Consider the following 56938-nt stretch of genomic DNA (forward strand, 5'->3'; position numbering starts at 1 on the left):
CCCGAGGGCGTCGGCGATCTGCTCCCAGGACCACCCCTGGTCCCGGGCGTTGGACACGTGCGTGGCCTCGAGCTCCTCCAGCAGAGCTCTCAGGGCGGCCACGGCCGCCAGACCCACGCCGGGATCGCGATCGGTGGCCGCCTCGGCCAGCTCGTTGACCTTCATGGTGTCAGCATGCGCTGACAAGCATCCGCTTGTCAACACATGCTGACACGCCTGTCGGCCGAGTCGGTGCTTTGGTAATTTCGCCCCATCATGTGCTACGACGACGATGCGCAACCACCCGTCCCCACCGCCCCCATCACCGGCACGAGCGCCTCCGGCATAAGGCTGACCTCGGCCGACGGCACCGTGTTCGCCGCCTACGAGGCTCGTCCCGACGACGTCCGCGGGCCGGGCGTGGTCATCCTGCCCGACCTGCGCGGGCTGCACGACTTCTACAAGCAGCTGGCCGTACGGCTGGCGGAGCAGGGTCACCCGGCCATCGCCATCGACTACTACGGCAGGACCGCCACCGACGACGATCGGGGCGAGGACTTCCCCTTCATGGAGCACGTCTCCAAGCTCGGCAGGGAGAGCATCCAGGACGACATCATGGCCGCGGCCGACCGGCTGGGCAGGCCGGCGGTGGCGCTCGGGTTCTGCGCGGGCGGGCGCAACGCGTTCCTGGCATCGGCGCCGCGCTTCGGGCTGGCGGGCGTGATCGGCTTCTACGGCGCGCCGGGCATCGTGGGCCCGTACGGTCCCGGGCCGACGCAGCACGCGGCCGAGCTGGGCGCGCCGATCCTGGGCCTGTTCGGGGGCGCCGACGAAAAGATCACCGGTGAGCAGGTGAGCGAGTTCGGCGAGGCGCTGACGGAGGCGGGGGTGGCGCACGAGCTGATCACGTACCCGGGCGCCCCGCACGGCTTCTTCGACGCCACCGCCGCCGGGCACGAGGAGGCCTGCGCCGACGCCTGGCAGCGGGTGCTCGCCTTCCTCAGAGACAAGTAGTCCTCAGCGACAAGTAGTACGCATGGTCAGCGCGGCATCCGCCAGATCCAGCTCGACCGTGACGACCCCGAGCTCCGCCGTACCCCGGACATGCGTGCCGCCGCACGGGATCGAGGTCTCCCCTTCCGGCAGCGCGCAGTGCCACGTACGGCGGGCCGTCAGCCCGGGCCCCGGCACGTCGAGCCAGACCGCCGCGTCGGCCGCGACCCACGCCTTGAGCCGGTCGTTCATCTCCGAGGTGACCTGCGAGAGGTCCAGTCCCTCGGCGGAGAACCCCTTCTTGCGCAGGGACTTGCCGAGCCGGTAGACGTCCTCGCTGCCGAAGGGGGAGATCCGCGACGAGGTGATCGCGCTCTGGTCGAAGTCCGGGTGGCCGAGCCCGTCGGGCGCCGCGGGCTTGCGCCAGTGCCCGGCCAGGGCGGCGTTCAGGGCGAGCGCGGCCAGGTGGCAGGCGGTGTGCCCGGCCGACAGGGCCGCCCGGTGGCCGGGGTCCACCTCCAGCGCGACCTCGGTCCCCACGGGCAGCGGGGTCTCGGTCACGTGGACGACCAGCCAGGCCCAGCCCTCGGTGCCCCGGCGTACCGGGATGTCGGGGCCGAGGAAGATCTCGCCGGTGCCCGACTGGGCCCCCGTGACGCAGTCGGCCACCGGCAGCCCGCCGATCGTGCCCCGGTCGGCGGGCTGGTCCGGCCAGGTGTGATCGAGCGGGTGGAACGGTGTTTCGGCGACGACGAGACCGTGCCGGCCCCCCGCCGGCACGGCCCCGACGATTTCCGAGCGGCCACTGACATGACCGTCGGGGAAGGTGACAACTGTCGAGTTCATCCGCCCATTCTGGCAGGGACGGGCTTGTTCACCGGCAGGGACTCGTCCTCGAGATACCGGTCACGTCCCGCGTACAGCCCGGTGAGAAGCTGCACGACCAGCACCGCGAACATCAGCGCGTACGGCAGCGTCCACCCACCGGTCATCTGGTGCAGCACCCCCACGAGCAGCGGCCCCGCACCCGCGATCAGGTAGCCGGCGCTCTGCCCGAACGCCGACAGCGCGGCGGTGGTCTCCGGCGTACGCGTACGCAGGGCGAGCATCATCAGCGCCAGCGGGAACGACCCCATGCCGATCGCCACGAACGTCACCCAGACCGCCGCCGTCGAGATCGGCGCGAGCCACAGCCCGGCGAACCCGATGGCGTAGCAGGCGACGAGCCCGACGACGACCGGCCGCTGGTCGCGGAAGCGGGAGGCGAGGACGGGCACCAGGATCGAGACCGGGATGCTCAACGCGGTGAACACGCCGAGCAGGAGCCCGGCCTGGCCGGTGGTGTAGCCGCCGTCGGTGAGGATGGTGGCGAGCCAGCCGAACATGATGTAAGCGATCATGGACTGGGTGCCGAAGTAGATCGCGACCATCCAGGCCAGCTTGCTCCTGACGAGCCGGCGGATGCCCGCGTCCTCCTGGCCGATGCGCCGCTCCGGCTCACTGCGCAGGAGCGCAAGCCACGGAATGACGGCGACGGCGGCCAGGGCCGCCCACACGCCGAGCGCGATGTGCCAGTCACCTGACGCGCGCTCGATCGGCACGGTGGCCGCGGCGGCGAGCATGGTGCCGACGGCCAGCGCCACGGTGTAGACGGTGGTCATGACCCCGGTACGACCCGGGAAGTGACGCTTGATCAGCGTCGGGATGAGCACGTTGCCGACGGCCCCGCCCGACAGCGCGACCGCGCTGCTCAGCAGGAACACCGGCGCGGAGTCGACCAGCGAGCGTACGAGCAGGCCCACGCCGAGCGTGACGAGCGCGAGCAGCAGCAGCCGGTGCTCGCCGACGCGCCTGGCCAGCGTGGGCGTGACGGCGCCGACCGTCGCGAAGGCCAGCACGGGTAGCGTGGTGAGCAGTCCGGTGCCGACGCTCGACATGCCGAGCGCGCCGGCGAGCTGGTCGAGCAGTGGGCCCACGCTGGTGACGGCGGTACGCAGGTTGAGCGCCGCGAGAACGATTCCCAGCACGAGGAGCCAGACAAGGGATCTGCCTTTGGACTCTTGGTCGGTCTCTTGGACGAGCACGCTCATGCGGGGACGGTCCTCCACTCATCAAGTCATGGGATGAATCGCCATGTTAACAGGCCCGAAACCCGCATTTATTCCTAAACATGGCAAACCCCCCGAGAACACCCGGGGGGTTTGCGGTAAAGCCATCACAGGATGGGGCGCGGCTCCTGCGGCGGCTCGTCACGCGGAGGCACCGGGCCGGGCGGGGGGCTCGGCACGGGGCCGGGCGGCGGGAGCGTGGCGCCGCCGGGGAACTCGCCGCCACCGCCGATGGTGCCGGGCGGCATCGGCCGATCACCACCACCGGGCGGCGTCGGCCGGTCCCCGGTCACGGGCGGTACCGGCTGGTCGCCCTGGTCGTAACCGGAGCCGCTCTGGTGCGGCCCGGGCACGTCGCCGCGCCAGCCGCCGGTCTCGCCGCCGCGCGCCTCGATGAACGACTTGAAGCGTTCCATGTCGTTCCTGATGCGCAGGCGGACGATCTGCAGCCAGTCGCCGACCGTCTCGACGAAGCCCTCAGGGTCGTACTCCATCTGGAGCGTGACCTTGGTCGTGTTCGGGTCGAGGTGGTGGAAGGTCACCACACCCGCCTGGTGCGGCCGGTCGACCGATCGCCAGGCGATCCGCTCGTCCGGGTGCTGCTCGGTGATGTCGGCCTCGAACTCGCGCTTGACTCCCGCGATCTCGGTGACCCATGCCGTACGTGTGTCGCTGAGCTGCTTGACTGATTCGACACCCTCCATGAACTCGGGGAAGCTCTCGAACTGCGTCCATTGGTTGTATGCCACCCTGACGGGGACCTGGACATCTACGGAGTGCTCGATCGTGCTCATGAGGGGCCCCTGCCCGAGCCCTCGGCCCGTTAACGCCTGCGCAGCAGCCAGTAGAGGCCGACGAACGGCAGGACCAGCGGGATGAACAGGTAACCCTTCCCGTAGACCGACCAGACGGTGGCCTCCGGGAAAGCGGCCGGATCGAGGACGCTGGCCGTGCCGATGAGCAGCACGCCCGCCAGCTCCACGCCGAGCGCCGCCAGCGCGAGGGTGCGCGCGCCACGGGCCAGCGCGACGGTGAGCAGGATGTAGACCAGCGCGGCGAGCGCCGACAACGTGTAGGCCAGCGGCGCCTCGCCGAACTTGGTGAGGATCTGCACGGTGGCCCGCGCGCCTGCGGCGAGCGCGAAGAGCCCGTAGACGGCGACGAGCGCCCGGCCCGGCCCGCTGCCGATCGCCGGCCCGCTCACGGGAGGCCCTGCCAGATCTGCATCAGCCGGCCCGTCATCACCGCGATCGCGAACCCGGCCACGACCAGGATCGCCGGCCCCCACCGGCTCCGCTCGGCCAGCGCGAGGAAGACGCCCGCCGGCGGGATGACCGCCTGGCCGGCGAGATAGCCGTAGAGCGTGCCCTTCTCGGCGGGGCCCTGGCCGCCGACCACTGCGGCGATCACGATGCCCGCCTGAACCAGCACCGCCACCTCCAGCACGGCGAACCCGACCAGCAGGATCATGCCCATGGACCGGTTGCGGATCGCGGCGATCAGGCTCGCCAGGGCGAGCAGCAGCGAGCCGACGATCACGATCGTGGCGACGGTGGTGTTCATCGGGAAAAGGCTATCGCCCGGGTAGGTCGCCCTCGATTCCGTCCAGCAGCCAGTTGAGACCTCGCTCGTAGGTGTCGTCGGCGCCCGCCACTCCGCCCTCGATCAGCGGCGCGAGCCGGGGGAACGCGCCGCTGGCGACCAGCTCCCGCATGTAGGGCTCGGCGAGGGCGGTCCGCTCGGCGTCGCTGACCCCCATCCGGCGGGGCGCGGCGCGTTCCAGCGACTCGCGGACGATGAAGCCCAGCGAGTAGTCGTCGATCGCGGCCAGGATCCGCCACTTGGCCGGCTGGTCGACCGCCAGCCCGTCGAGCGCGGCCAGCGACTGCTCGACATGACGCAGGCCGTTGGGGCCGACGGAGACGCGCTGGGAGACCAGGTCGACCCGCCACGGGTGCCGGAGCACCATCTCCCGCTCACGCCGGGCGATGGTCAGGATCGCCTCGCGCCAGTCCTCCGGCAGCGGCTCGTCGACCAGCACCTCCGCGGCGATCTCGTCGGCCATCAGGTCGAGGAGGTCTTCCTTGCGCTCGATGTAGGAGTAAAGGGTCATCGCGCGGGCGCCCAGCTCGGTGGCCACACGCCGGATCGAGACGGCCCCCAGCCCTTCGGCGTCGGCGATCGCGATCGCGGCGGCCACGATCGCCTCCCGGGTCAGCGCGGGGCGTCGCTGCGGCGCGGGCCGCGACCAGACGGAACTCACGAGCCCAGTCTAAGCGGGGCGATACGCCGTACGAGAAGTGTTACGGTGTACGTCATGCGATACAGCGTACGAGATCCCCTCAAAACGACCGGCCTGGTGGTCCTGCTGGGCGTGATCATGACGATTCTCGACACGACGATCATGAATGTGGCCGTCAACGTCCTGGCCCGCGACTTCCACACGACGCTCGCCACCATGCAGTGGGTGATCACCGGCTACCTGCTGGCCCTGTCCATGACCATCCCGATCACCGGCTGGGCGGTCGGCCGGTTCGGCACGAAGGCGGTCTGGCTGACCTCGCTGGTGCTGTTCGCCGGCGGCTCCGCCCTGAGCGCCACGGCCTGGTCGGTGGGCGCCCTGATCGCCTTCCGCGCGGTCCAGGGGCTGGGCGGCGGCCTGCTCATGCCGGTCGGCCAGGCGATGATGGCCCAGGTAGCGGGCCAGGACCGGATGGGCCGGGCGATGGCCATGATCTCGGTGCCCGCGATGCTGGCCCCGGTGCTCGGGCCCGTGCTCGGCGGCGTGATCGTGCGCGACCTCGACTGGCACTGGCTCTTCCTGATCAACCTGCCCGTCTGCGTCATCGCCCTGGTGGCCGCGATCAAGCTGCTGCCCGGCGGGCAGCCGACCGGCGGGAGCCGCCTCGACGTGCTCGGCCTGGCGCTGCTCTCCCCCGGCCTGGCCGCGCTGGTGTACGGCCTGTCGGAGGTGGGCAACGGCGCCTCGCTCGCCCATCCGGCGCTGTGGGGCGGGCTCGCGCTGGTGGCGGTGTTCGCGGTGCAGGCGGTACGGACGCCGGGCGGGCTGCTCGACCTGCGGCTGTTCGGCGACCGTACGTTCGCGGCCGCGGTGGTCGCGCTGATCTGCTACTCGGCGGCGCTGTTCGGCGTGACCGTGCTCGTCCCCCTCTACAGCCAGCTCGCCCAGGGCGGCGACGCGCTGGACGCGGGACTGCTGCTGGCGCCGATGGGAGTCGGCGCGGCCCTGACCATGCCGATCGCCGGCAAGCTCACCGACCGGAGCGGGCCGCGCGGGGTCGGTGCGGCGGGCGTGGCGCTGGCGACGCTCGGCGTGCTGGGGTTCGTGCTGTTCGGCGGGGTCGTCCCGATGTTCGTGCTGGGCCTCGGGCACGGGCTGGTCGCGCCCTCCGTGGCCGCCGCCGCGTTCAAGACGCTCGACCGGGCCGCCATGCCCGCCGCCTCCACGCTGAGCAACATCTCGGTACGGCTGGCGTCGTCGTTCGGCGTGGCGCTGCTGGCCGTACTCCTGCAGGTCTTCACCAGGGCGGGCGTCGCCGAGCCGTTCACCTACGCGTTCGGCTGCGCGATCGCGCTGGCCGCCGTCTCGCTGGTGCCGATCGCGCTCCTAAAATCGTCGGTATGGAGAGAGTCCTCGTCAGCGCCTGCCTGATGGGCCGGCGGGTGCGCTACGACGGCGGCGCCAAGACCAGCGCCGACGCCCGGCTCGCCGCCTGGCGCGAGGAGGGCCGCCTGGTGCCGTTCTGCCCCGAGGTGGAGGGCGGGCTGCCGACCCCGCGCCCGGCCGCCGAGATCGAGGGCGGGGTCAGCGGCGCGGCCGTGCTGTCGGGAGCCGCCCGCGTGCTCACCGCCGACGGGTCCGACGTCACGGCCGAGTTCCTGGCGGGCGCGCAGTCGGCGCTCGCCGTCGCCCGCTCCTTCGGCGTCCGGGTGGCGCTGCTTAAAGAGGGCAGCCCCTCGTGCGGCTCGCTGACCGTCTACGACGGCACGTTCCGGGGCCGCCGGACACCCGGCCAGGGCGTCACCACGGCGCTGCTGGAGCTCAACGGGATCCGCGTCTTCACCGAGGACCACATCGCCGAAGCCGATGCCTATCTGCGTACCCTCGACACGTAACCGGCGGCGGCCAGGCCCGCGATCAACAGTGCCGCCATCGTGCGGTGATACCAGGTGTTCAGTGCGGTCGTCTCGCCCGCGCCGAACGCCATCGCGAGTATCCCCATCAGCACCCCGGCCAGCGCGCCCGCGTGGGTGTGGAACAAGCCGTCCCACGCCCACGGCCGGCGGCTCAGCGCGCCGCGGGCGCCGACGAGCATGGCCAGGCCGCAGAGCGTCTCCACGATCGTCGCCGGCACGATCACGGGCTCGCGCAGCGGGCCGAGCGGAAGCCCGGTGTGCAGCAGCGCCGCGCAGAAGAAGATCAGCGCGTAGGCCGCTGAGAGGGCTCCCAGCGCTTTCCGCAGTGCGTCCATGCGGTCACGTTCGCACCTGGGGCAGCGCTGGGAATCGGCTGTACGGCTATGGCTCGGCTACTCCGTCCGTAGTAGTGAGCGCCATCAGTACTCCCAGGTGTCGGTGCGCTGCTCGCCACTGATGCACCAGACCCCCGAGCCGTGCTCGCCCTTGACCAGGTCCACCCTGATCCAGCCGGTGTTCCTGGCGACCTTGGTGGAGTAGCCGCTCCTGGGAGTGGCCGACACCAGGCGGCAGCCGTCGGGGCCCAGCGTGAACGCCACCTCGCCGCCCTTCACCGACACCACCCGCAGGTTCTTCGGGGTGCTGGTGGGTGCGGGCGCCTGCGTCTTCCGCGCCGCGGGCTTGGTGGGAGCCGCCGTCCTGGTAGGTGTGGGCGTCTTCGTGGGGGCAGGCGTCTTCGTGGGAGTGGGCGTCCTGGTGGGAGCGGACGTCTTGGCGGGAGCGGGCGCCTGGCCGGGCGTACGGTCGCCGTCCGCGACCGCCTGCGCCAGGAACGGCTCAACCTGGACATCGTCCACGAACTCGGTACGCAAGACACCGCGCACGCCGAACCACGACACTGAGACCGCGATCACGGTGGCTCCACACCAGACCACGATGTATCCGAGGGCTCGACGCATGGGACGAATTATGGACGGTTGGTGCGCATGGCGACGGTTCTTGTAGTCGAAGACGATGAATTCGTCCGATCGGCGATCATCCGCGAGCTGGCCGGCCGGCAGCACGCGGTGCGCAGCGCGGGCTGCGCCCTGGACGCGCTCCGGGAGATCTCGCAGAACCCGCCGGACGCCGTCATCCTCGACCTCGGCCTGCCCGACCTCGACGGCTCGGAGGCGCTGAAGATGGTGCGCGGCATCTCCGACGTACCGGTCATCGTGGCCACGGCCCGCGACGACGAGGCCGAGATCGTCAGGCTGCTGGAGGCGGGAGCCGACGACTACCTGGTCAAGCCGTTCTCCGGCGACCACCTGGGTGCCCGGCTGGACGCCGTACTGCGCCGGGCCAGGTCCGCGCCGCCGCCACAGGTGCTGCGCGTCGGCGGGCTGGTGGTCGACGTCAACCGGCGGACGGCCGCGCTGGACGGCGGGCCGCTCACGCTGACCAGGCGCGAGTTCGACCTGCTCGCCTACCTCGCCACGCGGGCCGACCGGGTCGTCACCCGCAAGGAGTTGCTGACCGAGGTCTGGCACCAGGCGTACGGGGACGACCAGACCATCGACGTGCACCTGTCCTGGTTACGCCGCAAGCTCGGCGAAAGCGCCTCGAACCCCCGCTACCTGCATACCGTCCGGGGTGTCGGCTTCATGCTGTCAGCGCCCCGATGAGACGCGCGCTGGCCGTGCTGATGGTCGCCGTCACCTCGATGGTGGCGCTGGCCTTCCTGGTACCGCTCGCCCTGATCGTCAAGGAGACGGCGCAGAGCAGGGCGGTCTCCGGTGCCGAACGCCAGGCGTCGGCGCTGGTCCCGGTGCTGGCCCTGACCACCAAGACAGACGACCTCGCGCACGCGATGGCGCGTACCGAGGCGGGCCGGCGCGGCCTGCTGGCCATCCACGTCAACGGCGGCCCGACCACGGGCACGTCCCGCGCCCCGGCCGCCGAGGTGGCGCGGGCGGCGGCCCAGACCAGGGCCGACTCCGTCGAGCTGCCTGCGGGCCAGGCGCTGCTCCGGCCGGTCGCGCTGGACGGTGACCGGGGCGCGGTGATCGAGGTCTTCGTGCCCGCCGACGACCTGAACCGGGGAGTCGGCACGTCGTGGGCGGTGCTGACGGGTGTGGCCGTGGTGCTCGTGCTCGGCTCGGTGCTCGTCGGCGACCGGCTGGGCGCGCGCGTGGTCCGCTCGGCCCGCCGGCTCGGTTCTGCGGCCACCGCGCTGGGCGCGGGCGATCTGAGCGAGCGCATCTACCCCGAGGGGCCGCCGGAGCTGGTCGCGGCGGCCACGGCGTTCAACGCGATGGCCAACCGGGTCACCCACCTGCTCGCCGCCGAACGCGAGCTGGCCGCCGACCTGTCACACCGCCTGCGTACGCCGCTCACGGCGCTCCGGCTCAGCCTCGACCAGCTCGGCACGCAGGCCGAGCCGAGCAGGCAGGCGCTGGCCCGGCTGGAGAGCGAGGTGGACACGATCATCTCCGCGGCCAGGCGGCCGTCACGCGCCGACCGGGTCTGCGACGCGGCGGAGGTGCTGCGCGACCGGCTGACGTTCTGGTCGGCGCTGGCGGAGGACCAGCAGCGGCCGTGGCAGCTCATCGGCGCGACGCTGCCGGTACGCGTGCCGGTGCCCGCGACCGAGCTGACCGCGGCGGTCGACGCGCTGCTGGGCAACGTGTTCCGGCACACGGCCGAGGGCACCGCGTTCAGCGTGTCCTTGCACGAGGGCAAGGACACGGTCGGCATCCTGATCTCCGACGCCGGTCCCGGCATCGCGGACCCGGAGGCGGCGCTGGAGCGGGGCACCAGCGGCGCCGGCTCGACCGGGCTCGGCCTGGACATCGCCCGCCGCCTGGCGGAGTCGTCCGGCGGGTCACTCCGGCTGGACCGCTCGTCGCTGGGCGGGGCGCAGGTCCAGGTCTGGATCCGCCGCACTGAAAAGGCACCTAAGTCAACCTTAAGAGCGGTTTAAAGAGCATTTTTCGCCCCTTTTCATGCTTCAACGTGATCTACATGCAGATCAAGCGCAAGGCGCTCGCCGCCGCCACCCTCACCGTTCCCACGCTGCTCGTCCTGACCGTCGCGCCCGGTGTCGCCAACGCCCACGGCACCATGAACAACCCGCCCAGCCGGACCCTGGTCTGCTACAACGAGAACCCGGAGAGCCCCAAGTCCGCCGCCTGCAAGAAGGCCGTGGAACTCGGCGGCACCCAGCCGCTCTACGACTGGAACGAGGTCAACCTGGCGAACGCCGCGGGCAGGCACCGCGAGCTCATCCCGGACGGCAAGCTGTGCAGCGCGGGCCGCGACAAGTACCGCGGCTTCGACCAGGCACGCGCCGACTGGCCCGCCACCAGCATGTCGAGCGGCGCCTCGTTCACCTTCCGCTACCGGTCGACCGCTCCGCACAAGGGCTCCTTCGAGCTGTACGTCACCAAGGACGGCTATGACCCGTCGAAGCCGCTCAAGTGGTCGGACCTGGAGTCGAAGCCGTTCCTCACCCAGCGCGATCCCGCGCTGACGGACGGCGCCTACAACCTCCAGGGCAAGCTGCCCGCCAAGCAGGGCCGCCACCTGATCTACTCCATCTGGCAGCGCAGCGACAGCCCCGAGGCGTTCTACTCCTGCTCGGACGTGACCTTCGGCGGCGGCACGACCACCCCGACCACCGCCCCCACCTCTGCCCCGACCAGCAAGCCCACCACGCAGCCGACCAGCGCTCCGCCGGCCCAGCAGCCCGGCGGCATCGCCCTGTCGGCGATCAACGCGGGTGCCGGGGTCAGCCCCGCCTCGGTCAGGGTGGGCGGGCAGGTGACGGTCACGGCGGTGTGCGGTGGGTCCAAGGTACGCGGCGTGGCCTCCGGCGCCTTCAGCCCGCGCCAGGCGTTCGCTCCGGCGTCGGCCGCCGCCTGGACGCCGTCGTTCAGGGCCGCCCGAACAGGTACGTACCCGGTGATCGTCTACTGCCGGAACGGCGGCCAGGCCCGCACGGTCGTTTCCGTACGGGCCTGACACTCGCCCTCTGGCCGTCCCCATGTGAACTTCTGTGACAAATGGGTCTTCTCAGGATCAAGTCCGCTAGTTACGTTCAGGCAGCGCGGCTGTTTACGGGCTGTCCGCGCCTGCCAAACATCCCAGAACGGGATCTAGCGACCTGACCTCTGTCCACCCCCCACGGAGGACCCCCGATGAAGCTCCTCGCGGCATTAGGCACTCTCGCGCTGGCCTTACCCCTGGCGCTCAGCGCGCCCACACCAGCGGCCGTCGCGGCGGCACCACCGAACATCTCCCTCACCAACGTCAAGGCCCACCTGACGCAGCTGCAGACGATCGCCACCAACAACGGCGGCACCCGCGCGCACGGCCGGCCCGGCTACCTGGCCTCGGCCAACTACGTGAAGGGCCAGCTCGACGCCGCCGGATACACCACGACGCTGCAGTCGTTCACCTACAACGGCGCCACCGGCTACAACGTGATCGCCGACTGGCCGGGCGGCGACCCCAACGACATCCTCATGATCGGCTCCCACCTCGACAGCGTCACCGCCGGACCCGGCATCAACGACAACGGCTCGGGCTCGGCGTCGATCCTGGAGGTCGCGCTGGAGGTCTCGCGCCAGGCGCTGCAGCCCACGAAGCACCTGCGCTTCGCCTGGTGGGGCGCCGAGGAGCTGGGGCTGCGCGGCTCGCAGTTCTACGTGAACAACCTGCCGGCCGCCGAACGTACCAAGATCAAGGCGTACCTGAACTTCGACATGGTCGGCTCCCCCAACCCCGGCTACTTCCTCTACGACGGCGACAACTCCGACGGCACCGGCTCCGGGCCGGGCCCGGCCGGATCGGCGCAGCTGGAACAGACCCTGGCGGCGTACTTCTCCTCCATCGGCGTCCCGACCCGCGGCACCGACTTCGACGGCCGCTCCGACTACGGCCCGTTCATCGCCGTCGGCATCGCGGCGGGCGGCACGTTCACCGGCGCCGAGGGGATCAAGTCGAGCGCGCAGGCGCAGCTCTGGGGCGGTACGGCGGGCCAGGCGTTCGACTCCTGCTACCACCGGTCCTGCGACACGACCGCCAACATCAACGACACCGCGCTCGACCGCAACGCCGACGCCATCGCCTACTCCGTCTGGACGATCGCCACCGCCACACCGCCCGTGACCGTCTGGTCGGACACGTTCGAGACCGCCAACGGCTGGGTCACCAACGCCGGTGGCACCGACACCGCGACCACCGGCCAGTGGGAGCGCGGCGACCCGGAGGCGACGACCTCCAGCGGCACCAAGCAGCTCGGCACCACGGTGAGCGGCACGAACGACCTGGTCACCGGCAGACTGGCCGGGGCCAGTGCGGGCGAGAACGATCTGGACGGCGGCACCACCTCGATCCAGTCACCGGCGATCACCCTGCCGACCGGCGGGACGCTCAAGCTGTCGCTCTCGTGGTATCTCGCGCACGGCAGCAACGCCTCCAGCGCCGACTTCTTCCGCGTCAGGGTGGTGGGGAACACTTCCAGCACGGTGTTCCAGCAGCTGGGGGCCGCGAGCAACCGCGACGCCGCCTGGAGTACGGCCACCGCCGACGTCTCCGCCTTCGCCGGGCAGAGCGTCCGCATCGTGATCGAGGCCGCCGACGCGTCAGGGGCCAGCCTGGTCGAGGCGGGCGTGGACGACGTCAAGATCACCCGGTAGGGAAATGACCCAATGAGCCCGGGCCGCGCGGGGCCTGGGCTCATTGCTGTCCGGAAGCCTGAAGGGTGGAGGCCGTACCGTCGAGCAGCCGCAGCGCCGTCTCGATCATCGTTTCGCGACTCAATCGGGGCCGCGTGGCCCTGTTCATCAATTATTAGCTTAGTTGCGCCAAACGGGCCGTCACCTGCGGTTCTCCGTTTCCAGTGGTACGCGATGGCACTACGGGGCACATGTGACTGCCGTCCGGCTTACTTCCGGTTTAGACCCGCCGGGATTGAATCGGAGCAACTCAGCTGGAGGACATAGTGACGCCAACGCGTTCTGACCACCCAAACGAGGACCTGTCGATCGGACCGGACGCGCCGCGCAGGCGCGTCCCACGGCCGCTGATCGTTGCCGCGACCATCGCCATGGTGGCGACGAGCGGGATCGGAGTGGCCGCCGCGGCGTCGGGAACGCCGACGGAGACGCCGACTCCCACGCCGACAATCAGCGAGACACCTACCGAGACCCCGACCGAGACACCCACAGAAACCCCCACAGCGACCGAGTTGCCGCCCATCAGCCCTTGGGGCTTCGTCGGTGCGATGCACGGCGAGTTCGCGGTGGCGACCAAGGACGGTTGCGGCGTCGTCACGCTGCTCGCCCAGACCGGGCAGGCGACCGCCGTCGCCGAGGACTCCATCACCGTGAAGAGCCAGGACGGCTTCGAGAAGGTGTACGCGATCAGCGAGTCCACCCGCACGATCGCGGGACGCCGTGGGACCAGCAAGGTCAAGGAGGGCGACTGGGTATCGGTGACCGCCACCGCCAATGAGGACACGGGCACAACGCCGCCCCCAGAAACACCCACAGAGACACCGACCGAAACACCGACCGAAACCCCAACAGAGACACCGGCCCAAACGCCCACCGAAACGCCCGCCGAGACGCCGACCGTGACGCCCACAGTCACGGCGACATTGGCGCCCACCGAGACGACCGCACCAACAGCGACCGCGACAGCGACAGCCGCTTACGTCTTCGACCTGTCGAGGCCCACCAAGAACTTCTGGCGCGGCCACGGCTGGTGGCAGTCGAAGCAGTCGTGGATGAACCCGCCGACCTGGCGTACCCCGACCGCCTGCCCCACACCCACCGAAACCGTGACCCCACCCGAGACCCCCACAGACACCCCGACCATCGACCCGACCCCGACAACCTCCGAGACCCCGACCCCGACCCCGACCCCCACGCCCACCCCGAACTCGTGAGCATCCGGTAGCGGCGCGGCTCCTGTCCCGAGCAGCCCCCTCACCACCCCGGAAGTGCTCCGACCAGCCGCTCCACCCCTGAAGCGCGGTGGGGCGGCCCATGCGAGGCGGACCTCGCCGCCCATCTTCGGTCTCACCCGCGCGCCGCCTATCATCGGACGCCGGGGGTCTACATGTTGCGGGCGTTCTTCAAGACCGAGACCGGCAGCACCAGCGTGCTGCTGGCGGCCACCCTGCTTGCCCTGCTGTGGGCCAACTCCCCCTGGGGCGGCACGTACGAATCCTTCTGGCACACCAACATGGGCCTGTCGTTCGGCAGCGCCACGTTCGAGCTCGACCTGCGCCACTGGGTCAACGACGGCCTCATGACCATCTTCTTCTTCGTCATCGGCCTGGAGATCTCCTACGAGGCGCGGCTCGGCCAGTTGCGGGATCGGCGGCTGATCGCGGTGCCCGCGCTCGCGGCGCTGGGCGGGATGATGGTGCCCGCCGGTGTCTATCTCGCGCTGAACGCGGGTGGGCCCGCGGCCGGTGGGTGGGGGGTGCCGATCGCCACCGACACCGCGTTCGTGCTCGGCATGCTCGCCATCGTGGGAGCGCGGTGCCCGGAGCCGTTGCGGGTGTTCCTGCTGACGCTGGCGATCGTCGACGACGTGCTGGCGATCATCATCATCGCGCTCTTCTACACCGAGAGCCTGGACGTCATCGCCCTGGTGGTCGCGGCGGCGCTGCTGGCGGCGATCGTGACGCTGCGGTGGCTGAGGATCTGGCGGGCGCCCGCGTACATCGTGCTCGGGTTCGCGCTGTGGGTGGCCACGCTGGAGAGCGGCGTGCATCCGACGCTGATCGGCATCGCGCTGGGCATCCTGGTGTTCGTGTACGCGCCCAGCGACCGCAAGCTGCTCCGCGCCGACGAGGCCGTACACGAGTTCACCAGCGACCCGAGCCCCGAGGCGGCCAGGGTGGCGGCGCGCACGCTGCGGCGGGCCGTGTCCGTCAACGAGCGGCTGCAACTCCTGCTGCACCCCTGGAGCAGCTATGTGATCGTGCCGATCTTCGCGCTGGCCAACGCGGGTGTCCGGCTCGACGCCGAGACGCTGCGCACGGCCTTGACCTCGCCCATCACGATCGGAGTGGCGGCCGGGCTGCTGCTGGGGAAATTCGTCGGCATCTCGCTGGGCACCTGGCTGCCGCTGAAGTCCGGCTGGGGGATCCTGCCCGGCAACCTGGTCTGGGGACAGTTGCTGGGCGGGGCGGCGGTGTCCGGCATCGGGTTCACGGTGGCGCTGTTCATCGTGGACCTGGCCTTCGACGACCCGGCGGTGCAGAGCCAGGCGAAGATCGGCATCCTGGCCGGGTCGCTGCTGGCGGCGCTGATGGGCGGGGCGATCTTCCGGATGGCCTGGGACCGCGGCGGGGTGTGCGCGCCTCCCGACGCCGAGCCGGAGGAGGAGCTACCCGAGTTGCTGACCGAGCCCGTGGGACCCGACGACCACGTACGGGGGCCGGCGGACGCGCGGGTAACGATCGTGGAGTACGGCGACTTCGAGTGCCCCTACTGCGGAGCTCTCCATCCGGTCCTGAGCGAGCTGCTGCGGAAGTCCGCCGACGTGCGCCTGGTGTTCAGGCACTTCCCGCTGCGGACCATACATCCTCGGGCCTTTCCCGCCGCGGTGGTCGCCGAGGCCGCGGCGATGGAGGGCCGGTTCTGGGAGATGCACGACACCCTCTTCGACAACCAGCGCTTCCTGACCGACACCGACCTGGCCCGCTACGCCGCCGAACTGGACGTCGAGCCGTGGCCCGACGTGCCCGCGCAGGCCGCGCGGGTCGACCGGGACGAGGAGTCGGGCCGCGCGAGCGGCGTCCGCGGGACGCCCACGCTGTTCCTGAACGGCGTCCGCTACCAGGGCGACCTGGATCTCCGTTCGATCACCCGGGCGGTGGAAAGCGCGCGTCAATCCCCGTAAGGTCGCGTCTCGACAAGAGAACGTGCGAAATGCGTACTGCGCGCCTGAGCCGAAAGATTGGGACATATGCTTTCCCAAGTTCTGTACACCATCCTCGCGCTGCTGATGAGCGGCCTGCTGATCGTGGGCGTCGTGCTGACAGCCAAGGCGAAGGCGGAGCACGGCCGGGCGGCCACCTTGGGGATGTTCGGCTGCTTCGTGCTCCTGTTCGGCGAGCTCTACAGCATCGTGCGCATTTTCACGTTGGACAGCCTGGCTCGCGCGATCGGCTCCGACTCGTTCCCCATAGTGCTGTTCGTGATAGACGCGATCGGCACGCTCATCACCGCCGTCGGTGTGGGATTGCTGATCTGGGCCGTGGTCGCCCGCCGCACCCCGGCCCAGCCGCAGCAGACGCCGGGCTGGCAGCAACCCCAGCAGCCACAGGGCTGGCAGCAGCCTCAGCAGTCGGAGTGGCAGCGGCAGTCCCAGTCGCCGCCCGAGTGGCAGCCGCAGTCCCCGCCGCAGCCGCCCTCGGCCCCGCAGCCCGGCTGGCAGAACCCCGAGCGGCCCGGCTGGCAGAACCCGCAAGGCTAACCAGCCGCCCGATCGCCTAGGAATGTGACAATGTCTGGATAAAGCTCTCTGCGCCGCGTCCGAGGGGATCATGACTCCAGAGCAGCCGGATCAGCCCGGCCCCGACCCCAACCGGACCATCAGGCACCGCTGGCCGCAACCCGAGCCACCCCGCCAGGAACCCGGCCAGAGCCCTTACACGCAGCGCCTGCCCTACACCCCCGACATGCTCCCCGACGTCCCCCAGTACGAGGCCAAGCCGCCGAAGTCGGGCTGGTGGTGGGTGATCGTGGTCGGCGGGGTGGCGGTCCTGGTGGTCGCCGTGGCCGTGGTCGCCCTCCTGTGGGCCCGGAGCACCGTCGAGCCGCCCGTCAAACCGGGCTCGCAGTCGTCCGTCAAATCGGGCCCCGCACGGATCACCGACACCAAGGCCCAGGTGTCCTACCTCATCCCGGAGGGCTGGACGAAGGCCGACCGGCCGTCCTACACCTCGGGCATCGCCGCGGGCGGCGCGGTCGTGGTCGCCTTCCCGCAGCAGCAGGGCGGCATCGGCGGCGCCGCCACGTCCGAGCAGTTACAGGCCAGGGCCGACGCCGTGGCGCTGGACACGGCCCGGCGGTTCCTGCCCGACCTGGGCAGCCGGGACGGCCTGCGCACCCAGGCGCTGGAGGTCGGCGGCCAGCCGGCGGCCACGGCGTCGTTCCGGGTGGTGTTCAAGAGCGCCACCAAGGATCCGGCTTATGTCCGCATCGTGGCGGTGCACACCGCCGATGGCGGCCTCTCCTACGTGTACGGCAGCACGGTGCCTGACGGCGACGCCGCCCGCCGGGCCCTCGACGGGGTGCTCGACAGCGTCACGCCCGCGTGAAGTCCATGGTCCAGTTGGTCTCCCAGGTCTGCCCGCCGTCCGCCGAGAAGGCCTGCTCCCACCGGCAGGAGTCCGGGCCGCGCACGGTCCAGATGAACCGGCAGCGCACCGGCGCGCCGTCGTACCGCTCCTCGCCGTAGAACTCGCCCCGGTCACCGTCGAAGGCGCCGACCATGGGCGTCGTGTCGAGCGTTCCCCGGGAGGTGCTGGCCCAGTAGATCGACCACTGCTGTGTCGCGGGGTTGAAGATCCGGATGGTCAGCCCGGAGAATCCCCTGGCCGGACACTTGATCTCGTCGAAGCTCGCCGCGCCGTCGAAGTGGCGGCTGGCCACACTGATGCCGGGGAACTCATCCCACTCGTCACTACCTGTCAGCGGCTTGACGAGCCTGCGGTTGATGACGTTCCAGGAGCCGGAGAGGAAGTCGAAGTCGTTCATGCGGACGAACGTAGAGCAGGGTCACTGACAGGTAGTGTCAGTGAATGCGCGCCTCCCGGCTGGTCTCTCTCCTCCTGCTGCTGCAGACGCGCGGCCGCATGACCGCCCAGGAGCTGGCCGAGCGGCTCGAGGTCTCCGTACGGACGATCTACCGCGACGTCGAGTCGCTGCACACCGCGGGCATCCCGCTGTACGGCGACGCCGGGCCGAAAGGCGGCTACCAACTCCTCGACGGCTACCGCACCCGGCTCACCGGGCTGACCACGGACGAGGCGGAGTCGTTGTTCCTCGCCGGGCTGCCGGGTCCCGCGGCCGAGCTGGGATTGGCCGCCGTGGTGACGGCCGCGCAGCTCAAGCTGATGGCCGCGCTGCCCGTCGAGCTGCGCGACCGGGCCGGGCGGATCCAGGAGCGCTTCCACCTGGACGCCCCGACCTGGTACCGCGACGCGCAGCCGGTGACGCACCTGCCGGCCGTGGCCGACGCTGTGTGGAACGAGCGCGTCCTGGAGGTCAGATACCGCCGCTGGCAGGCGCCCCAGGAGGTCGAGCGGCGGCTGGAGCCGTACGGGCTGGTGGTCAAGGCCGGGCGCTGGTATCTGGTGGCGCGGGCCGGTGAGCAGGTGCGTACCTACCGGGTGTCACAGATCCTCGGCCTGCACGCGCTGCCCGAGCGCTTCACCCGGCCCGACGACTTCGACCTGACCGTCTACTGGCAGGCGTACCTGGCCGAGTTCGAGGCCCGGCTGCGGTGGGGCGAGGCGGTGATCCGGCTGTCGCCGCAGGGGATGCGGCTGCTGGCCAACCTCATGACGCCCGGGGTCTCGGCGGCGGCGAAGGAGAGCGCGCAGCCGCCGGACGGCGAGGGCTGGACTCAGGTGACGGTCCCGATCGAGTCGATCGAGCACGCGGCGGGTGAGTTCCTGCGGCTCGGCACGGACGTCGAGGTTCTCGCTCCCACCGAGCTCCGCGACCGCGTCGCCACCACGGCCGCGGAGCTGACCCGCCGCTACCACGGGTGAGCCGACCCGCGTGAGCCGACCTGACGGGAGCTCACCGCGTGAGCGCCGTCTCCTCGGCCTGCCGCTCGGGGATGGACAGGCGTGGGTGGCCGCGCTCCCGAGCGTGAGGTGCAGCAGCGTCGCGCGGTCGCCGCGCAGGACGTGCTGGGCGAGCCCGGCGCCCGCGGTCAGATCCAGGTCGCCCGCGTGGGCCCCGATGGCGAGCACATGGGTCACGCCGACCGCCTCATCACGTGGAAGCGCCTGGTCACCTCGTAGCCTGCTCTGCTGTAGAGGTGACCGGCCGGGCTCGCCTCGCCCGTCCACAGGAACCACGAGGAGTGCAGGGCTTCGGCCCGCATCATGGTCATGGTCAGGTGGAGGAGGATCTTGCCGAGCCCGGTGCCCCGCTCGCCTGGATCGACCCCGAACGGCCCGAACCTCTCAGGGATCCCCCGGTAAGCCCCGTATAACGCGAACCCGACTATTTCCGCGTTTTTCGCGATGATCATGCGTTTGGTGTCGCGGTGCTGCCTGATCGCCTCGCCCCAGTCCGGGTTGAAGACGTCGGCCGCGAACCGGATGAGCTCCGGTAACTCCCCTTCACGCGGGCTGCGGAACTCGTACCCCTCGCCCTCCCGCTTGGCCCGCAGCGCGCGCACCTCGTCGGGCGTCACGTAGCCGACCAGCGTGCGGTCCATCGCGACCGGCGAGTAGAGCGTCTCGAACCCCAGCCGTTCCAGCAGCCGGTACCCGTCGGGGTAGAGCGCGGCATCGGCGCCCGGCAGCACGTAGTTGGGCGTGTAGGAGGAGAAGTCGATCCTGGTCCTGCCCCGGGCTTCGAGGAAGGCGACCGCCTCGCCGAGCAACCGCCGCCCGAGCCCGGCCCCCCGGTGCTCGGGCGCCACGAAGAAGAACGGGATCCAGCCCGTCTCCGGCTCCAGGTCGGTGCCCGGGGCGAGCGGGATCAGCCGGCGCACGGCGTACGCGCAGCCGGCCACCCGCCCGTCGATCACGGCGACCCGCAGCCCCTCGGGGTCGAAGTTGGGGTCGAGCAGCACGCAGTCACGGAACCAGCCGGAGGTCGTGGGGTCGCCTGGCATGCTCTGATTCCAGGCGTCTATGAGGGAGACCTCGTCCCCCGAGGCGAACGCGCGGACAGTGACCATGGGGGTCCTTTCACCCTGGGCTCTGCCTTCCCACCCTCCCCAGTGATGAAGAGCCAGGTCAAGAGGTATCAGGAAAGAATTTTCCCCGACAACGTAGCCCTGGAAACTTTCTTTCGCCTCCGGTAAGTATGGAACGTTGCCCCTGTCAGAGCACGCGGAACCAGAGGTTCGTCGCCTGCGGCGCGCTGGTCAGGCTCAGGCGTTCGAGCTTGACGTCGGCCCCGCCCGGCCGGTCGAACAGCCGGACCCCGTCGCCGAGCAGGACGGGCGCGATGAACACGAGGATCTCGTCGAGCACATCGGCCTCGAGGCACTGCCGGGCGGTGTCGGCGCCGAGGACGTTGACGTACTTGTCGCCCGCGGCGGCCTTGGCGGCGGCGACGGCGCCGTCCAGGTCCCCGACGAAGGTGACACCCGGCACCGGCGTGTCCGGCGCGTGGTGGGTGAGCACGAACTGCGGTCCGGCCCATCCCCCGCCGAACGGCTTACCCTCCTTGTCGGTGCCCCTGTGCGGATCGTCGCCGCGGAAGGTGCGGTTGCCGACGAGCAGGGCGCCGATCTTGCCGATGACGTCGTCCACCAGCGGATTGGGCCCGATGTGCTCGGTCAGCCAGGACATGTCACCGCCTGCCCCCGCGATGAACCCGTCCAGCGACATGGTGCACGAATACAGCAGCTTGCTCACGGCGTACCTCCATCAAAGCGGTTGACCCTTGATGAGACGGAGGTTCGGCCGAGAACTCATCGGTGCGCCGCCAGCGCCGCCACGACCGCGTCGCGTCCCTGGAACCACATGGGGTACGGCGGCATCGCCGTCCGCACATCCTCGGCCAGCAGCGCCGCGACCTGCCTGGCCGGCCAGCCGAGCACGTCACGCAAGATCAGCACCGCGCGCTGCCTGGGCGGAAGGTGCTGGATCGCGGCCAGGAACGCCAATTCGTCGCGATCCGGTACAGCCAGGCGCGGAACGTCGAGCGCCCCTCGAACCCACGAAGGCTCTTCCAGGCCCGCAGGAACGTCTCCTGCACCAGATCCTCCGCCTCGTCGAACGAGCCCAGCATCCGGTAACAGTGCACCCGCAACTCCGCCCGATGACGCTCCACCAGCACCGCGAACGCCGCCTCGTCACCCGCCCGCGCGGCAGCCACCACCACATCATCGCGATCCGCGTCCACCGGCCGCCCCATCCGCGCGTACTCGACTCCCGGAAGGAACGCTACGACAGGCCGGACGGGACCGGCTCGTCCCACCGGCCCGCGTCCGCCTGCGCTTTACCCCGCCGGCTACCCCGTGCCGGCGGTGAACACCACGTCTACCCAGTAGTTGCTGGCCTGGTAGCTCTTCGTCGGGAAGCCGTTCGTCGCGCCGTACCGATAGACGCCGTTACCTCCTCCCGCCCCGCTCGCCAGCGCGAGGAGCGGATCGTTGTTGTACTGGGTGGCGAAATACTGCCGGTCCACCGCGTAGTTCCCCGAGGTCGTGAAGTACGAGACCACGTAGGTGGTGTTGGCGGCGATCGTGACAGGCGTGGCGAAGTTCATCCGCTGCCAGCCACTCGCCGTCTCATTGGTGAACGTCCCGGACGCCAGCAGCGCCCCGGCGCTGGTCCACAAGTACCCGGTATGGGTCCCAGTGTTCTGCGCCCCCTTGTAGAACCGGACCCCCAGGATTCTCCCGCTCGTCGTCGCCCTGAACTTCACGCCCAGCGCGACGGCCACCGGATCGTCCGCCGACGTCGTCGCCGGAACCGACGAGTCAGGCCACAGGCTGTTCGTTGGGGTCGGCGTCGGAGTCGGAGTGGGCGTCGGAGTGGGCGTGGGCGTCGGTGTTGGCGTGGGGCCGGAGGTGTTGAGGACGACGTCCACCCAGTAGTTGGTCGCCATGTACGTTTTGTTGGGGAAGATGCTGCTCCCCGCGTAGGTGTACACGCCGTTGCCGCCGCTGCTCGCGCTGTCCGGGGCGGTGAGAGGACCCCGCACGACCGCGTTCGAGAAGTACGAGACGTCCCTGGCGTATCCGCCGTTGGGCGCGAAGTACGAGGCCACATAGGTGGTGTTGGCGCTCACCGGGACCGGGGTCGAGAAGTTCACCTGCTGCCAGCCGGTCGCCGTCTCACCGGTGAACGTCGCCCTCCCCAGCAACTGGCCGCCGCTGGTCCACAGGCTCCCGACGTGGGTGCCGGTGTTGCCCGCGCCCTTGTAGAACCTGACCGCCGAGACGGTGCCCGCCGTCGAGGTCTGGAACTTCACCCCGACTTCGACCGGGCTCGTGTCATCGGCCGCGGGCACGGAGGGCACCGTGGACGACGTCCAGAGGCTGCAGGGGCAGTCCGTGGTCGAGTTGACCGTCCTCGTGGTGACGGGCGACTGGATGTTGCCGCTGTCGTCGACCGCCCTCACCATGATCGTCTTGGCACCGGTGCCTTGGATCGTCCATGCGTACTGCCAGGTGGTTCGGCCCGTCGCCTGGCGCCAGGTGGCGCCGCCGTCGACCGACACCTCCACGGCGCCCACCACGCCTCCGCCGGTGTCGGCCGCCGTTCCCAGGACCTGGATGGTTCCTGGGGTTACGTTCTCGCCGGCGGCCGGAGCCGTGATCGCCGAGGTCGGACGGGTGGTGTCGGTCGACGCCGTCGCCGCCACCAGCCCCGGTTGGAGACTGGCCGGCTGGGCTTTCATGTCGGCCAGGATGTTGACCGTCGCCTGTTGCATCCGGACATCTGTGGGAGTGCCCGCCCGGTCATGGACGCTGTCCAGGCCCCACGCCCACTGGACCGTGCCGGCGCCGAAGACCAGCGCGCCACTCGGCGCCTTGGAGAACGTCAGATTGTGCGTCGCGGTCCCGGCACCGTAGGTGCTACCGAAGTCGAGCAGGTATTTGTTGGACGAGAACAGCGTCGTCTGGGCGAGCCGCACCGTCCCCGGCGGCTCGAAGTCGTTGTCCGGGGCCTCATCCCATTCGAACCCGAGCGTTCCCGCCGGGAACGTCGCCGTCTGCCCTGGTTGCAGGCTTGCCACGGACGTGTTGCGCCAGAACCGCAGCGGCCCGTACTCCGCCGGAACGGTCATCGCGTCGTTGACCATACCGTTGATCCTGAAGAAGGTTCCGCTCACGCGGTTCTCCGGCCTGCCTCCGTCCGACGGCGGCGAGAAACGCGGGTCGCGCCACGTCCCGGTCCATTCCGGGCTGGGGTCGATCTTGGCGTTGGCGTGTGTCTCCTTGTAGCAGACGATCGTCCGGAAGGGCGTCATCGCACCGGTGATGCTCGGTTCCCATCTGGTCTTCCAGAAGATCTCGTTGCCGGAGAAGAAGGCCACGTTCACGCCGCTGTCGCGGGCGGTCTCCACGGTGTTGCGCATCTGGTTCGACCAGTACTCGTCATGCCCGACGGAGAGGAACGCCTTGTGCTCCAGCAATTCCTGACCGCGGGTGGCGCTGTCCACGCCGCTGAAATAGCTCACGTCATATCCGTTGGCCTCAAGCCATCGGACCATGGGGTATTCGGCGTTGAAGAAGAAGGTCTCCGGGGCGTCCATGGAGAAGGGGTCGCGCGTCTTGAACGGGCGGTTGTAACTCACCTTGTAGGCGCGGCCGACAGGATTGCCGAAGTAGAGGCTGTTCCCGCCGTACCTGTTGTACGCCTGCCAGGTCGTGTCGGAGGTCTGCACGAGAATGTCCGAGCCCCTGGTGTCGTCCCGGACGACGAAAATGATGTGGCTGGCACCGGTCGTTCCGTCCTCCCGGACCAGCTTCGCGATATAGACCCCCGAGACGGCGTCGCTGGGCACCGCCCATGAGGCCGACACCGCCCAGTTCCCGCAGTCGATGAGCCCGGTCGACGTGTCCTCCGCGCATGCGGGTTGCGACTGGGGCAGGGGGGCGGACGGCTGGACCGTCGTTATCTTTCGCGCTCCCATTCCGCCGTAATAGCCGATGCGGTAGATGTCGAGGCGGTAGTCGGTCGCCACGGTGTCGACCTTGAACAGCACGGTCTCCCCGTGATTGACGCTCATCTGCGTCGCATAGCCCTGGATGGTGCCGCTGCCCGCCCCCGAGATGTCCCATTCGCTGGCGGGGTTGCCGGGCTTGTTGTTCTCTATGCAGATGACGGAGGTCGGCGGGCAGACAGCGGGCCTCCGAGCGCCGACCGGCACTCCCGAGCGGGTTTCCCGCGCCTGCCGACGGGTGCCTTCCGCGACACGGGCCGCGAAGTCCGACGCGCTCCGCGCCGGTTCCGCACGGCCCGTACCCGCCGATACCGCACTCACAGAAGCTGTACTCGCAAAAGCTGTACCCGTACGGACCATGCGCGCCTCCGCGCCGGATCCTCCCCCAGCCCCGCAGACCAAGCCGGCCGCCATGGCGACGACCAGCCCGACGCAGGGCAGCCGACGCCTCCTCATGGCCTTCTTCTCACGCTCCGACATGTGCCACCCCCGGTCGCAGTACCCCACGCAAAAGAGCCGGGCAGAAGACGGCGACGCAGGCCGTCAAGATCATCGACTCAGTGAGGAATGCTATGGGCCGGACTGGTTACTCCTGGAGCGAGCGGTGATACGACAGCAGCTCTTATGAAATGGGCGTGTCGCCGCTTATAACGAGGAAAATCCCAGTAACCCGCGCCTCCATAGGAACGCGGCCAGGGCCGGGCTCGGCCGAATCAGACCTCGTACCACGCTCTGGCGACGTTGCAGCCGTACGGGTCGCCGGAGACCTCCGACACGAACCTGTCCGGCCCACTGCGCCGGTATATCCATGGTCCCCAGATGGTGGTCGTGCAGGGCCAGTGCCCGGAATTGCATTCGGCCCGCACCCGGAAGTTCCCGAACCCTGAGAGACACGTGGCCGAGGCCGTGTTGTAGGCGACGTCGATATAGGCGGAGCAATCCCAGACCGCGGCCTGTGCGAGTGAGGAACATCGTCGCGCCACGCCCTTTCGCCGCACTGTCGCGAGCAATGGAACGAGGAGAAAAGACCTTTTAGAATCCAGCTCTTGTCGCCCGGCCGAAGATCTCGACGAGTTCGTTCGCGCAGTGGTCCGGGTCAAGGCCGTCGACGATGCGCTCGGCCATCGCGTCGATCGACGCACGCAGGGCCGTACTCATCAGCACACTGTCGAACACCCGGAAAGCCCCCGTACGCTGCCCGTCCGTGAACAGCGCCACCAGCCTGGCGATCGCGGCGTCCCGCTCGTGGTCACCCGCGAACGCCTGGTTGTGCGCGATCTGCTGCACCGCGCGCACGTGTCCAGGATGGGTGGCGATGAAGGCGATGTTGGCCCGGATGAACGCCTCCAACTGCGCACCGGCTCCGGAGGCGGCGTCCAGTGTCGGACGCATGAAGGCGGCCGCGTCGGTGATGACCTGACGCACAACGGCCTCGAAAAGCTGCTCCTTGTTGGAGAAGTGATAGGAGATCAGCCTCTTGCTGCTGAGCCCGGCGTGCTCACAGATGGCCTCGAACGTGGTCTCCGCATAGCCGCGCTCGGCGAGCACGGCGATGGTGGCGGAGGCGATCTGGGCTCTGCGGGCCTCGGTGGCTTCGCGGCGAGTTCCGGAGGTCTGCATATCACCCCAGCTTGCCACGCTTCGGGTACGCCTCACGTACGGCACGACGGTTGACGATGACCGCGACGGCGGCGACCAGGACGCCGACCACTGCCTGCTCCGCCTTCATCCAGTCGGGATAGCCGCTGTCCGGCGCGAGGAGGATGAGCACGATTCCGATGGGCGCGGCGAAGGTGATGAAGCGGATGCGCAGGTAGGCCGATCGCTTGCCTCGTGCGGCCTGCCCCGCCAGAGCCACGAGCCAGACGGAGGCGGCGGCCACGGCGGCGCCGCGCAGCCAGACCACCCAGTTGCCACCGATGACGGCGGCCACCCCGAGCGTCGCGATCGAGATGACCAGCACGGCGACGAAGAGCGACCGGACCAGATTCCACGGTTTCTTATCCATGCGTATAAATTTACACAGGCGGATAATGTTCTGCAAGAGCCCTGGTGGACCACAGAAGGAAACATTCATCCAAGACACCCAGGCCCGGAGCTTGTGATGCTCGACCTCGTGTCCGGAACGTCGATAGGAGAGGTAATAACGAAGACCGTGGACAGCGCGCCAGAGGTTCAGGTGTCGAGTGGCCGGCTGCGGGGCCGCCATGACCAGGGAGTGGCGGCGTTCCTCGGGATCCCGTACGCCGCCCCGCCCTTCGGGCCACGCCGCATGCGACCTCCCGAGCCGCCCGTGCGGTGGGAGGGCGAGCGCGACGCTACCGATTACGGGCCGACCTGCCCGAAAGACAACGACGACCCGGAGGGCGCCGCGCTGTTCCCGGAGGCCGTGATCCCTGGCGAGGACTGCCTCAACCTCAACGTGTGGACCCCCGATCGCCAGGCATCCGGATTGCCGGTACTGGTCTGGATCCACGGCGGCATGTTCACGAAGGGGTCCGGATCCATCGCCGGCTACCGCGGCACCTCCTTCGCCCGCGACGGGGTCGTATGCGTCACGATCAACTACCGGCTCGGTGCCGAGGGCTTTCTCTACCTGGATGACGGCACCGCCAACCTGGGGCTGCTGGACCAGATCGCCGCGCTCGAGTGGGTCCAGGACAACATCGCCGCCTTCGGCGGAGATCCGGGGAGGGTGACCGTCGCCGGCCAGTCCGCCGGGGCCATGAGCATCATCACCCTCATGGCCATGCCCCGTGCCCGAGGCCTGTTCCACCAGGCGATCACCCAGAGCGGGGCGGCCGCCCAGACACTCACGGCCGAGAGCGCCGCAGGCGTCGCCTCAAGGCTGGCTGAGTCGCTCGGGGTTGCCCCGACCCGCGAGGCCTTCAGCGAGGTGCCAGTCGAACGGCTCACGCGGGCGGCGTCCGCCCTCGTCAAGGAGGTCCAGAGCGTCGCGGATCCGACCAAGTGGGGCAGCCTCCCCTTCGCCCCGGTCATCGACAGCGACGCCCTCGCCGACCATCCGCTCGACGCGCTGAGAAGGGGCGCCGGCAGCGGCGTGCGGCTCCTGGCCGGGTGGAACCGCGACGACACCCGGATCGGCCTCGTCCCCACCGGCATGATCGACCTCGCCGACGAGCGCATCCTCTCCGCGGTCGTGGGCGCCTACGGCGGGCCCGACGGGACGATCGAGCTCTATCGGGCAGCCCGGCCGGGAGCGAGCGACGGGGACCTGCTCGCCGCCGTGACCACCGACTGCTTCATCCGGGTTCCGGTGATCCGGGTCGCCGAGGCACACCTTGAGGCCGGCGAGGCCGACACCTGGATGTACCGCTTCGACCACGAGTCGCCGAGCTTCGCCGGCCGCCTCGGCGCCGCCCACGCGGTGGAGCTCCCGTACGTGTTCGACCTCCTCGACGAGAAGTCCACTCATGCCCTCATCGGCGACGAACCACCACAGGTCATCGCCGATACGACCCACGGCGCCTGGGTCCGCTTCATCGCCGAGAGCGACCCGGGCTGGCCCCGATACAACCTGGCCAACCGGTCCACCGCCCTGATCGACGAGCGGATCACCATCGCCGACGACCCCGACGGCGCCGAACGCGAGGTGTGGACCAACCGGCCCTGACCGGCGGTGCTGAGCGCGGGGTGTGTGGAGCAGCCCGGCGCTGCCCGGGAGTTGCCATTCGGTGTCGACCGTGCGGCTCAGCGGTAGCGATCCGTTTCTCGCCACCATCGGCCTATGGTGCTGAGCCAGGACCCTTGCCGACCCCGGAGGCGCGTTGTGGCATTGCGACACCGCGAAGTGGCTCCTACCATGTCGGCTGTGCGATCAGCCGAGTCGGCTCGCGCCGGTGTGCCTCGATGGGAGATCACGGTTCCATCGCGTCCCGGCCGGCTGCCGGGGGTCACGATGGCCGGGTTCAGCGATCAAGCGAATGAGCTGCGCAACGTCGCGCTGGTCCCGCACCCCACGGTCATGGTGATCTTCGACCTCGGCGACCAGCCATTCGTCATCGAAGACGACTGTGGTTCGCGGCAGCGAGAACGCGTCGTCGCCGGACTCGCCCCCCACAGGGCTCGAGGGCGGGGGTTCGCCAGCAGCTCCGAATGCCTCCAGCTGCGGCTCTCGCCGATGGTCGCACACGCGGTCTTGGGCGCCTCCTCGGAGCTGGGCGGGACGCTGGTCGCTCTCGACGACCTGTGGGGACGAGACGCCGTACGAACCCAAGAGCGATTGCGCGCCGCCGCCTCGTGGGAGGACCGATTCGCGATCGCGGAGGCCGCGCTGGCACGGCGGGCCGACGCGGGCCGAGCCCTCGACCCGGAAGTCACCTTCTCCTGGCGGCAGATGGTGGCCAGCCGAGGGCGGATACGCGTCGAACGACTGGTCACCGAGATCGGCTGGAGCCGCAAACGCCTTTGGTCCCGGTTCCGCGCCCAGGTCGGCCTCACCCCCAAGCGCGTCGCCCAGCTCATCCGCTTCGACCACGCGGCCCACCGCCTGGCCGCCGGCCATAGCGCCGCCTTGGTAGCGGCGGAGAGCGGCTACGCCGACCAGTCCCACCTTCACAGAGACGTCATGGCCTTCGCCGGGATGACGCCGGCAGCGGTCGCGGTCCAGCCGTTTCTCGCGATCGACGATGTCGCGTGGCCTCCCAAGCATGCATCTGTCATGTGACGAGAGCGAGCGTTCCAGAGGGTCCTGTCGCGCTGACCACGAGGAGGGATCATTCGGACTCGACCACTACCGGGTCCGCCGCGCAATCTCCTGATACGACTTCATCATCTTGGTCATGGTCGCCCACGCCCACCCGGCCTTCCTCGCCGCCCAGCAGCCGGCCCCGGTCCAGCACACAGGGCCCTCCGCCGGACAATCACCGCCCCAGCCCGCCGACCCCTACAGTTGGACTTTTCAGAAGATCTGGTCCCGCTCACCGCCTACGAGATCTGTCGTCCCCATGCCCGTCTCTACCAACCCCAGCACCCAGCCTGGCATTGTTTACGCTGGCCACGATGGAGACGCCGCCACCAAGCCCGCGCCCGCCGCTGCCGCTACCAGCGACAACAACACCTCCTCAACGGCTAAGTACGGCTGGAGTACTAAACAGCCGAATACGCCCTGACTCGCCCATCGATTCTCTCAGCAAAGGTGGTCCCGCTCTTCTTCTCGGCGTGTCGCTTTTACCTGCGCGGCGGGATTCATGGCTGGTGCGGGGCCAGGCCGCCACGATAGCCGGGAACGATGGCCGTGTTCTCCACCAGTGCTTTCCACTGGCCATCCGCCTTCAGACGCCATCCCAGGAGGATGCCCGCCTTTGGCGTAACGGTCGGGAAGACGTACGGCTGGCAGGTGGCCCACGAAGGACACAATACTCAGCCTGTCGCTGTTTCCTAGATGGACTTCACCCAGGAACGGGCCACCTTGGGAGGCATCGCCAATTCCTCCTGTACGAGCCGGACCGCCTGCTCTTCGTATCCGCGAACCTTGAGCTGGCGCACACGACCGGTGAGTTCGGTAGCTCTGACGGCGTCCGTGTACTTGAGGACACGGCGCTGCCGAAGTATCCGAACGACCATCACAACCCAGAAGACAAGGAAGCAGGCGAAGAGCCCTAAGAAGCCCAGAGGAATCACGGTGTCAAGCATGAGCTGATCTTAGGTGTCATCTTCAGCTCCAGCGAAGGCCGGCTCGGCGGGATCTCAACTGCCCCATGTTTCGCTAGCCAGCGACCCCAACCTCCATCTCCTATGGGAAACCCTGATCGCATACGCGTAAGAGACTCGGCCAATACTGGCGCGTCCGATACAAGAGAGCCGATGGCAGCTTGGCGCCCGGTCCGTACTGTGACGACGGAAACGCCTTCAAAACTAAGTAGGCCGTCATAGACCACGGCGAAGAAACAGGAAGCGGCCACCACAACTTGGGGCGTGACGGGCGAACCGCCCCGGGCCGAGGAACGGAAGCGGCGAGGCAGCCGATCGCCCCAGCCCTGACCTGTCATTGCTGTGGGCCGCGGCCGCCTTACTCGTGCCCGACCCGGCCGTCACCATAAGCATCGCCAATGTCGTGCTGATGCCGCTCTTGTTCGCCGGCAACATCTTCATCCAACCCGAACCATGCCCGGCCGGCTCCAAGCCTTCATCGAGATCAAGCCGCTCAGCCACGTCGCGATCGCAGCCAACGACACCGGCGGCACCGGCGGTTCTCTCGCCTGGTCGCTCATCGCGACCGCGGCCATCACCGCGCCCCTCGCCCTTCGCCTCTACAGGAAGCGGGATGACGCGCGCGTGATCGCCGACACCAAACCGAAGGACGAAGCGCTAGTACGCACTCTGGGCGCAGACGTGATGCCGCCCTGCGGAGGCGACTTCCCCCGGTAAATCCGAGTTCCCCCGTCACATCCGAGTTCCCCGGCGCATCTGGGCCGAAGTGCAGGCCGGCGTGGACAGGTGTGGTGGATGCTGCTGGAGCGGAAGGCGCTGCCGACCCTGTACGACAGCGGCCAATAGCTCACCGCAGTCTGGAGGCGGGCGGCATCACGCTGGCCTTCTGAGCCGGTCATCCGCAGGCCTGCTGTGCCGGGAGCGCCATGTGACCCACGCCGCCGCGGCACCACAGCCCACGCGAAACCCAGACTCGCACATGTACTGACGCAGGTCATCGCGGACACACCCACCACCCGCAGGTATCTGGTCAGCACCGAAACACTCGTCCACACGGCACTCATCCAGGCGCAGAGCCTACGGGTGACGACAACACCGGACCGCCGAACCGGTCAAATGCGCTCCACGCCCCGCTGGCATCTGCTCGGCACCGAAACACTCGCCCACGCGCCACTCATCCACATGCAGAACCCACAGGCGACAACAACACCGGAGGGTAACTGCGGCCAACCTGCCCACACCGATGGTCCCGAGCAGTCCTCATGCGCCCTACCCGACGACGAGCACACTCCGCCACATGCTCCCAACCGAGGACCCAAATGACCACAAGCAGGCGAAGCGCCAAATAAGAACGCCCGAGCGAAGCGAAGGCCCTACAGGGGTCGGGACCAGGCCCGACTGGAAGAAAACGCCTGAAGCCCCCAAGCGCGAAGCGCCAATGAGGCGAAGCCGATTGGAAAACCAAAAAAGAAACAGCCCGGAGCGAAGCGAAGGCCGATTGGCCCGACGCTGGGGGTCCGGGGGTTATCCCCCGGGGTAAACAATGAGGAGGCCGGGGGGAGCGAAGCCCCCGTAGGGGGCGAGCGACCATACCAACCCCGCCGACGAACGTGGAGCTATGGGGATTCGAACCCCAGACCCCCTCCATGCCATGGAGGTGCGCTACCAGCTGCGCTATAGCCCCTGGTCACCGTGACGAGCTGGCTCGTGACGGCGCTCCGAGAGCATATAGCCATCGCGGGGATTCGCCTAATCGCGCCGTCCATGCGCCGCACTGGCCACCAGTACGGCCAGCCCGTCCAGCTGGCGCCGCAGCCCGAACTCGAAGAGCGAGTCCAGGTCGAGGTCGAGTCCCGGCTGCACGATCACCCTGGCCATGGTCGGAAAGCCGCCGGAGGAGAGCGCCTCGGCCAGCTGCCCCTCCCTGACCGCCGCAAGCCCCTCATGGTCGGCCTCCGGGGCCGCCGCGACCCCTCGTACGAACCCGGCCAGCGACACGCTGGCGTGCAGCATGGCGTTGGGGGTGAGGCCGAGGCCGTCGAGGGCGCGCAGGATCCATTCGGTGTGCGCCATCGCGTTGCGGACGAACTCTGGCCTGGTGAGCGGGATGGCCTGGGACAGCCAGGGATGGCGGCGGTGGAGGCGCCATTGAAGCCTCAGCGACACCTCCAGCTGGGCGCGCCAACCGGGCGGCGGCTGTGCGGGCAGCGGAATCTCGCCGTAGGCGGCGTCCGCCATCAGGTGTACGAGCTCGTCCTTGCTCTGTACGTGCCGATGAAGCGACAGGACCGAAGCACCGAGCTCGGTGGCGAGCCGGTCCATGGAGGCGGCGGCAAGCCCTTCACTGTCAGCGATCTTGATGGCCACGCCGAGGACGCGCTGCTCGGTCTGGTCCGCGGGGGCGGACTCCAGCCCCCCACCGCCGTCAGCCGCCTCGGGCAGAGCGTCGACCCGGTAGACCACCACGGTGCCGATCCCGGGCACCGGGCGTACCAGCCCTTCGTCACGAAGCGCGCCGATCACCTTGCTGGCCGTGGCCATCGCCACTCCCCAGTCACGCATGATCTGCCGGGTGGACGGGATCCTGTCCCCTGCCGCCAGCTCCCCTGCGGCGATCCGCCGCCGCAGCTCGCCGACGATCCGGAGGTAAGGCACCTCACCTCGGTCCACCGCGAAGTCTCCTCATCGCCCTAGCGCACTAAGACGAAATAACACCACATCCCCTCCGCCACCCGCACTAGAGCTACAAATCCGCTATCGCCGGAAGAATCCGCCCACGCAGCAGCCCCGGCTCACGCGACACGACTCGGACTCGACGCGACCCGGGCTCGACGCGGCAGACCGAGGGCCAGGCGGGGCTAGGCGTCCGGACGGTCGTCGCTGTTGACCGGCTCAGGCAGCGTACCCGCGTTGTGCTCGAGCAACCGCCACCCCTTACGCCCCTCCTGCAACACCGACCAGGAGCAGTTGCCGAGCCCGCCCAGCGCCGGCCAGAGCTCCTCAGGCAGCCCCAGCAGCTCACAGATGCCCAGCCGCAGCGCCGCCCCGTGTGAGGCCACGACCAGCAGGCCGTCGTCGTCGAGCCGGTCGGCCCAGCGGCGCATGGCGGCCGCCACCCGGCCGGCCACGTCGGCGACCGGTTCGCCGTCGGGGGCCTCCCAGGCCACGTACTCCTCCGGCCAGCGGGCGGCGATCTCGTCGCGGGTCAGGCCCTCCCACTGACCTCCGCCGCGTTCGCGGAGGTCCTTGTCGACGGAGACCTCGAGGCCGACGATCCGGCCGAGCGCCAGGGCGGTGTCGTTGGCCCGCTGGAGGTCGGAGGAGACGATGACGGTGGGCCGCAGCGAGGCCAGCAGGGACGCCGCCCTCGCCGCCTGGGCGACACCGGTCTCGTCGAGCGGGATGTCGGAGTGGCCTTGGAAGCGACGCTCGACGTTCCACAGCGTCTGGCCATGCCTGAGGCAGACGATCCTCTTGCTCAAGTGCGAGCCCGCTGGATGTTGGCCTGCGCCACGCTCTCCGGGAGCGGGATGGCCGGGCAGTCCTTCCAGAGGCGCTCCAGCGCGTAGAAGGTGCGGTCCTCCTCGTGCTGCACGTGTACGACGATGTCGAGGTAGTCGAGGAGCACCCAACGGCCCTCGCGCTCACCCTCGCGGCGTACCGGCTTGGCGTCGGCCTCGATGCGCAGCCTGTCTTCGATCTCGTCGACGATGGCGCGGACCTGGCGGTCGTTCGTGGCGGAGCAGAGCAGGAACGCGTCGGTGATGACGAGTTGCTCGCTCACGTCGTAGGCGAGAATGTCATCGGCCAGCTTGTCGGCCGCGGCCTCGGCGGCGATCTGGACGAGCTGGACGGCTCTTTCGGATGCGGTCACGATGCGGGTCGGTCCTCCTGTGTCGGCAACATGCCCCTATGTTGAGGGTACCCGTTACGGCTCCGCAGCCCCACGTATGGCACGAGCACCTTCACCCCTCTGCGTGGTAAAGGCCGCGTTTGTTGATGTACTGCACGATTCCATCCGGCACCAGGTACCAGATCGGCTCACCCTTCTCCACCCGCTGCCTGCACTCCGACGAGGAGATGGCCAGGGCGGGGATCTCCAGCAAGGTCACTTTCCCCGGGGGCAGGCCCGGATCGTGCAGCGTGTGGCCGGGCCGCGTACATCCCACGAAATGGGCGAGTTCGAACAGCTCCTCGGCGTCCTGCCAGCTGAGGATCGCACCGAGGGCGTCGGCTCCGGTGATGAAGTAGAGCTGTGCCTCAGGTCCGTAGATCGCGGAGATCTCACGCAACGTGTCGATGGTGAAGGTGGGCCCGGGCCGGTCGACGTCCACCCGGCTCACCGAGAAGCGGGGGTTCGACGCGGTCGCGATCACGGTCATCAGATAGCGGTCCTCGGGCGCGGACACCTCGCGCTCCGACTTCTGGTAGGGCCGGCCCGTAGGCACGAAGACGACCTCGTCGAGATTGAAGTGGTGAGCCACTTCGCTGGCGGCGACCAGGTGACCGTGGTGAATCGGGTCGAACGTCCCACCCATCACTCCCACGCGTCGCTTTCCCTGGACACTCGGCGCGTTCATCATGAAAGGACCCTACGCGTCGGCTATCCGACACCCACATGGCACCCCCCGCTGACCAAAGCGGTCACCAACCCCGTCACGAACCCAGGTGATGAACGCGCGCCGTCCCGGCTGCCGACGTAGCATGCCGGGCATGACGACCACCCCGGACCGCAACCGCGTCCAATTGCCCGGCATCTCGTCTCGTGCCTACGAACACCCCGCAGACCGGTCCGCGCTGGTCGCTCTGCGTAAGTTGAGTGGGTTCGACACGGTTCTCAAGCAGATGTCCGGCCTCATCAGCGAGCGCCGCCTGCGCCTGATGTACCTGGCGTCGGCCGTGCGTGTGAGCGAGACTCAGTTCCGCTCCCTCTACGACATGGGCCGCGACGCCGCCTACGTCCTCGACCTGCACCGGATCCCCGAGATCTACGTCCAGCAGGACCCGCAGGTCCAGGCCAAGGCCATCGGTTTCGACGACCCGTTCATCGTGGTGACCACCGGCCTGCTCAACCTCATGAACGAGGAGGAGCAGCGCTTCGTCATCGGTCACGAGACCTCGCACATCCTGTCGGGCCACGCCGTCTACCGGACGATGCTCGACATCCTCACCCGCCTGGCCACCCGCGTGGCCTGGATCCCGCTCGGCTACATCGGCCTGCGCGCGATCGTCGCGGGCCTGGAGGAGTGGTACCGCAAGTCCGAGCTCTCCTCCGACCGCGGCGGCCTGCTCACCGGCCAGGACCCGGACGCGGCCAAGCGCGCGCTGATGAAGCTGGCCGGCGGCGCCTACACCCACGAGATGAACATCGAGGCGTTCCTGGAGCAATACCAGGAATACGACACCGCTGGCGACCTGCGCGACGGCTTCCTCAAGGTGCTCAACCTGCTCGGCACCACCCACCCGTTCGCCGTGGTGCGCGTGGCCGAGCTCGACAAGTGGCACCGCGGCGGCGAGTACGAGCGCATCCTCGGCGGCGACTACCCGCGCAGGGAAGACGACGCCAGCGCCCGGGTCACCGAGGAGATCAAGGCCGCTGCCGAGTCCTACCGCGCGTCGTGGTCGCAGTCGCAGGATCCGTTCATCGGCGTACTGCGCGACGTGGCAGAGGGTGCGGTCAACGCGGGCGAGCGCATCTTCAACCGCTTCTCCCGCCGCGACGGCGGCCAGGGCTAACCCACAGCCGGTCACAGAAGCAGCGCGATAGCGCGCACCGCCGCCGCGCACAGGGCGACGAACCCGCCCAGCACGGCCAGTGCGCGCAGCCCTTCCCTGCGCAGATCCGGCAGGTGAGCGCCGACCCGCTCGATCTCGCGTCCGGTGATGCCGCCACACAGCATCCCGAACACGACACCCGCGGCGGTGACCGGCGCGGGCTGCTGCCACCAGTCGGCATCGATCTGGCCGCCGCCGATCAGCCAGAGCGCGCCACCCGCCGCCACCGCGACGGGCACGCCCGGCCACACCACGGCGGTCGCGGTCGCACCGGTGAACGCGAACGGGAAGAGCACCACGCGCAGGGTCACCCTGACCCGGCGCGAGACCCGCTTCCTGACCATCCAGTGGCTCATCCAGAGCGTCCTGGTCAGCAGGACGAACGCGGCCGTGATCCCGATCGTCGCGATCGGCCAGATCACCGACGCCACCACACAGGGCACGGCCAGCACCGCGAGCAGCAACAGCGCGGCGTTGCCCGCGGGCAGCGTGGTGGAGCCCGACTCCGACCTGAGTCCGGTGTTGCGCGTGCCCGGCGTCCGGGGTTTCCCGGTCACGGCCTTCGTGCGGCTCCGTACGGGTGTGGCCTTGACGCCCTCGCCTGTGCGGAGCCGTGGCCCCGTGCCCTTTCCGTCCGTACTCGTGCGGCCGCGGGGTGCGGGCACCTTCCCGTCCGCACTCGTACGGCCGCGCGGCATGGGGACCTTCCCATCCGGGTTCGTCCGCGTCCGCGGCGCGGGCACCTTCCCGTCGTCCGCGATCCGGCCGCGCGGTGGCTTGGCCTCCTCACCGGTCCGGCTACGCGGCTTGGCCTCCTCCGCCGTACGGCTGCGGGCTTTCGCCTCCTCTGCCGTACGGCCGCGCGGCTTGGCCTCCTCACCGGCCCGGCCACGCACCGCGACGCCCTCCTCTGCCGCGGGCACGGCACGGGCGGCATCGGGCTCGGCGGGACTGGTCGCCTTGGCCAGCCGTGACAGGCGATCGGCCAGCAGCGCGGCCGTCGGGCGCTTGCCCGGCTCCCGATTCAGCGCGGCCCGCACCAGCGACAACAGCGCCACCGGCACGCCCTTGAGGTCGGCCTGCCCGTTGAGCACCGCGTACATCTGCGCCTCGGCCGTCCCCCGCCCGAACGTCGGCCGCCCGGTCGCCGCGAACGCCACCGTCGCCGCCCACGCGTGGATGTCGGCGGGCGAGTCGACGTGCTCGTCGGCGAAGATCTCGGGCGCGGTGTAGCCGGGCGTGCCGAGAAAGGTGCCGGTCAGGGTGAGCCGGGTGGCGTCCAGCACCTGCGCGATGCCGAAGTCGATGAGGACCGGGCCCTCGGCGCCCATGATGATGTTCGCGGGCTTGAGATCGCGGTGCACCACGCCGGCCGCGTGGATGATCGCGAGCGCGGTGGCGATGCCCTGCGCCAGCTCCACCAGCTGCGCCATGTTGAGCGGGCCGCTGTGGCGCACCATGTCGAGCAGCGTGGCGCCCTCGATGTTCTCCATGACGAGGTACGGCCGGTCGCACGAGAGATCGGCGTCCAGCACCTTGGCCACGTACGGGCTCTCGACCCGGCGCAGCGCCCGGACCTCGCGTTCGAGCCTGACCCGCATGGAGTTGTCTTCTGCCAGGTCGTGCAGGACCTTGAGGGCGACCCGCTCGCCCCGGCGGGAGCTGGCGAGATAGACCTCGCCCATGCCGCCCCGACCGAGCCTCTCGAGCAGGGTGTACGGCCCGACCTTGCCGAGCTTGGTCACCGTCCCTCCCCGCCCGGCGCGCCCATAAGGGTCAACACCCTAGCGCTGGGACGCCTGATAGCGCGTGCGGCGCGCCGAAGCTTTATCGGCGGGATTGCTCGGACAGCATGCTGTCGAGCTCTGTCGTAAGCTCCGCCGACAGGTCCTTCCTGCCCTTCCCGCGCCAGTGGATGTGGCCGCGGCTCTCCATCCACAGCAGCAGCCGATCCGCGCCGACCAGCACCACGGCCGCGAAGGCCAAGGCGATGACGATCTCCATGTAGACCAGTCAACCGAGCTCCTCCGCTGACCGGTCACGCCGACACGCCACCGCTGCCCAACCCCGTCAGGCGCCTGACCTTGGGATGACCGTGCCTGCTGATGTACGCAGATGCCCTTCGCCGGTATAGACCCATTTGGTGGACGTCAGCTCGGGCAGTCCCATCGGGCCGCGCGCGTGCAGCTTCTGGGTGGAGATGCCGATCTCCGCGCCGAAGCCGAACTCGCCGCCGTCGGTGAACCGGGTGGAGGCGTTGACCGCGACGGCCGCCGAGTCGACCAGCGACACGAACCTGCGCGCCGCCTGCTGCGACCGGGTGACGATGGCGTCGGTGTGGCCCGAGCCGTAGCGCCTGATGTGGGCGACGGCCTCCTCCAGCGAACCGACGACGGCGGCGGCGATGTCGAGCGAGAGGTATTCGGTGCGGAAGTCGTCCTCGGTGGCCGGCTCCACCTCGCCGTAGGCGGCGATCCGGTCGTCGCCGTGCACGGTCACGCCCGCGTCCTTGAGCGCCTGGAGCGCCCGGGGCACGAACGCGTCGGCCACCCCGGCGTGGACCAGGAACGTCTCAGCCGCGTTGCACACCGACGGCCGCTGCGCCTTGGCGTTGACCAGGATGTCGACGGCCAAGTCCAGATCGGCGTCGGCGTCGATGTAGACGTGGCAGTTGCCCACGCCGGTCTCGATCACCGGGACCGTCGACTCCTCGACCACCGAGTTGATCAGCGACGCGCCCCCGCGCGGGATCAGCACGTCGACCAGGCCGCGGGCCCGCATCAGCTCCTTGACGGAGTCGCGCGTCAGGCCCGGCACCAGCTGCACCGCCCCGGAAGGCACCTCGGTGCCCTCCAGCGCGTCCTGCATCACCCGCACCAGCACGGTGTTGGAGGAGTAGGCGCTGGACGAGCCCCTGAGCAGGGCCGCGTTGCCGCTCTTGAGGCAGAGCGCGGCGGCGTCGACGGTGACGTTGGGGCGGCCCTCGTAGATGATGCCGATCACGCCCAGCGGCACCCTGAGCTGGCGCAGCTCCAGGCCGTTGGGCAGCGTGCTGCCCCGGATCACCTCGCCGACGGGGTCGGGCAGGTCGGCCACCTGGCGTACGGCCTCGGCGATGGCCTCGATCCTGGGCCCGTCGAGGCGCAGCCGGTCGATCATGGCCTCCGGCGTGCCCTGCTCCCGCGCCTGCGCGACGTCCTTGGCGTTGGCCTCGACGATCTCGGCGGTGTGGGCGACGAGGGCGTCGGCGACGGCGCGCAACGCCCGGTCCTTGGGCGCCCGCGGCAGCGGGGCCAGCTCGGCGGCGGCCTCTCGCGCCGCGCGGGCGACCTTCAGGAACTCCTCGGACATCACACGCTCCTCTGCCGACCGCCGGCGAGCCGGCTGCCTGCCTAGTTGTGGCCTTCGGTATCCGGCCGCCTGGTTGCGGGCTTCCGGTGTTGCTTTTGGTATCCGGCCGCCTGGTTGCGGGCCTCCGGAGACCGATGGCCTGGTTGCTTTCGGTGACCGGTGGCCTGGCTGCGGGCTGCCGGTTTCGGCTGTCTAGTTGTGGGCTTCCAGTATGACGATGTCGTCGCGGTGGATCAGCTCGCGCTCGTATTCGGGACCGAGCTCATTGCCCAGGTCTCGCGTCGAGCGGCCGAGCAGTCCGGGGATCTCCACCGCGTCGAAGTTGACCAGCCCGCGCGCCACCACCCCGCCACGCGGCCCGCACAGGTCCACCGGGTCGCCGGCCGCGAAGTCGCCCTCCACCGAGGTGACCCCGGCGGGCAGCAGCGACTTGCGCCTGGCCACGATGGCCTCCACCGCGCCGTCGTCGAGCAGCAGCCGCCCTCGTCCGGTGGTCGCGTGGGCGAGCCAGAGCAGCCGGGTGCCGGGATGACGGCCGCCAGGGTGGAAATAGGTCCCGACATCGGCCCCGGCCAGCGCCTGGGCGGCGTGCGCGGCGGCGGTCAGCACGACGGGCACGCCGGCGCCGGTGGCGATCCTGGCGGCCTGCACCTTGGTGACCATGCCGCCGGTGCCGACCGCCGCGCCGTTCTTGCCGAGCTCGACGCCGACCAGGTCTTCTGGGCCGCGGATCTCGGCCAGCCGCCGGGACCCGCTGCGGCTCGGCGGCCCGTCGTAGAGGGCGTCGACGTCGGAGAGCAGGACCAGTGCGTCGCTGTGGATGAGATGGGCGACCAGGGCCGCCAGCCGGTCGTTGTCGCCGAAGCGGATCTCGTCGGTGGCGACGGTGTCGTTCTCGTTGACGATCGGCACGATGCCGAGCTCCAGCAGCCGGTTGAGGGTGCGCTGGGCGTTGGCGTGGTGGGCGCGGCGCATCATGTCGTCGGCGGTCAGCAGCACCTGGCCGACGCGCAGGCCGTAGCGGGCGAAGGAGGAGGTGTAGCGGGCGACGAGCACGCCCTGGCCGACGGAGGCGGCGGCCTGCTGGGTGGCGAGGTCGCGGGGGCGTGCGGTCAGCCCCAGCGGGCCCAGGCCCGCCGCGATCGCTCCCGAGGAGACCAGGACCAGCTGGGTCCCGGCGCGGCGGCGGGCGGCCAGCACGTCGACCAGGGCATCGACCCGGTCGACGTCGATCATGCCTTGGGGGGTGGTGAGCGACGAAGAGCCGACCTTGACGACGACCTTCGACGCTGAGCTGATCTGTTCCCGCACGTTCGAAGCCTATCGGAGACCGGCGACCCGACCTTCCCGGCCGGTGCTCCCGCCGTCGGCAACCGGCCGAGGACCGGGATGCCGCCGGGGCCAGGCCCCCCGGGACGGAAAGCCGGGGACGCCAGAGGGCGGGCCGGGCGACCTAGGACCGAAAGCCGGGGGTCGGGCGCCGCTAGAACCGGTTGTCGGTGCCGCGCGGCCCCTGCCGTACGGACTCGGCGTTGAGCGTGGGCTGCCAGTCGAAGACGTAGCCACCCTCCATCGGCCCGATAACGACCTCCGCGCCCGCGGTGGCACCGGCCTTGACCAGCTGATCCTCGATGCCCAGCCGCTCCAGCCGGTCGGCCAGGTAACCGACGGCCTCGTCGTTGCTGAAGTCGGTCTGCCTGATCCAGCGCTCCGGCTTCTCGCCGGTGACCTGGAAGAGGTTGTCGTTGACCCGGCGGACGCTGAACCCGGCCTCGCCGAGCTGCTTGGGCCTGAGCACCAGCCGCGTGGGCTCCTCGACGGGCTTGGCGGCCCTGGCCGCGGCCACCCATTCGCCCATCGCGAACGTCAGCTCCCGCAGCCCGTCATGGGTGGCGGCCGAGATGGTGAAGACCCGCAGCCCCCGCTCCTCGAACTCGCCCCTGACCAGATCGGCCAGCTCCCGGGCGTCCGGCACGTCGGCCTTGTTCAGCACGACCATGCGGGGCCGGTCCTCGAGCTTGCCGTAGGCCTCCAGCTCGGCCTCGATCACCTCGTAGTCGCTGATCGGGTCGCGTCCCGGCTCCATGGTGGCGCAGTCGATGACGTGGATGAGCATGTCGCACCGCTCGACGTGGCGCAGGAACTCGTGCCCGAGCCCCTTGCCCTGCGACGCCCCCGGGATCAGCCCCGGCACGTCGGCGACGGTGAAGACGGTCTCGCCCGCGGTCACCACGCCCAGGTTGGGGATCAGGGTGGTGAACGGGTAGTCGGCGATCTTCGGCCGGGCCGCGGACAGGGCCGCGATCAGCGACGACTTCCCGGCGCTGGGGAAGCCGACGAGCGCCACATCGGCGACGCTCTTGAGCTCCAGCATGACGTCGAGCGCGTCCCCCGGCTCCCCGAGCAGCGCGAACCCGGGCGCCTTGCGCTTGGTGCTGGCCAGCGCCGCGTTGCCGAGCCCGCCGAAACCGCCTTCGGCGATCACGTAGCGGGTGCCGACGCCCACCAGGTCGATGAGCACCTCACCGGTGGCGGCGTTCTTGACGACCGTCCCATTGGGCACCGGAAGGATGACGTCCCCGCCATTGGCCCCGTCGCGGTTGGACCCCTGGCCCTGCTTGCCGTTGTCGGCCTTGCGATGCGGCCGGTGGTGGTATTCGAGCAGTGTGGCGGTGTTGGGGCTCACCTCAAGGATCACCGCGCCGCCGCGCCCGCCGTTGCCGCCGTCGGGCCCGCCGAGCGGCTTGAACTTCTCCCGGTGCACGGACGCGCAGCCGTTGCCGCCGTCACCCGCCTTGAGATGCAGCACCACTTGGTCCACAAAGTCAGCCATCCCGGCCCCTCCTCCTAGGCCGATCAAGGCCCGTCACATAACCCAGTCCACGGACCGGGGCCAAGAATGCGCACGTCACGGCGCGCGACCACGTCCACCGGAGGAGCGTGCCCCTGGACGGGCCCCGGCCCCGCACGGCGGGTGGGGCCCACCGCGCTGAGCCGTACACCATAAAAGCCATACAAACGCACTCAGGGACGGATCGAGAACCCGATCCGCCCCTGAGCAGGAAACTCTGAGAATCTACTCCGCCACCGGAACGATGCTCACCGCGCGGCGACCGCGCTTGAGACCGAACTGCACGTGGCCGGCGGCCAGCGCGAACAGCGTGTCGTCGCCGCCGCGGCCGACGTTGTCGCCGGGGTGGAAGTGGGTGCCACGCTGCCGGACGATGATCTCGCCCGCGTTGACCAGCTGGCCGCCGAAGCGCTTGACGCCCAGGCGCTGGGCGTTGGAGTCACGGCCGTTCCGGGTGGACGACGCGCCCTTCTTGTGTGCCATCTCTCTAACTCCCCGATCAGGCCTGGTCGATACCGGTGATCTTCACCTGGGTGTACCGCTGACGGTGACCCTGGCGCTTCTTGTAACCGGTCTTGTTCTTGTACTTCAGGATGCGGATCTTCGGCCCCTTGGTCTCACCGAGGATCTCGGCGCTCACCAGGAACTTGCCCGCCTCCGTGGTCACATCGCCGTCGTTGACGACGAGGACCGTCGGCAGCGAAACCGAAGTGCCGACCTCGCCGGCGACCTTGTCCACCTCGAGGACGTCACCGACGGAGACCTTCTGCTGCCTGCCGCCGCAACGAACGATCGCGTACACCGCGGAACCCTTCTACTGACTTCTGAATGCTGCGCCCGGCATTCGGTGCTGTCTGGAACCGACGAACCGAGTAGGCGCGCGAACAGGGCGCGCCGCTGGACGCACCGATTCTCAAGAGTACCGGATTAACGGTGCCCTGGTCGAACCGGACGGATCGTCGGGGCAGTCCGCCGAGGAGCGCTCCCTTGCGGGAGCGCCTGGCTACTCGGCTGACTTGGCTCGGCGAGAGCGTCGCCGCCCTCTGCCGGAAGTCTGGCCCGCCTGGTCGTCCTCAGCCGGGACGTCTTCAAGCGCATCGGTCACGGTATCACGGCTACCGGAGTCCTTGGCCGCGGACACCTTGTCCGAGACCGCCTTCTCGATGGCCATCTTGCCCTGAGTGCCGCGCGGCTCCGGCTTGGACTCGACCGGCTCCGTGGAGACGATCAGACCACGCCCGTTGCAGCAGTCACACGGCGTCGAGAAGGCCTCCAGGAGGCCCTGACCGACCCGCTTACGCGTCATCTGGACCAGACCCAGCGAGGTGACCTCAGCCACCTGGTGCTTGGTCCTGTCGCGCGCCAGGCATTCGAGCAGCCGCCGCAGCACCAGGTCGCGGTTGGACTCCAGCACCATGTCGATGAAGTCGATCACGATGATGCCGCCGATGTCGCGGAGCCTGAGCTGGCGGACGATCTCCTCGGCCGCCTCCAGGTTGTTGCGGGTGACGGTCTCTTCGAGGTTGCCGCCCTGCCCGGTGAACTTGCCGGTGTTGACGTCGACGACGCTCATCGCCTCGGTACGGTCGATCACCAGCGAGCCGCCGCTGGGCAGCCAGACCTTCCGCTCCATCGCCTTGCCGAGCTGCTCGTCGATCCGGTAGGACTCGAACACGTCGCCCTGCTCGGTGTCCCACTTGGACAGGCGCTCGCCGAGGTGCGGCGCGACATACTTGACGTACTCCTCGACCGTCTCCCACGCCTCCTCGCCCTGCACGACCAGCGAGGTGAAGTCCTCGTTGAAGACGTCGCGGACCACGCGGACGGTCAGGTCCGGCTCGGCCGAGAGCAGCTCGGGCGGGCTGGCCGACTTGGCCTTCTTCTGGATGTTCTCCCACTGCGCCGACAGGCGGGCCACGTCGCGGGCCAGTTCGTCCTCAGAAGCGCCCTCCGCGGCCGTGCGCACGATCACGCCGGCGTTCTCGGGCATGACCTTCTTCAGGATGCTCTTGAGCCGCGTGCGCTCCTTGTCGGGCAGCTTGCGGCTGATGCCGGTCATCGAGCCGTCGGGCACGTACACGAGGTAGCGGCCCGGCAGACTGATCTGCGACGTCAGGCGGGCGCCCTTGTGGCCGATCGGGTCCTTGGTGACCTGCACCAGCACCGACTGACCGGACTTCAGCGCCGCCTCGATGCGCTTGGGCTGGCCTTCCAGGCCCGCGGTGTCGAAGTTGACCTCACCGGCGTACAGGACGGCGTTGCGGCCCTTGCCGATGTCGACGAAGGCGGCCTCCATCGACGGCAGTACGTTCTGGACCTTGCCGAGGTAGACGTTGCCGACATAGGACTGGCTGGCCTCACGGTTGACGTAGTGCTCGACGAGCACGCCGTCCTCCAGCACCGCGATCTGGGTGCGGTCGCCCTGGCGGCGCACCACCATCATCCGGTCGACCGACTCGCGCCGAGCCAGGAACTCCGACTCGGTGATGATCGGCGGACGCCGGCGGCCCAGCTCGCGGCCCTCACGACGGCGCTGCTTCTTGGCCTCGAGCCTGGTGGAGCCGCGCACGCTCGTGACGCCGTCGGCGGAGATGTCATGGCCGGCGGCGCGGCCCGTGCGGGGCGCGCGGATGCGTACGACGGTGTTGGGCGGGTCGTCCCCGGCCGGCTCGGCGCCGTCGTCGGCACCACGGCGCCTGCGGCGGCGACGCCGGCGGGAACTGGACGCCTCTTCTTCCTGAGGCTCCTCGCCCTGTTCGTCGTCGGACTCGTCGGACTCGTCGTCGGCGTCGTCACGCTCGCGTGTTTTGCCACGGCCCCTGCCGCCACGACGGCGGCGACGACGGCGGCTGCCGCCCTCCTCCTCCGTCTCGTCGGCGGTGTCGGCCTCCTCGTCGGTGACCGTCTCCGCGGCCTCCTCGGGCTCCGGGGCCGCCTGCTCGGGCTGCGGTTGCGGCTGCGGCTCTGGGCGCCGGGTCGCGGCGGGCTTGGCCTGGGTCGGGTCCGGGGCCTGGAACAGCGGCGCGAAGATGGCGGCGGGGCGCTGGAACGCGGTCCCCTGCTGGCTCTGCGCCCGCGCGGACAGGCCGAACGGGTCGGCGAGCAGGCTCGGCCGGTCGACCTCGTCGAGGTCCTCGCCGGCGGGCTCGTCGTCCAGCGGCTCGTCCTCGGGCAGGAGCTCGGTGACGTCCTCTTCGGCGTCGGCGCTGCCGAGCCGCTCGGCGGCCGCCTCACCGACGCCCGCCGCGACCTCGGCGGAGCGTCCCGGAGCCGTCTCGACGCTCTCAGCGGCCGCCTCAGGCTCTGTCTTCTTGCGAGTGCGGCGACGCTTGGCCGGGGCGGCCTCGACCGCCTGCTCGCCCCCCTCAGCCGCTTCCAGGGTGCTCACGGCCTCACCGCCGGTGCCGGTCACGCTCTCGGGGACCCCACCGCTGGTGTCCTGCGCGCTCTCCGGCGCCTCGTCCGCGGCCTTCTTGCTGGTACGGCGGCGCGTCGTCGTGGCCGTCGACCGCGTCCTCGCCGCCCTCTTGGGCTTCTCCTCAGCGACGATGTCGGCGGCCTGCGCCACAGCGTCATCCATGGCCTGCGCCACGGCGGCCTCAACCGGGCTCGCCGGCTCGACCGGGCTCGCGGGCTCGGTCGCAGCGGCCGCGACCGTGGTCGTGACCGTGGGCGACGGCTCCTCTGGCAGCTCGGGCGGCGGTCCCGCCGGCCGGCTCGCGGCACGGCGACGCTTTGTCACCTTGGACTGTTCAGTTGTCTCCCCGCCGGGGCCGTCGGCCCCGCCGTTGGGCTCGTTCTCGAGCATGCGGGCGCTCTCCCGTCAGCTCCCGGGCGCGTCGCCGCGCCGCGCAGGAGCTCTCGTGTCTCGTTGTCCGCCCGCGCCCCCGGAGGGGGGCGCAGGCGCCAAGTCCTGTCAGCGGTCGTACCCCGCTCGCGCAAGGCACGTCCTTAACCGTCGACCTGCTCACCCGCCGAAACCGCCTCGCCGCCGCGCGTAGTGTCGCGGTCCAGGCCGAGCGGATCGGCAAGCGCACCGGTGCTGACGTCGAGCGGCCCCTGCGCCAGCCTGGTCACCTCGGGGGGAACCGGCGGCGCGAAGTCGGCCACAAGGCGCAGCCCTGTGAGCACATCGTCGGGTCGTACGGCAGGAATCACGTGCCGAACAACCATGCGCAGTATGACACACGACTGTCCTGGCACCTGAGCTGCGGTTCTGTCTGCTCCCTCGGGCACCTCGAGCCTCAACACCGCCTCCCGGGCGTCGAAGCGTCGGGGGCCCTTCTTGGTGAGGCGTTCGACCTCCACGGTCTCGGCGGCGAGGAATTTCGCCACCGCCGTCTCCGCGAGCTCCCAGTCGGCGCCGGGCAACCGCACATCCCACTCAGATGCCTCCAAGCGGTCGGCCAGCCCACCAACGGTGGCCTCCACGACGTCGAGCACGTCGAGACCAGGCGGCAGAGAGCCGTCCAGGTCGACACGGATCCGTCCGGGTTCGCACGGTTTCGTGACGCCGATCTCGAGGTATTCGGCCTCGCTGGCGACGCCGGTCGGCGCCGCGCCCGCATAGGAGATCTTCGGATGGGGTGAGAAGCCCGCACTGAAGGCCACCGGAATGCCGGCACGGCGGACCGCTCTCTCGACGGCCCGCGAGATGTCGCGGTGGCTGGTGAAGCGCAGACGTCCGCGCTTGGCGTAGCGCACACGCAGGCGCTGCACCGTAGGCGCGGGCGGGGGCCCATCGGGAACAGGTTTCAGAGCTGGTCGTCCTTCCCGTGTAAGTGTTTCCTTCGTCTCAGGATATGCCGCTCCGGAGACTCAACGTCCCAGATCATGTACGGCGAGGTACGGGCCGCGCACTCAGCGCGGCTAGACCACCGTGAGAGGAAGAAGTTTCTTACCCGTCGGGCCGATCTGGATCTCCGTCCCCATGGTCGGGCAGACGCCGCAGTCGTAGCACGGAGTCCAGCGGCAGTCCTCGACCTCGCTCCCGGACACGGCCTCCTGCCAGTCCTGCCAGAGCCATTCGCGGTCGAGCCCGGCGTCGAGGTGGTCCCAGGGCAGGACCTCGTTCTCCTCGCGCTCGCGCACGGTGTACCAGTCGACGTCGACGCCGGCCTTCTCGGCCGCGGCCATCCAGCGCTCGTAGGAGAAGTGCTCACTCCACCCGTCGAAGCGCCCGCCGTCCTCCCAGACGGCCCGGATCACCGCGCCGACCCGGCGGTCACCGCGCGACAGCAGGCCCTCCACGATCGACGGCTTGCCGTCGTGGTAGCGGAAGCCGATGGCCCGGCCGTAATTCTTGTCGCCACGCAGCGAGTCACGCAGCGCCTTGAGCCGCCGGTCGACGGTCTCGTGGTCGGCCTGGCCGGCCCACTGGAACGGCGTGTGCGGCTTGGGCACGAATCCGCCGATGGAGACCGTACAGCGGATGTCGCGCGAGCCGGTGATCTCGCGGCCCGCCTTGATGACCTTCTTGGCCAGGTCGGCGATGCCGAGCACGTCCTCGTCGGTCTCGGTGGGCAGCCCGCACATGAAGTAGAGCTTCACCTGCCGCCAGCCCTGGGAGTAGGCGGTGGTGACCGTGCGGATCAGGTCTTCCTCGGTGACCATCTTGTTGATCACCCTGCGCATCCGCTCGGACCCGCCCTCCGGGGCGAAGGTCAGACCGGAGCGCCGGCCGTTGCGGGAGAACTCGTTGGCCAGGTCGATGTTGAACGCGTCGACGCGGGTCGAGGGCAGCGACAGCGAGGTGTTGGTGCCCTCGTAGCGGTCGGCCAGGCCCTTGGCCACCTCGCCGATCTCCGAATGGTCGGCGGACGACAGCGACAGCAGACCGACCTCGTTGAAGCCGGACTCCTTGATGCCGTTCTCGACCATGGCGCCGATCGTCGTGATCGACCGCTCGCGGACCGGGCGGGTGATCATCCCCGCCTGGCAGAAACGGCAGCCGCGCGTGCAGCCGCGGAAGATCTCCACGCTGAACCGCTCGTGCACGGTCTCGGCCAGCGGCACCAGCGGCTTCTTCGGATAGGGCCACTCGTCCAGGTCCATGACCGTGTGCTTGTGCACCCGCCACGGCACGTCGGGCCTGTTGGGCGCGACCCGCGTGATGCGGCCATCGGGGTGGTAGTCGACGTCGTAGAACTTCGGCACGTAGACGCCGCCGGACTCGGCCAGCCGCATGAGCAGCTCGTCGCGCCCGCCGGGGCTGCCCTCGCCCTTCCACTCGCGGATGACCTCGGAGATGGCGATCGCGATCTGCTCGCCGTCGCCGAGCACGGCGGCGTCGAGGAAGTCGGCGATCGGCTCGGGGTTGAAGGCCGCGTGACCGCCCGCCAGCACGATCGGGTCGTCGTCGCCGCGCTCGACGGCCAGCAGCGGGATGCCGGCCAGGTCGAGCGCGGTCAGCATGTTGGTGTAGCCGAGCTCAGTGGAGAACGACAGGCCCAGCACGTCGAAGGCGCGCACCGGCCGATGGGCGTCCACGGTGAACTGCGGGATGCCCTCCGCGCGCATGAGGGCCTCAAGGTCGGGCCAGACGGCGTAGGTCCGCTCGGCCAGCGTGGCGGGCAGCTCGTTGAGGATCTCGTAGAGGATCGCGACGCCCTGGTTGGGCAGCCCGACCTCATAGGCGTCCGGATACATCAGCGCCCACCGCACGTCGGTGGAGTCCCAGTCCTTCACGGTCGAGTTGAGCTCACCCCCGACATACTGGATGGGCTTCTGCACCTTGGGCAGCAGCGCTTCCAGGCGGGGAAAAATCGACTCGACAGTCATGACACCCAGACTAGCGGCGCTCAGACCGTGGCAGGTCCCGGGATGTCGATGTCGTTGCCGCTGAGAACGATCAGTTTGTGTCCCTCGTAGCAGGTCAGCTCGATGGCGATGACCCCGCTGGCGAGGTTGTGTACGGCGGTGATGTGGCTGGCGGGCAGGAGGAAGCGCTCCTCGCACTCGTCGCAGTAGGCCAAGAACATACTGTCAATTAAACGACTGTTCGCGGATCCGGATCGACTGTAGAAGCCCAATCGAGATGAGATTGGCGAATGTGGCCGTGCCGCCGTACGAGACGAACGGCAGCGGCAGCCCGGTGATCGGCATGATGCCGATGGTCATGCCGATGTTGACGAACGTCTGGAACGCCAGCCAGCACACGATCGTCCCGGCCACGAGCGTGCCGAACCTGTCCTCGCACAGCCGGGCGATCCTCAGCCCGCGCACCAGCACCACGCCGAGCAGGAGCACCACGGTGAGCGAGCCGAGAAACCCGAACTCCTCCCCCGCGACCGTGAAGATGAAGTCGGTGTGCTGCTCGGGCACGAACCGGCCGGTCGTCTGCCCGCCGTCGAAGAGCCCCTTGCCGAACAACTGCCCCGAGCCGATGGCGATCAGCGACTGCGTGCTGTTGTAGCCGACGCCGCGCGGATCGACGCGCGGATCGAGAAACGCGGTGAACCGCGCGACCTGGTACGGCTCCAGCATCCCGAACGCGAACACGCAGAACACCCCGACCCCGGCGATCAGCGTCAGCAGGATGATCCACCTCTTGCGCACTCCCGCGATCACCAGCCCGGCAGCCGTGATCACGGCCAGCACGAGCGTGGTGCCGAGGTCGGGCTGCAACATCACCAACCCCATCGTCAGCAGCGCGGCGAACAGCGCCAGCCAGACGTCGAGCCCGCGCGGCCGATCGCTGCCCTCGCCGGGCTGGGCCAGCAGCATCGCGATGATGAGCAGCAGGCCGAGCTTGGCGAACTCCGACGGCTGCACGGCGAAGCCGCCGCCCAGCAGGATCCACGAGTGCGAGCCGTTGATCGTCGCACCCAGCGGCGTGATCACCAGTCCCAGGCCGACCAGCGAGAGCAGGAACGCCAGAGGCGCGTACGCCCGCATCGCCCGATGGTCGATGACGGTCACCGCGGCGCAGAGCAGCGTCCCGATGGAGAGGTTGAGTACGTGCTTCTTGACCAGCCCCGTGGAGCCGGGCGCCCAAGTGCGGGTCGACGACCAGACCAGCAGCGTGCCGATCACGCAGAGCGCGGCCACCGCGACCAGCATCACCCCGTCCAGCCGCCACATGGCCGACTGCGCGCCCACCGCCCGCCGGGCGAACGAGCGCCGCCCGCCCATCAGCGTGCGGTCCATCATCCTCCCGCCTCCGTGCCGCCCTCCTTTTTGGTGCCCTTGCTCTTGCCGTCCTCCCCTGTTCCGCCCGCCACGGTGCCACCCGTCCCCGCGTCACCTGTCTTCGCGCCGCGTTTCCCCGCGCCGCGTTTCCCCGCGCCACGTTTCCCCGCGTCGTCTGTCCCCGCGCTGTCTGTCCCCGCGCCGCTCTTCCCCGCGTCGTCCGCCCCCGCGCCGTCTGTCCCGGGGCCGTCTGTCCCGGGGCCGCTGGTGCCCGCGCCGCCCGCCACCGCGCCATCGGACCCGTCGGCCACCGCGCCATCAGCCGTCCCGCCGTCGGCCACCGTGCCATCGGCCGAGATCTTCGGCAGCTTGGACACCGGCCGGCCCGCGGGCAACGCGGGCTTGTTCTTGGCGAAACCGAAGATGCCCTCGTAGATCTCGCGTGCGGCGGGCGCGGCAGTGGAGGCGCCCATCCCGCCCTGCGAGACCATGACGACCACGACGAAGTGCGGGTCGTTCGCCGGTGCGAACGAGGCGAACCAGGAGGTGTCCTCCTTGCCCCACACCTCCGCGGTGCCGGTCTTTCCGCCGATCCGCACCTTGTCCATCGGGAACCCGGCGAACGCCCCCGCCGCGGTGCCGTCAGAGGGCACGTCGCTGAGCGCGTCCTTGATGTAGAGGCGCTCCTTCTTCGACAGCGGCAGCTTGCCGACCACCGGTACGTCGATCCGCCTGACCAGCGCGCCGTCGGGCCGGACCGTGGCCCAGCCGATGCGCGGGCTGCGCAGCTTCCCGTCGCTCACCAGCGCCGCGTACGCCCTGGCCAGCTGGAGCGGCGTCACCAGCACGTCGCCCTGGCCGATCGAGAAGTTGGCCGAGTCACCCGCCCGCAACAGGAAGCCTTCGAGGCAGTTCTCGTTGGCCAGCCGCTTGAGGAACTCCGCCCGCGACTTGTCGGCCACCTCCGGATAGCCGCTCTTGGCGCGCCGGCAACTGGTGCCGCTCGTCTGGGCCCACATGTTCTTCTTCCAGGTGCGGTCCGGGATGCGCCCGGCCGACTCGCCCGGCAGGTCGATGCCCGTCGGCTTGCCGAACCCGAACGCCTTGGCCGTGTTGGCGAACACCTCCTTCGGCGCCTTCTTCGGATTGAGCCCGCCGTCCTTCAGCCACTGGTCGTAGCCCGCCCGGTAGAAGATCGTGTCGCATGACTTGACCAGGGCGGTGTGCAGGTTCATGGAGCCGAGGCCGATGCCGTGGAAGTTGTGGAAGGCCCGGTCGCCCACCATGACCGCCCCTGGGCAGTCGTACGTGCCGTTCAGCGGATAGCCCGCCCGCAGCATGGACGTCACCGACGACACCTTGAACGTCGAACCGGGCGCGAACATCCCGTTCAGCGCCCGCGACACCAGCGGCTTGCCCGTGGCGTCCGACAGCAGCCGCTGGTAGCCGCGGTCGGAGATCCCGCCCGCCCAGACGGCCGGGTCGTAGCCGGGCATGCTGGCCAGCGCGATCACCCGGCCGGTGTCGGGTTCGAGCACGACCGCCGCGGCGCCGTCCGCCTTGGGGGCGTTCTTCATCGCGTGCTGCAACGCCTGCTCGGCCAGGTCTTGCACGCGGGCGTCGATGCTGGTGACCAGGTTGTCGCCGCTGACGGGCGCCACCTGCTCCTCCACCCCGATGGCCTTGCCCATCCGGTCGACCTGCACCCGCCGCAGCCCGGCCTTGCCGCGCAGTTCGTCGTCGTAGATGTACTCGAGGCCGTCGCGCCCGACCAGGTCGACGCCGGAGAAGGCGGCCTTCAGCCCTTCGCGCTTGGCCAGCTCGGCCTCGGTGACCGGCTGCAGGTAGCCGAGCATCTGCGCGCCGGCCTTGCCTCCTGGGTACTGCCTGACGGACTGGATCTCGGCGGAGATGCCGGGAAACTCCTCCTGCCGCTCCAGGATCTGCAGCGCCTGACGGGTGTCGGCCCGTTCCTCCACCGGGATCGGCTGGTACGGCGAGCCGGTCCAGCAGGGCTTGGTCACCCCGGGCCCGCACGGCGTGATGCGCTTCTGCAACTGCTTGACCGGCTGTCCCAGCACCTCGCTGAGCTTGCGCAGCACCGGGACCCCCTGCTCGGGCATCCTGATCAGCCCGGTCCGGTCGACCGAGACGACCAGCGAGGTCTGGTTGCGCACCAGCGGCCGCCCGGAGGAGTCGAGTATCTGCCCGCGCACGGCCGGCACGATCACCGACCGCGTCCTGGTCTCCGTGGCCCTGGTGACCAGCTCCTGCCCCCGCACCACCTGCACCTGCCAGAGCCGCAGGCTGAGCACCGCCAGCACGCCCATCACGATCACCTGCAGCACGACCAGCCGGGTCCGCATCCTGATCATTGCGGGAACCTCGGGTGCGGCCTTTCACGGGTGACCAGCCAGATCGCCAGCGGCGAGAGGATCAACGTGTAGACGACGGTCACCGGCACCTGCTCGGTCAGCGTCGAGAGCGTCACCCGCGGATCGGCGATCAGCCCGCCGAGCGCCGCCGACACCAGCGGCGCCATCAGCACACACAGGACGACAGTGGTGGCCGGACCGCCGACGCCCCGCCCGGCCACGTAGCCGACCAGCGCGAACACGAACGCGTACTGGCCCACCAGATGCGCCGTGGGCGGCACGATGTCGACCAGCAGTCCCGCGCAGAACCCGATGATCGCCCCCGCCGCCGGCCCGCGCAGCAGCGCCATCGCCACCACGACGAGCAGCACCACGTCGGGCGCTCCCCCGGCCGGCAGCGGCAGCCGGTTGATGAGCATGACCTGCAACAACACCGCCGCCAGCACGCACAGCCCAACGATCATCGCGGCTCCTCCTTGGGTGGTAGCACGGCGTCTCTCGGATCCTTCGCCGGCGCCCCCACCACCACGCCGACCACGTCGAGCGCGGTCAGATCCGCGTACGGCCTGGCGTACGCGATACGGGTCAGCTCGCCCGGCGTCGCCTCCACCCGCTCGATCACCCCGATCGGCACCCCGGCGACGTACGGCGCGCCGCGCTGGGAGCCGAAGCTGACGATGCGACTCCCACGAGTGATCGCCGCCGTCGAGTCCAGCAGCCGGAACCGCACAAGCCGCCCGTTCTCCCCCACCCCGTGCACGACGCCGATCTCCTGGCCGCCTTCGAGCCGGGCGCCGGCGGCCGAGCCCGGGTCGCTGATCAGCACCACGGTCGAGCTGTCGGCGGACGCCTGGATGACCCGGCCCACCAGCCCTTCACCGTTGAGCACGGTCATCTCGGGGCGTACGCCGTCGGAGGTGCCGACGTCGATCTCGATGGCGTCCTCGAAGCCGGGCTGGCCGCGCCTGGCGACCACGTTCGCCGTCACGATCTTGTAGCCGCCGAGCCCCGCCACGCCGAGCAACCGCTTCAGCTCCGCGGCGCGCGCGGCGTCGAGCCGGCCCGCGGCCAGACCGGCCCGCAGCCTGACATTCTCCGCCTTGACCCGGTCGAGCTCGGCCTGGGCGGCGGGGGCGTTGACGATGGCGTGGAAGAAGCCGCCGACCGGGCGGACCACGGAGCCGCCGACCTGCTCGACCGTACCGAAGAACCACGAACCGGCCGTGCGCAGTGGCCACAGCGGCGAGGCCGCGCCGGCGCGGTGGTCGACGGTCAGGATGACCAGCGCCACCGTGAGCAGCGTCCCCAGGATCAGCCGGGCGTGGCGGGAGTCTCTCATCAGCGACGTGATTCCGGTACGAGCACCTGGTGCAGCGCCTCGAACTCCTCGACGCACTTGCCCGAGCCGAGCGCCACCGAGTCGAGAGGGTTCTCGACGAGGTGGACGGGCATGCCGGTCTCGGTCTTGATGCGTTCGTCCATGCCCTTGAGCAGCGCGCCCCCGCCGGTGAGCGCGATGCCACGGTCCATCAGGTCGCCGGACAGCTCGGGCGGGCACTTGTCGAGCGTGACCTTGACGGCGTCGACGATGGTGTTGACCGACTCCTCCGTCGCCCTGCGGATCTCATCGCCGGACACCACGACCGTCTTCGGCAGGCCGCTCACCAGGTCACGGCCGCGGATCTCGGCGTGCAGGTCCTCACCAATGGGACACGCCGAGCCGATGGCCATCTTGATCTCCTCCGCGGTGCGCTCGCCGAGCATGATCGAGAACTCCTTCTTCGCGAAGGTGATCACCGCCTGGTCGAGCTCGTCGCCGCCGACCCTGATGGACTGGCTGGTCACCACACCACCCATGGAGATGATGGCCACCTCGGTGGTGCCGCCGCCGATGTCGACGACCATGTTGCCCGTCGGCTCGTGCACCGGCAGCCCCGCGCCGATCGCCGCGGCCATCGGCTCTTCGACGATGTAGACCTTGCGGGCCCCGGCCTGGTATCCGGCCTCCTTCACCGCCCGCTGCTCCACCCCGGTGATGCCGCTGGGCACGGCGATGATGATGCGCGGCTTGGCGAAGTGCCGCCTCTTGTGCACCCGCTGGATGAAATAGCGCAGCATCCGCTCAGTGACGTCGAAATCGGCGATCACACCGTCCTTGAGCGGCCGGACGGCCACGATGTTGCCCGGCGTCCGGCCGATCATGCGTTTGGCCTCGATGCCGACCGCGACGATCTTCCCGGTGGCAGTGTTGATCGCGACGACCGACGGCTCATTGAGCACGATGCCCCGGCCGCGCACGTAGACCAGCGTGTTGGCGGTGCCGAGGTCGACCGCCATATCACGGCCGAGAAACGCGAGCTTGCTGCCCATGGGGAACGGAGCCTTCCGTAACGTCGTTCGCGAATGACTACGGATCGAATTCGAATCGTAACGTGACGTTACCCACCAGGGCGCGCAATGAGCCCCCTGTGCCCCACAAATTCTTCAGCCCATCCGGGAGCCCCGATGTCGCCGCAGGCGAAGGACAACATTGGGCCTCCGTCTTGCACCGTTTTGACCCACCCACCGTCAGCGGCCGATCATCGGGCACCTGGGGATCTAACTCCTCTGTACCGTGGCCGGCCCCATCCACGGAAGACGGCCCACAGCGCGCACGTCACGGCGCCCGGCCACCTCCACCGGAGGAGCGTGCCCCTGGACAGGCGCCGGCCCCGTGCGGCGGGTGGGGTGCACCGGGCTTGCCGTACAAGATCGCAAAAAGCCTGTCATATCTCCGACGCGCGCTGCCGCGCACGGCCGGGTGGACCGGACAAAATTTGCGCAAAAAAAGCGCCCGCCATCATGGCGGGCGCTCGGCACCTCAGAGACGTCAGAGCAAGCGGAGACCTCAGAGAGGGCAGGAGAAGCGGGAGAGACTAGAACCGGTCGGGGAAGAAGATCTTGATCTCCCGCGCGGCCGACTCGGGCGAGTCGGAGCCGTGGACGATGTTCTCGCCGATCTCCAGCGCGTGGTCGCCGCGGATGGTGCCGGGCGCCGACTTGACCGGGTCCGTGAGCCCCGCCAGCGCGCGGAACGCCTCGACGGCGCGCGGCCCCTCCAGCACCAGCGCGACCAGCGGCCCCGAGGTGATGAACTCGACGAGCTCGCCGAAGAACGGGCGCTCGGAGTGCTCGGCGTAGTGGGCCTTGGCGGTGTCGACGTCGAGAGTGCGCAGGTCCATCGCAGCGACCTTCAGGCCCTTGCGCTCCACGCGGGCGATCACGTCACCGATGAGGCCACGCTTCACTCCGTCGGGCTTGATCAGGACAAGAGTGCGCTCGGACACTTGAGGTTCTCCTTCGAACAGGGTGTGGTTCGGGGCTGCGGCCACATGCACCGGCTTGGCTCCACGGGGAATCGGCCCGGGGGCGCAGGCCCTCGCGTCGAGGTGGCTGCGGCTCAGCTTACCGCCCACGACGGCTCCCCCGTTTCGCCGCGACCGAGCCCATCAACGCCGCACACACCGGCACGCCTCGCGCCAGCCACACCTGTACAGGCCTCGCTCGGCAACGCACCATCGACCAACGGCCTGGGAGGTGGCCGTCCATGGAACCCACTCCTACGGGCCGGTCCCCCAGGGCGGTCGCCCTACGCGGGCCCTACGGACCGGTCCGGCGGGCCAGCGCAACCCTGTGGTCCTATGGGCCGGTGCTACCGACCAGTCCTACACACCAGCTCCACGCAAGGCCCTTACGGAACGGTGCTACGGACCGGTCCTACAGGCCAGCCGCACGCGGGATCCTACGGGCCGGCCCTTCGCGGGGTCCTATGGGTCGTGCCTCCGGCCGGTCCGGCGGGCCAGCACAACCCGGTGCTACGGATGGGTCGGTGCTATGGAGTGGTGTCCTCGGGCGATTGAGCCTGCGGCGGGACAGGTGGGACAGGACCGGTCACCTCACCCACCCCCTCCACACTCGCGACATTCCGGTCAGCCGCGCCGGAGGAGTCGGGCGACACGGGGATGCGCGGTATCGCCCCGGCAGGCCGATCCTCTGCCCCGGCTGCCGGCTGGGCGGGCACCTCCAGGGCGTCCACCGCCATGGTCGGCCCGCGGCGCTCAGACCGGCGGCTCCTCACCGTAGGGACCGCCGCCTCAGCGGCTGAGCCTTCCCCCGCCCCCTCCGCGACCACGTCCGCGCCCGTGGAAGTCCCCGAAGAGGCCGAAGACGCCGAATGACCGTCTGCATCCGGCGAAGACACCAAAGACGGCGAAGGCGCCGAATCACCGCCCGTCGGCTCGGCCGCTTCATCTGCCTCAGATGCTTCATCGGCCGGAGCCGCGCGCCGCGAGAGCAGCTCCGCCAGGACGATGACCGCGACCACCAGGAACCCGCCGATCAGCGACCACAGATGCAACGTGCCCACAAACCGGTCCACCAGTTGCTGCGCCACCGTGACCCCGCGCAGCATCATCAACTGCACCCCGGTAGCCAGCAGATAACCGGCCAGCACACCGGGAAAACAGAGCGCCAGGCCGAACAGCGCCGCCCCGATGCCCGACTGGCTGAGCGCGGACGTGAGCGCCACCGCCGCGCCCGCCGCCAGCAGAGTGAACGGGATCACCAACACGAGCCCATCGGCGGCCGGCACCAGGACGCGCACCGAGCACAGACCGACCACCATCG

At 69.7% G+C, this 56938-nt stretch carries 55 protein-coding genes, 1 tRNA gene and 1 pseudogene (2 of these 57 only partly in view); 17 read left to right on the top strand and 40 right to left on the bottom strand.

Annotation, left to right across the window (positions count from 1 at the left end; translation table 11 throughout):
- Window positions 1–165 carry the 5' portion of a helix-turn-helix domain-containing protein gene (locus AB0B64_RS31380; RefSeq protein ID WP_357648152.1) on the bottom strand. Its footprint begins 51 nt before the window's first position, so the window shows 165 of its 216 coding nt (coding positions 1–165); the start codon lies at window positions 163–165; the stop codon falls past the left edge of the window.
- Window positions 166–255: 90 nt separating this feature from the next.
- Between AB0B64_RS31380 and AB0B64_RS31385 the strand changes: the two genes are divergently transcribed.
- The gene (locus tag AB0B64_RS31385) at window positions 256–993 is read left to right on the top strand and encodes a dienelactone hydrolase family protein (RefSeq protein ID WP_357939870.1); all 738 of its coding nucleotides are present in this window, start codon (window positions 256–258) and stop codon (window positions 991–993) included.
- A gap of 3 nt (window positions 994–996) precedes the next feature.
- Here AB0B64_RS31385 and AB0B64_RS31390 read toward each other — a convergent pair whose 3' ends face one another.
- The 6 genes from AB0B64_RS31390 to AB0B64_RS31415 form a co-directional block, all read right to left on the bottom strand.
- Window positions 997–1818: a metal-dependent hydrolase gene (locus tag AB0B64_RS31390; RefSeq protein ID WP_358181294.1), complete on the bottom strand. Its 822-nt coding sequence runs from the start codon at window positions 1816–1818 to the stop codon at window positions 997–999.
- Window positions 1815–3062 (bottom strand): MFS transporter, encoded by a 1248-nt coding sequence (locus tag AB0B64_RS31395; protein WP_357939866.1) that lies wholly within the window; start codon window positions 3060–3062, stop codon window positions 1815–1817. Before AB0B64_RS31395 ends, AB0B64_RS31390 begins: the two co-directional genes overlap by 4 nt.
- Window positions 3063–3187: 125 nt before the next feature.
- Window positions 3188–3874 (bottom strand): SRPBCC family protein, encoded by a 687-nt coding sequence (locus AB0B64_RS31400; RefSeq protein ID WP_357939865.1) that lies wholly within the window; start codon window positions 3872–3874, stop codon window positions 3188–3190.
- 29 nt (window positions 3875–3903) lie between these two features.
- Window positions 3904–4284, bottom strand: coding sequence for a hypothetical protein (locus tag AB0B64_RS31405; protein WP_357939863.1), 381 nt, complete (start codon window positions 4282–4284; stop codon window positions 3904–3906).
- On the bottom strand, window positions 4281–4643 hold the full coding sequence (locus AB0B64_RS31410) for a hypothetical protein (protein WP_357939861.1): 363 nt from the start codon (window positions 4641–4643) through the stop codon (window positions 4281–4283). The genes AB0B64_RS31405 and AB0B64_RS31410 overlap by 4 nt, the downstream gene beginning before the upstream one ends.
- 10 nt (window positions 4644–4653) lie before the next feature.
- Entirely contained in the window at window positions 4654–5343 is a 690-nt protein-coding gene (locus AB0B64_RS31415) for a TetR/AcrR family transcriptional regulator (RefSeq protein WP_358181291.1), read from the bottom strand.
- Between the two features lie 54 nt (window positions 5344–5397).
- Here AB0B64_RS31415 and AB0B64_RS31420 point away from each other — a divergent pair, with 54 nt between their 5' ends.
- Complete coding sequence (locus AB0B64_RS31420) at window positions 5398–6753, top strand: MDR family MFS transporter (RefSeq protein ID WP_358181288.1); 1356 nt, start codon at window positions 5398–5400, stop codon at window positions 6751–6753.
- Entirely contained in the window at window positions 6723–7217 is a 495-nt protein-coding gene (locus AB0B64_RS31425; RefSeq protein ID WP_357939855.1) for a DUF523 domain-containing protein, read from the top strand. The genes AB0B64_RS31420 and AB0B64_RS31425 overlap by 31 nt, the downstream gene beginning before the upstream one ends.
- Here AB0B64_RS31425 and AB0B64_RS31430 read toward each other — a convergent pair.
- Both AB0B64_RS31430 and AB0B64_RS31435 read right to left on the bottom strand, forming a co-directional pair.
- Window positions 7193–7573 (bottom strand): hypothetical protein, encoded by a 381-nt coding sequence (locus AB0B64_RS31430; RefSeq protein ID WP_357939853.1) that lies wholly within the window; start codon window positions 7571–7573, stop codon window positions 7193–7195. The genes AB0B64_RS31425 and AB0B64_RS31430 overlap by 25 nt on opposite strands.
- Before the next feature lie 84 nt (window positions 7574–7657).
- Window positions 7658–8197, bottom strand: coding sequence for a hypothetical protein (locus AB0B64_RS31435; protein ID WP_357939851.1), 540 nt, complete (start codon window positions 8195–8197; stop codon window positions 7658–7660).
- 27 nt (window positions 8198–8224) lie between these two features.
- Here AB0B64_RS31435 and AB0B64_RS31440 point away from each other — a divergent pair, with 27 nt between their 5' ends.
- From AB0B64_RS31440 to AB0B64_RS31475, 8 genes are all read left to right on the top strand, one after another.
- Window positions 8225–8902, top strand: coding sequence for a response regulator transcription factor (locus tag AB0B64_RS31440; protein ID WP_357939849.1), 678 nt, complete (start codon window positions 8225–8227; stop codon window positions 8900–8902).
- Window positions 8899–10200, top strand: a complete 1302-nt coding sequence (locus AB0B64_RS31445; RefSeq protein ID WP_358181285.1) for a HAMP domain-containing sensor histidine kinase — start codon at window positions 8899–8901, stop codon at window positions 10198–10200. The genes AB0B64_RS31440 and AB0B64_RS31445 overlap by 4 nt, the downstream gene beginning before the upstream one ends.
- A 41-nt stretch (window positions 10201–10241) precedes the next feature.
- On the top strand, window positions 10242–11240 hold the full coding sequence (locus AB0B64_RS31450; RefSeq protein WP_358181513.1) for a lytic polysaccharide monooxygenase: 999 nt from the start codon (window positions 10242–10244) through the stop codon (window positions 11238–11240).
- Between the two features lie 176 nt (window positions 11241–11416).
- Window positions 11417–12919 (top strand): M28 family metallopeptidase, encoded by a 1503-nt coding sequence (locus AB0B64_RS31455; RefSeq protein WP_358181282.1) that lies wholly within the window; start codon window positions 11417–11419, stop codon window positions 12917–12919.
- Between the two features lie 305 nt (window positions 12920–13224).
- Window positions 13225–14172 carry a hypothetical protein gene (locus AB0B64_RS31460; protein WP_358181279.1) on the top strand — a complete coding sequence of 316 codons (948 nt, stop codon included), beginning with the start codon at window positions 13225–13227 and terminating at the stop codon, window positions 14170–14172.
- A 173-nt stretch (window positions 14173–14345) separates the two neighbouring features.
- Window positions 14346–16142, top strand: a complete 1797-nt coding sequence (nhaA, locus tag AB0B64_RS31465; protein ID WP_358181276.1) for a Na+/H+ antiporter NhaA — start codon at window positions 14346–14348, stop codon at window positions 16140–16142.
- 66 nt (window positions 16143–16208) lie between these two features.
- Window positions 16209–16718 (top strand): hypothetical protein, encoded by a 510-nt coding sequence (locus AB0B64_RS31470; protein ID WP_358181273.1) that lies wholly within the window; start codon window positions 16209–16211, stop codon window positions 16716–16718.
- 70 nt (window positions 16719–16788) lie between these two features.
- Entirely contained in the window at window positions 16789–17565 is a 777-nt protein-coding gene (locus AB0B64_RS31475) for a hypothetical protein (RefSeq protein ID WP_358181270.1), read from the top strand.
- Here the strand turns inward: AB0B64_RS31475 and AB0B64_RS31480 are convergent.
- On the bottom strand, window positions 17552–18004 hold the full coding sequence (locus AB0B64_RS31480; protein ID WP_358181267.1) for a hypothetical protein: 453 nt from the start codon (window positions 18002–18004) through the stop codon (window positions 17552–17554). The genes AB0B64_RS31475 and AB0B64_RS31480 overlap by 14 nt on opposite strands.
- A 44-nt stretch (window positions 18005–18048) precedes the next feature.
- Between AB0B64_RS31480 and AB0B64_RS31485 the strand changes: the two genes are divergently transcribed.
- Together AB0B64_RS31485 and AB0B64_RS31490 are read left to right on the top strand one after the other, a co-directional pair.
- Window positions 18049–19023 carry a YafY family protein gene (locus AB0B64_RS31485; RefSeq protein WP_358181264.1) on the top strand — a complete coding sequence of 325 codons (975 nt, stop codon included), beginning with the start codon at window positions 18049–18051 and terminating at the stop codon, window positions 19021–19023.
- A gap of 81 nt (window positions 19024–19104) precedes the next feature.
- Complete coding sequence (locus tag AB0B64_RS31490; RefSeq protein ID WP_358181261.1) at window positions 19105–19281, top strand: hypothetical protein; 177 nt, start codon at window positions 19105–19107, stop codon at window positions 19279–19281.
- Here the strand turns inward: AB0B64_RS31490 and AB0B64_RS31495 are convergent.
- The 6 genes and pseudogenes from AB0B64_RS31495 to AB0B64_RS31520 form a co-directional block, all read right to left on the bottom strand.
- On the bottom strand, window positions 19236–20171 hold the full coding sequence (locus AB0B64_RS31495; protein ID WP_358181258.1) for a GNAT family N-acetyltransferase: 936 nt from the start codon (window positions 20169–20171) through the stop codon (window positions 19236–19238). The genes AB0B64_RS31490 and AB0B64_RS31495 overlap by 46 nt on opposite strands.
- 145 nt (window positions 20172–20316) lie before the next feature.
- Window positions 20317–20856 carry a dihydrofolate reductase family protein gene (locus tag AB0B64_RS31500; protein ID WP_357939827.1) on the bottom strand — a complete coding sequence of 180 codons (540 nt, stop codon included), beginning with the start codon at window positions 20854–20856 and terminating at the stop codon, window positions 20317–20319.
- A 146-nt stretch (window positions 20857–21002) separates the two neighbouring features.
- A pseudogene (locus tag AB0B64_RS31505) lies at window positions 21003–21232 on the bottom strand (sigma factor); the annotation flags it as partial.
- 222 nt (window positions 21233–21454) lie between these two features.
- Entirely contained in the window at window positions 21455–24439 is a 2985-nt protein-coding gene (locus AB0B64_RS31510; protein ID WP_358181255.1) for a DUF4082 domain-containing protein, read from the bottom strand.
- 711 nt (window positions 24440–25150) lie between these two features.
- Window positions 25151–25738, bottom strand: coding sequence for a TetR/AcrR family transcriptional regulator (locus tag AB0B64_RS31515; protein WP_357939823.1), 588 nt, complete (start codon window positions 25736–25738; stop codon window positions 25151–25153).
- Between the two features lies 1 nt (window position 25739).
- The gene (locus AB0B64_RS31520; RefSeq protein ID WP_357939821.1) at window positions 25740–26126 is read right to left on the bottom strand and encodes a hypothetical protein; all 387 of its coding nucleotides are present in this window, start codon (window positions 26124–26126) and stop codon (window positions 25740–25742) included.
- Window positions 26127–26222: 96 nt separating this feature from the next.
- Here AB0B64_RS31520 and AB0B64_RS31525 point away from each other — a divergent pair, with 96 nt between their 5' ends.
- Window positions 26223–27752 (top strand): carboxylesterase/lipase family protein, encoded by a 1530-nt coding sequence (locus tag AB0B64_RS31525; protein WP_358181252.1) that lies wholly within the window; start codon window positions 26223–26225, stop codon window positions 27750–27752.
- Window positions 27753–27950: 198 nt separating this feature from the next.
- Window positions 27951–28805, top strand: coding sequence for a helix-turn-helix domain-containing protein (locus tag AB0B64_RS31530; protein ID WP_358181249.1), 855 nt, complete (start codon window positions 27951–27953; stop codon window positions 28803–28805).
- A 713-nt stretch (window positions 28806–29518) separates the two neighbouring features.
- Here AB0B64_RS31530 and AB0B64_RS31535 read toward each other — a convergent pair.
- Window positions 29519–29773, bottom strand: a complete 255-nt coding sequence (locus tag AB0B64_RS31535) for a hypothetical protein (RefSeq protein ID WP_357939815.1) — start codon at window positions 29771–29773, stop codon at window positions 29519–29521.
- A 471-nt stretch (window positions 29774–30244) separates the two neighbouring features.
- Here AB0B64_RS31535 and AB0B64_RS31540 point away from each other — a divergent pair, with 471 nt between their 5' ends.
- Window positions 30245–30508, top strand: a complete 264-nt coding sequence (locus AB0B64_RS31540; protein WP_357939813.1) for a hypothetical protein — start codon at window positions 30245–30247, stop codon at window positions 30506–30508.
- Between the two features lie 894 nt (window positions 30509–31402).
- Here the strand turns inward: AB0B64_RS31540 and AB0B64_RS31545 are convergent.
- The 5 genes from AB0B64_RS31545 to nadD form a co-directional block, all read right to left on the bottom strand.
- Window positions 31403–31475, bottom strand: a tRNA-Ala gene (locus AB0B64_RS31545).
- A gap of 65 nt (window positions 31476–31540) precedes the next feature.
- Window positions 31541–32461: a TetR/AcrR family transcriptional regulator C-terminal domain-containing protein gene (locus AB0B64_RS31550; protein ID WP_357939811.1), complete on the bottom strand. Its 921-nt coding sequence runs from the start codon at window positions 32459–32461 to the stop codon at window positions 31541–31543.
- A 188-nt stretch (window positions 32462–32649) separates the two neighbouring features.
- The gene (locus AB0B64_RS31555) at window positions 32650–33273 is read right to left on the bottom strand and encodes a histidine phosphatase family protein (RefSeq protein WP_357939809.1); all 624 of its coding nucleotides are present in this window, start codon (window positions 33271–33273) and stop codon (window positions 32650–32652) included.
- Window positions 33270–33665, bottom strand: a complete 396-nt coding sequence (gene rsfS / locus AB0B64_RS31560) for a ribosome silencing factor (protein WP_357648089.1) — start codon at window positions 33663–33665, stop codon at window positions 33270–33272. The genes AB0B64_RS31555 and rsfS overlap by 4 nt, the downstream gene beginning before the upstream one ends.
- 91 nt (window positions 33666–33756) lie before the next feature.
- On the bottom strand, window positions 33757–34374 hold the full coding sequence (nadD, locus tag AB0B64_RS31565) for a nicotinate-nucleotide adenylyltransferase (RefSeq protein WP_357648087.1): 618 nt from the start codon (window positions 34372–34374) through the stop codon (window positions 33757–33759).
- Window positions 34375–34495: 121 nt separating this feature from the next.
- Between nadD and AB0B64_RS31570 the strand changes: the two genes are divergently transcribed.
- Window positions 34496–35527 (top strand): M48 family metallopeptidase, encoded by a 1032-nt coding sequence (locus AB0B64_RS31570; RefSeq protein WP_357939807.1) that lies wholly within the window; start codon window positions 34496–34498, stop codon window positions 35525–35527.
- 11 nt (window positions 35528–35538) lie between these two features.
- Here the strand turns inward: AB0B64_RS31570 and AB0B64_RS31575 are convergent, their stop codons facing one another.
- The 18 genes from AB0B64_RS31575 to AB0B64_RS31660 form a co-directional block, all read right to left on the bottom strand.
- The gene (locus tag AB0B64_RS31575) at window positions 35539–37311 is read right to left on the bottom strand and encodes a protein kinase (protein WP_357939805.1); all 1773 of its coding nucleotides are present in this window, start codon (window positions 37309–37311) and stop codon (window positions 35539–35541) included.
- 82 nt (window positions 37312–37393) lie between these two features.
- Complete coding sequence (locus AB0B64_RS31580; protein ID WP_358181246.1) at window positions 37394–37570, bottom strand: hypothetical protein; 177 nt, start codon at window positions 37568–37570, stop codon at window positions 37394–37396.
- Between the two features lie 66 nt (window positions 37571–37636).
- Entirely contained in the window at window positions 37637–38917 is a 1281-nt protein-coding gene (locus AB0B64_RS31585) for a glutamate-5-semialdehyde dehydrogenase (RefSeq protein WP_358181243.1), read from the bottom strand.
- A gap of 192 nt (window positions 38918–39109) precedes the next feature.
- Window positions 39110–40228: a glutamate 5-kinase gene (gene proB, locus AB0B64_RS31590; RefSeq protein WP_357939799.1), complete on the bottom strand. Its 1119-nt coding sequence runs from the start codon at window positions 40226–40228 to the stop codon at window positions 39110–39112.
- Window positions 40229–40400: 172 nt separating this feature from the next.
- A complete protein-coding gene (gene obgE, locus AB0B64_RS31595; protein ID WP_357939797.1) occupies window positions 40401–41750 on the bottom strand; it encodes a GTPase ObgE in 1350 nt (449 codons plus the stop codon).
- A 243-nt stretch (window positions 41751–41993) separates the two neighbouring features.
- Window positions 41994–42251, bottom strand: a complete 258-nt coding sequence (gene rpmA / locus AB0B64_RS31600; protein ID WP_090773491.1) for a 50S ribosomal protein L27 — start codon at window positions 42249–42251, stop codon at window positions 41994–41996.
- Window positions 42252–42267: 16 nt separating this feature from the next.
- The gene (gene rplU / locus AB0B64_RS31605; protein ID WP_357939795.1) at window positions 42268–42570 is read right to left on the bottom strand and encodes a 50S ribosomal protein L21; all 303 of its coding nucleotides are present in this window, start codon (window positions 42568–42570) and stop codon (window positions 42268–42270) included.
- A 201-nt stretch (window positions 42571–42771) separates the two neighbouring features.
- On the bottom strand, window positions 42772–45576 hold the full coding sequence (locus AB0B64_RS31610) for an Rne/Rng family ribonuclease (RefSeq protein WP_357939792.1): 2805 nt from the start codon (window positions 45574–45576) through the stop codon (window positions 42772–42774).
- A 143-nt stretch (window positions 45577–45719) separates the two neighbouring features.
- On the bottom strand, window positions 45720–46472 hold the full coding sequence (locus tag AB0B64_RS31615) for a TIGR03936 family radical SAM-associated protein (RefSeq protein ID WP_357939790.1): 753 nt from the start codon (window positions 46470–46472) through the stop codon (window positions 45720–45722).
- A gap of 165 nt (window positions 46473–46637) precedes the next feature.
- The gene (locus AB0B64_RS31620; RefSeq protein ID WP_358181240.1) at window positions 46638–48548 is read right to left on the bottom strand and encodes a TIGR03960 family B12-binding radical SAM protein; all 1911 of its coding nucleotides are present in this window, start codon (window positions 48546–48548) and stop codon (window positions 46638–46640) included.
- Between the two features lie 20 nt (window positions 48549–48568).
- Window positions 48569–48748, bottom strand: a complete 180-nt coding sequence (locus tag AB0B64_RS31625; RefSeq protein WP_357648066.1) for a hypothetical protein — start codon at window positions 48746–48748, stop codon at window positions 48569–48571.
- A gap of 4 nt (window positions 48749–48752) precedes the next feature.
- Window positions 48753–49919, bottom strand: coding sequence for a rod shape-determining protein RodA (gene rodA / locus AB0B64_RS31630; protein ID WP_357939786.1), 1167 nt, complete (start codon window positions 49917–49919; stop codon window positions 48753–48755).
- The gene (gene mrdA / locus AB0B64_RS31635; RefSeq protein ID WP_358181237.1) at window positions 49916–52273 is read right to left on the bottom strand and encodes a penicillin-binding protein 2; all 2358 of its coding nucleotides are present in this window, start codon (window positions 52271–52273) and stop codon (window positions 49916–49918) included. Before mrdA ends, rodA begins: the two co-directional genes overlap by 4 nt.
- On the bottom strand, window positions 52270–52737 hold the full coding sequence (gene mreD, locus AB0B64_RS31640) for a rod shape-determining protein MreD (RefSeq protein ID WP_357939781.1): 468 nt from the start codon (window positions 52735–52737) through the stop codon (window positions 52270–52272). The genes mrdA and mreD overlap by 4 nt, the downstream gene beginning before the upstream one ends.
- Window positions 52734–53612 carry a rod shape-determining protein MreC gene (gene mreC / locus AB0B64_RS31645; protein ID WP_357939779.1) on the bottom strand — a complete coding sequence of 293 codons (879 nt, stop codon included), beginning with the start codon at window positions 53610–53612 and terminating at the stop codon, window positions 52734–52736. The genes mreD and mreC overlap by 4 nt, the downstream gene beginning before the upstream one ends.
- Window positions 53612–54643, bottom strand: coding sequence for a rod shape-determining protein (locus AB0B64_RS31650; RefSeq protein WP_357939777.1), 1032 nt, complete (start codon window positions 54641–54643; stop codon window positions 53612–53614). Before AB0B64_RS31650 ends, mreC begins: the two co-directional genes overlap by 1 nt.
- A gap of 545 nt (window positions 54644–55188) precedes the next feature.
- The gene (gene ndk, locus AB0B64_RS31655; protein ID WP_214642928.1) at window positions 55189–55599 is read right to left on the bottom strand and encodes a nucleoside-diphosphate kinase; all 411 of its coding nucleotides are present in this window, start codon (window positions 55597–55599) and stop codon (window positions 55189–55191) included.
- A gap of 545 nt (window positions 55600–56144) precedes the next feature.
- Window positions 56145–56938: the 3' end of a hypothetical protein gene (locus AB0B64_RS31660; RefSeq protein WP_358181234.1), read on the bottom strand. It continues 1024 nt past the right edge of the window; the window shows 794 of its 1818 coding nt (coding positions 1025–1818); its start codon lies off the right edge, out of view — the gene reads right to left on this strand; it ends in the stop codon at window positions 56145–56147.

This window comes from Nonomuraea sp. NPDC049129, assembly GCF_040648495.1.
Taxonomy (GTDB): Bacteria; Actinomycetota; Actinomycetes; order Streptosporangiales; family Streptosporangiaceae; genus Nonomuraea.

Coding starts and splice junctions, on each gene's coding strand:
- AB0B64_RS31385 (WP_357939870.1), top strand. CDS start 256: ATGTGCTACGACGACGATGCGCAACCACCCGTCCCCACCGCCCCCATC.
- AB0B64_RS31390 (WP_358181294.1), bottom strand. CDS start 1,818: ATGAACTCGACAGTTGTCACCTTCCCCGACGGTCATGTCAGTGGCCGC.
- AB0B64_RS31395 (WP_357939866.1), bottom strand. CDS start 3,062: ATGAGCGTGCTCGTCCAAGAGACCGACCAAGAGTCCAAAGGCAGATCC.
- AB0B64_RS31400 (WP_357939865.1), bottom strand. CDS start 3,874: ATGAGCACGATCGAGCACTCCGTAGATGTCCAGGTCCCCGTCAGGGTG.
- AB0B64_RS31410 (WP_357939861.1), bottom strand. CDS start 4,643: ATGAACACCACCGTCGCCACGATCGTGATCGTCGGCTCGCTGCTGCTC.
- AB0B64_RS31420 (WP_358181288.1), top strand. CDS start 5,398: ATGCGATACAGCGTACGAGATCCCCTCAAAACGACCGGCCTGGTGGTC.
- AB0B64_RS31425 (WP_357939855.1), top strand. CDS start 6,723: ATGGAGAGAGTCCTCGTCAGCGCCTGCCTGATGGGCCGGCGGGTGCGC.
- AB0B64_RS31430 (WP_357939853.1), bottom strand. CDS start 7,573: ATGGACGCACTGCGGAAAGCGCTGGGAGCCCTCTCAGCGGCCTACGCG.
- AB0B64_RS31435 (WP_357939851.1), bottom strand. CDS start 8,197: ATGCGTCGAGCCCTCGGATACATCGTGGTCTGGTGTGGAGCCACCGTG.
- AB0B64_RS31440 (WP_357939849.1), top strand. CDS start 8,225: ATGGCGACGGTTCTTGTAGTCGAAGACGATGAATTCGTCCGATCGGCG.
- AB0B64_RS31445 (WP_358181285.1), top strand. CDS start 8,899: ATGAGACGCGCGCTGGCCGTGCTGATGGTCGCCGTCACCTCGATGGTG.
- AB0B64_RS31450 (WP_358181513.1), top strand. CDS start 10,242: ATGCAGATCAAGCGCAAGGCGCTCGCCGCCGCCACCCTCACCGTTCCC.
- AB0B64_RS31455 (WP_358181282.1), top strand. CDS start 11,417: ATGAAGCTCCTCGCGGCATTAGGCACTCTCGCGCTGGCCTTACCCCTG.
- nhaA (WP_358181276.1), top strand. CDS start 14,346: ATGTTGCGGGCGTTCTTCAAGACCGAGACCGGCAGCACCAGCGTGCTG.
- AB0B64_RS31470 (WP_358181273.1), top strand. CDS start 16,209: ATGCTTTCCCAAGTTCTGTACACCATCCTCGCGCTGCTGATGAGCGGC.
- AB0B64_RS31475 (WP_358181270.1), top strand. CDS start 16,789: ATGACTCCAGAGCAGCCGGATCAGCCCGGCCCCGACCCCAACCGGACC.
- AB0B64_RS31480 (WP_358181267.1), bottom strand. CDS start 18,004: ATGAACGACTTCGACTTCCTCTCCGGCTCCTGGAACGTCATCAACCGC.
- AB0B64_RS31485 (WP_358181264.1), top strand. CDS start 18,049: ATGCGCGCCTCCCGGCTGGTCTCTCTCCTCCTGCTGCTGCAGACGCGC.
- AB0B64_RS31495 (WP_358181258.1), bottom strand. CDS start 20,171: ATGGTCACTGTCCGCGCGTTCGCCTCGGGGGACGAGGTCTCCCTCATA.
- AB0B64_RS31515 (WP_357939823.1), bottom strand. CDS start 25,738: ATGCAGACCTCCGGAACTCGCCGCGAAGCCACCGAGGCCCGCAGAGCC.
- AB0B64_RS31520 (WP_357939821.1), bottom strand. CDS start 26,126: ATGGATAAGAAACCGTGGAATCTGGTCCGGTCGCTCTTCGTCGCCGTG.
- AB0B64_RS31525 (WP_358181252.1), top strand. CDS start 26,223: ATGCTCGACCTCGTGTCCGGAACGTCGATAGGAGAGGTAATAACGAAG.
- AB0B64_RS31535 (WP_357939815.1), bottom strand. CDS start 29,773: ATGCTTGACACCGTGATTCCTCTGGGCTTCTTAGGGCTCTTCGCCTGC.
- AB0B64_RS31540 (WP_357939813.1), top strand. CDS start 30,245: ATGCCCGGCCGGCTCCAAGCCTTCATCGAGATCAAGCCGCTCAGCCAC.
- nadD (WP_357648087.1), bottom strand. CDS start 34,374: ATGATGAACGCGCCGAGTGTCCAGGGAAAGCGACGCGTGGGAGTGATG.
- AB0B64_RS31570 (WP_357939807.1), top strand. CDS start 34,496: ATGCCGGGCATGACGACCACCCCGGACCGCAACCGCGTCCAATTGCCC.
- AB0B64_RS31580 (WP_358181246.1), bottom strand. CDS start 37,570: ATGGAGATCGTCATCGCCTTGGCCTTCGCGGCCGTGGTGCTGGTCGGC.
- AB0B64_RS31585 (WP_358181243.1), bottom strand. CDS start 38,917: ATGTCCGAGGAGTTCCTGAAGGTCGCCCGCGCGGCGCGAGAGGCCGCC.
- obgE (WP_357939797.1), bottom strand. CDS start 41,750: ATGGCTGACTTTGTGGACCAAGTGGTGCTGCATCTCAAGGCGGGTGAC.
- rpmA (WP_090773491.1), bottom strand. CDS start 42,251: ATGGCACACAAGAAGGGCGCGTCGTCCACCCGGAACGGCCGTGACTCC.
- AB0B64_RS31610 (WP_357939792.1), bottom strand. CDS start 45,576: ATGCTCGAGAACGAGCCCAACGGCGGGGCCGACGGCCCCGGCGGGGAG.
- AB0B64_RS31620 (WP_358181240.1), bottom strand. CDS start 48,548: ATGACTGTCGAGTCGATTTTTCCCCGCCTGGAAGCGCTGCTGCCCAAG.
- AB0B64_RS31625 (WP_357648066.1), bottom strand. CDS start 48,748: ATGTTCTTGGCCTACTGCGACGAGTGCGAGGAGCGCTTCCTCCTGCCC.
- rodA (WP_357939786.1), bottom strand. CDS start 49,919: ATGATGGACCGCACGCTGATGGGCGGGCGGCGCTCGTTCGCCCGGCGG.
- mrdA (WP_358181237.1), bottom strand. CDS start 52,273: ATGATCAGGATGCGGACCCGGCTGGTCGTGCTGCAGGTGATCGTGATG.
- mreD (WP_357939781.1), bottom strand. CDS start 52,737: ATGATCGTTGGGCTGTGCGTGCTGGCGGCGGTGTTGTTGCAGGTCATG.
- mreC (WP_357939779.1), bottom strand. CDS start 53,612: ATGAGAGACTCCCGCCACGCCCGGCTGATCCTGGGGACGCTGCTCACG.
- AB0B64_RS31650 (WP_357939777.1), bottom strand. CDS start 54,643: ATGGGCAGCAAGCTCGCGTTTCTCGGCCGTGATATGGCGGTCGACCTC.